The organism is Azospirillum sp. RU38E, from assembly GCF_900188385.1.
Taxonomy (GTDB): Bacteria; Pseudomonadota; Alphaproteobacteria; order Azospirillales; family Azospirillaceae; genus Niveispirillum.
The window spans coordinates 631675-688592 of sequence record NZ_FZOI01000001.1 but is presented as its reverse complement, the minus strand read 5'-3'; the positions used below and the strand labels follow the sequence as shown (position 1 = coordinate 688592).

Here is a 56918-nt window from a genome sequence, read left to right as displayed (position 1 = left end):
GTCGCGGCAGGCGGTGCAGGAGATACAGCCGCTGCTGCTGATGGCGGTGCGCTTCTCCCTGGTGGCGCTGGTGCTGGTACCCTTTGTCAAGCCGCCGCCACGGGCGCAGATGCGGGCATTGCTGTTCTATTCGATCAGCCTGGGGGGCGTGCATTTTCCCTTGATGCTGAGCGGGCTGACTGGCGTTACCGCCTCCATCGCCAGCCTGATCATTCAGTTGCAGGTGCCGTTCGCCAGCCTGCTGGCGGCGATTTTCTTCAAGGACAAGCTGGGCTGGCGCCGGGCGCTGGGCATGGCGACCTCCTTCGGCGGGGTGGCGGTGATCGCCGGGCAGAGCCAGGGCCAGGGCGACCTGCTGCATATGCTGCTGATCGCCGGGGCGGCCCTGGCCTTCGCCTTCTCCTCCATCCAGCTGAAATGGATGGGGGCGATCGAGCCCTTGCAGCTCAATGCCTATATGGCCCTGTTCGCCGCCCCGCAGCTGGCCTTGCTCAGCCTGATCGCCGAACGGGACCAGCTGGAGCAGATCATGCAGGCCAGCGGGCAGACCTGGGCCTGCCTTGCCTATATGGCGCTGATGTCCACCATCGTCGCCTATATGTTCTGGCAGCCGCTGGTGAAACAATATGAGGTCAACCAGACCATGCCGTTCCTGATGCTGGTGCCGGTCTTCGGCGTCGGGTCGGGCGTGATCTGGCTGGGCGAGCCGCTGCATTGGAGCCTGATCGCCGGCGGGCTGCTGGTGGTGGCCGGCATCGGCATCATCATCATCCGCCGGCCACGCTTCATGTTTGGTCGAACCACGGTTTGACGCCGCTTACGATTCCGGGCGATGACACACCGCTTCGATATTATGGCCGTCCGGATCCAACACAAAGGCCCCATAATAATGGGGATGGTAATGCGCACGAATGCGCGGCGGGCCATTGTCACGCCCGCCCGCCGCCAGCGCCACACGGTAGAATTCGTCCACCTGCGCCCTGTTGGCCGCGCTGAAGGCAACATGCAGGCAGCCCCGCATCGGCTGGCCGCTGCTGATCCAAAAGGACGGATGGTCGGTGCCATAGCCGGCATGGGCGTCGGCCCCCGTCATTTCCGCCGTGACCAGGGCCAGCCGGCTGGCCCCGACGCTGGGCAACACCTGATCATAAAAGGCCATGGATTTTTCGAAATCAGCCACCGGAAAGCCAATATGGTCGAGCATGTTTCTTTCTCCCTGGTTTCAATGAGATAGTGTCACCGTCCTTCTTCCGGGAAAAGACCGCACAGCCCCATGTCCCTGCCCCTGATCGATCATCCCAGCCCCAACCATGGCCCGCGCGTCGGCGGGCCGCCGGATATGCTGGTGCTGCATTATACCGGGATGCCGGATGGGCAGTCGGCCCTGGCGCGGCTCTGCGATCCCGCCTCCCAGGTCAGCGCGCATTATCTGGTGGGAGAGGATGGGACGATCTGGAAGCTGGTGGATGAGGAACGCCGGGCCTGGCACGCCGGCAAATCATTCTGGCGCGGGGAGCGCGACATCAACAGCCGCTCCATCGGGATTGAGCTGGTCAATCCCGGCCATGAATGGGGCTATCGCCCCTTTCCGCGCGCCCAGATGGAAGCGCTGATCGCGCTCTGCCGGGATATCATGGGACGGCACCCCATTTCGCCGCTGCGCGTGCTGGGCCATTCTGACGTCGCCCCCGACCGTAAGCAGGATCCGGGGGAGAAGTTCGGCTGGCTGGCCCTGGCCATGGCTGGCATCGGCGCCTGGCCGGACCCGCTGCCGGCCGATCAGCGCCCGGCAGAACCGGGGGAGGTGGCGCGGCTTTTGACCCATCTGGGCTATGAAACCCCATTCAGCCGGTCCGCAGATGGGATTTCATGGGAAAAAGCCCCACCATCGGAGTCTGGTGGGATTTCATGGGAAATGACGGGCGAAAATGGCCTTGAAAGCGTGCTGACCGCCTTTCAGCGCCATTGGGCGCCGGAAAGCCTGGGCCGGGGCGCGGATCGGCAAAGCGTGGCTGCCTTGCGCGCCCTGGCGCGGCTTTCCGCCGAAGCCGATCTTGCATTCCCCGGCCCGGACGCCTAAAAGCCCCAGGCCAGACGGCTGGATGGTCGCTCCCGTGCAATGGGGAAACCCGCACGGGGGAGGAAAGTCCGGGCTCCACGGAAGTACGGTGCCGGATAACGTCCGGCGGGGGTGACCCCAGGGAAAGTGCCACAGAGAGCAGACCGCCGGCGCGTTGGAATCCTTGTGATTCCAAGGTTCCGGTAAGGGTGAAAGGGTGCGGTAAGAGCGCACCGCGCCCCTGGCGACAGGGGCGGCATGGTAAACCCCACCGGGAGCAAAACCGAATAGGGACGGCAGGGGCGGGCAACCGCCCAGGCGCACTTCCGCGTCGCTGTCCGGGTGGGTTGCGCGAGGCGTCCGGCAACGGGCGTCCCAGAGGAATGACCATCCCCCGAATACCATCCACAGGTGGGATATGGTTCGGTGGACAGAACCCGGCTTACAGGCCGTCTGGCACTTTAATTATGTTAACGGGACGTGAATATTGCGCAGGCAGAGCACCTGCTGCACATGCTCGATTCCGACCGAAATGCACAACTTTTGTTCGGCACTGCAGCATGATTCGTTCGGACACCAAAAACCACCACATCTATTGGTTCGTCGCCTATATGGGCACCATATGTAGTAGAACTCACCTCAACGCGCAGGTTAAATTTCGAATTTAAATCTATTTTTTCTGCAACACACCGACGAACCATGCCTGGAGCATCGTCCACTTGCTGGAAAAACAAAGTGTTCTTATGAAAAAGTGAAATAAAAACACCCTAAACTTTCGGGGTAAGAGTCAGTATGTTCAGGTAAAAAATAGAATATAAACTAAATAATGAGAGGCCATAACATTCAAAATTAATTGGACGCACAAAGAATGCATAAAATTATCCACAACTAGCCCTATCCATAAGGATAATTCTTCTAAAAATGCGGATTCTATTGGGCAGCCATTGACCGCCCAATTCCTCCCATGCTATCCCAAGAAAACCCAAACAAAGGGATCACTGGTCCATTCCCGCCCAACCCGACCCGCATCAGCGGCACCCGGCACAGGCGGCAAGAAGCCCGTGGTGGAGTGCGGATGATGGGACCGGCGCCGACGGCGCCATAAGTGGGGCGTGATAGGAATGTTCCTGTCAACACATACCAACAAGGTCGACAAGAAAGGGCGGGTTTCGATCCCCGCTTCCTTTCGCACGACCCTGTATGGTGGCCCGCTTCCGCCGGCAACCAGCGTCGATATGGTGATTTTCCCCTCCCTGAAGGCGCCGGCCCTGGATGTGGCCCCGCGTTCCTATCTGACAACCCTCTCTGAAGCGCTGGATGATCCGAACATGCCGGAAGAACAGCGCGAACTGATCGAAACCACCGTGTTCGGCCGCATCGTCGAAATCAGCACCGATACCGAGGGGCGCATCATTCTGCCCGCCAAATTGCTGGATTATGCCGGCATCACCGAAAACATCGTCTTTGTCGGCCGCCGCAAGACCTTCCAGATCTGGGATCCGGTCCGGCACGAGGATCACGAGCGGGAGATGGCGGAACTGGCCCGCGCCCATTCCATCTCGCTCTCCACCATCGTGGCCAAGGCGACCGCCCTGGCGAAGGGGGCATGATGACGGCAAGCCCGGTCCATATCCCCGTTCTGCTGGCCGAAGTGCTGCATGAAATGGCCCCGCGCGATGGCGAGGTGCTGGTGGATGGCACGTTCGGGGCGGGCGGGTACAGCCGCGCCCTGCTGGACAGTGCTGCCTGCACCGTCTGGGGCATCGACCGCGACCCCGCAGCATTGGAACGCGCCCGCCCGCTGGAGGCGGCCTATGCCGGCCGTCTGCGGGTGCTGGAAGGCCGGTTCGGCGATATGGCCGATCTGCTGGCCGCCCAGGGCGTGGCGCAGGTGGATGCCATTGTGCTGGATATCGGCGTCTCCTCCCCCCAAATCGACACGCCGGAGCGGGGCTTCAGCTTCCGCTTCGACGGCCCGCTGGACATGCGCATGGGGGCCGATGGCCCCACTGCCGCCGATGTGGTGAACAGCACCGAAGAAGATGATCTGGCCAATATCCTCTATCATTATGGGGAAGAACGGCTGTCCCGCCGCGTGGCCCGCGCCATCGTGGCCCGCCGGGCCATCGAGCCGTTCACCCGCACGGCCGATCTGGCCGATGTAATCCGTTCCTGCGTGCCGAAATCCAAGGACGGGATCGACCCGGCCACCCGCAGCTTCCAGGGCCTGCGCATCCACGTGAATGATGAGCTGGGGGAGCTGGAGCGCGCCCTGGCCGCCGCCGAGCGGCTGCTGGCCCCCGGCGGGCGGCTCTGCGTCGTCACCTTCCATTCGCTGGAAGACCGGGTGGTGAAGGAATTCATGCGCCAGCGCTCGGGCAATCTGCCCGGCCCGTCGCGCCATGTACCGGGACCGGTGGCCACCCCGCCGGCCCCCACATTCCGCCTGCTGTCCAAATCGGGGACCGCCCCCGGCGCGGCAGAGCAGGCCGCCAATCCGCGCGCCCGGTCCGCCCGGTTGCGCACTGCTATCCGCACCCAGGCCCCCGCCTGGTCGACGGGAGAACCCGTATGATCGGCAAGTCCACCATCATCTGGATCGGCACCATCTGTGCTGCCTCCGGCATCCTGTACCAAACCAGCTACAAGGCCCAGGAACAGGAGCGGGAGCTGGCGCGCATCAACCGCACCATCCAGCAAGAACGCGAGTCCATTCAGGTGCTGAAGGCCGAATGGGCTTCCCTGAACGATCCAGCCACGCTGGAACGCATGGCGCGCGAACATCTGGTACTGGCCCCCACCAGCGCCCAGCAGATCGCCGTGCTGACCGACATTCCCGACCGCCAGCCGGACGCTGCACCGCTGCGCCTGACCCCCATTCCCGGCCGCAAGCCGGGGGCGCCCAGGCCGGCGCCCAGCCCCGCCCCGTCCCATGAACCCGCCATCGCCGCCCGGCAGGACACCCCGGTGATGATGGTGAATTATGGAGTCGCCCGATGACCGATGCGCCCTTCAGCCTCACCGGTTTCGACCTGGCCGGCACCGACCGTGCCGGCAATGGCCGGGCGGAGCCGCGCGTGCGGCTGCACAGCCCAGCGCAGGGCGCGCTGGAGCAGGGGCGCGCCCGTCTGATGGTGCTGATGGCCGTGTTCAGCCTGGGCTTCGGCGCCGTGGGTGCCAAGCTGGTGGGCGCCACGGTGGATTTCGGCCGGGGTGAGGGCAAGGGCGCGGTGGCCAAGACCGCCGCGCGCCACGGCACCGGCACGCGGGCCGACATTGTGGACCGTAACGGGGTGCTGCTGGCCACCTCCCTGCACACGGCGTCGCTGTTCGCCGACCCCAAGCTGATCCTGGATGCGCAAGAGGCGGCCGAACAGATCGCCAGCGTGCTGCCGGACATCAATGTCGCGCAGTTGACGCAGGAGCTGAAGTCCGACAAGCGCTTCATCTGGGTGAAGCGCAATCTGACCCCGCGCCAGCAGCAGGATATTTTCCGCCTGGGCATCCCCGGCATTGATTTCCAGCGGGAAGAACGGCGCGTCTATCCGCAAGGCCCCCTGGCCGCCCATGTGGTGGGGTTCAGCGGCATCGACAATAACGGCCTGATGGGGATCGAACAGTCCTTCGATACCCGCCTGAAGGAAAGTGAAGAGCCGCTGCGCCTGTCCATCGATGTGCGCCTGCAGCATGTGCTGCGCCGCGAGCTGCTGAACACGATGGAAGAGTTCAGCGCCATCGGTGCCGCCGGCATGGTGATGGATATCCGCACCGGGGAGGTGCTGGGCATGGTCAGCGTGCCCGATTTCGACCCGCATTCCCCGCCCCCGCCGACGGAGGAGCAGGATACCGACCCCCGTTTCAACCGCAACACGCTGGGCGTGTATGAAATGGGCTCCACCTTCAAGATCTTCAACACAGCGATGGTTCTGGAATCGGGCCGTGTGCATATGAACGACATGTTCGATGCCACGCGGCCGATACGTATCGGCCGTTTCACCATCAGCGACTTTCATCCGGAAAATAAATGGATGGATGTGCCGGAAATTTTCAAGGTCTCCTCCAACATCGGCTCTGTGAAGATGGCGATGGAGGTGGGGCCGACGGCGCAGAAGGAATTCATGAACAAGTTGGGCTTCCTGAAGCCCGTTCACCTGGAAGTGCCGGAACGGGGTTGGCCGATGGTGCCTAACCCCTGGCGCGAGGTGAATATGATGACCATCGCCTTCGGCCATGGCATGTCGGTCAGCCCCGTGCATCTGGTGGCTGCCGTCTCCGGCGTGGTCAATGGCGGCGTCATGCATCCGGCCACCCTGCTCAAGCCGGAAAGCCCGGCTGCGGTACCCGGCACCCGCATCATCTCCGAAAAAACCTCCGATGCGATGCGCAAGCTGATGCGGCTGGTGGTAACCGAAGGCACGGCCACCAAGGCAGATACGCCGGGCTATGTCGTCGGCGGCAAGACCGGTACGGCGGATAAGGTGAAGGGCCGTGGTTATGTGCGCGGCGCCCGCGTCTCCTCCATGGTAGCGGCCTTCCCCATCAATGACCCGCGCTATGTCGTCTATGTCATGGTGGATGAGCCCAAGGGCACCAAGAAGACCTATGGTTACGCCACCGCCGGCTGGGTGGCGGCACCGGCCATCGGTTCCATCGTGGCCCAGATCGGCCCGCTGCTGGGGGTGAAGCCGCAGGACAATAATTCCCCGCAGATCATACAGGCGCTGGCGGTGCGGCCGGTCCGGCCGGCCGCACCGGGGGCGCAACTGGCCTCCCTACCGGTATCCAGCCCGGCGGCGGGGGATGAGGAATGACAAAGAGGCTGTCAGACATCATGGCGTCGCGCACGGAAATCGCGGTATCGGCCCTGGCGCTGGAACGCGACCCACCCATCACCGGCCTGACGGCGGATAGCCGCAAGGTGGTGCCCGGAACGCTGTTCGCCGCGTTGCCGGGCACTGTGCGTGATGGGCGGGACTTCATCCCGCAGGCCATCGCATCCGGTGCCGTCGCCATCCTGGCGCCCAAGGGCACCCGCCTGCCCGAGGGTGCGGGCGATGTGGTCCTGATTGAAGATACCAACCCGCGCCGGCGGCTGGCCCTGCTGGCCGCCGCCTTCCATGGCGAGCAGCCGACCCATATTGCCGCCGTCACCGGCACCAATGGCAAGACCAGCACGGCCCAGTTCACCCGCCAGCTCTGGCAGGCACTGGGGCACAAGGCCGGGGCCATGGGTACGCTGGGGCTGGTGGCCGATGGTTTCCCGGAAACCCCCAGCCTGACCACGCCGGACCCGGTGGCCCTGCACGCCACGCTGGCCGATGTGGCGCGTGGCGGTGTTACCCATCTGGCGATGGAGGCATCGTCGCACGGGCTGGACCAGTTCCGCCTGGATGGGGTGGTGGTGGAGGCGGCCGGCTTCACTAACCTGACCCGTGATCATCTGGATTATCACGGCACGATGGCGGCCTATCTTCAGGCCAAGCTGGCTTTGTTCGACCGGGTGATGCCCAAGGGCGCCACGGCAGTGATCAATGCCGACATCCCGGAATATGAACAGATTGCCAGCGTGGCCCATGCCCGCAAGCAGACCATCATCGGCTTCGGCACGGCGGGCAAGGAACTGCGCGTCATTGACGCCACCCCCCTGCCCCATGGCCAGCGGCTGGAACTGGACCTGTTCGGCAAGCGCCGCACGCTGGAGCTGCCGCTGGTCGGGCGCTTCCAGGTCTGGAACGCGCTCTGCGCCCTGGGGCTGGTGATCGGAACCGGTACGGATGCGGAACAGGCGGCGGATTGCCTTGTCAACCTGACGGGCGTGCGGGGCCGGCTTGAGATGGTGGCAACCCTGCCCAATGGCGCGGCGGTCTATGTGGACTATGCCCACACGCCGGATGGGCTGGAAACGGTGCTGCGCTCGGTGCGGCCGCATACGCATGGCCGGCTGTCGGTGGTGTTCGGCTGCGGTGGAGACCGCGACAAGGGCAAGCGCCCGATGATGGGCCGCATCGCCGCCGAACTGGCCGACCGGGTGATCGTTACCGACGACAACCCGCGCAGCGAGGTGCCGGCCACCATCCGGGCCGAAGTGATGGCGGGTTGCCCCGGCGCAACAGAGGTGGATGACCGCGCCAAGGCCATCGCCCTGGCGGTGGGTGAACTGGGCCCCGGTGATGTGCTGGTGCTGGCCGGCAAGGGGCATGAACAGGGACAGATCATCGGCAACGAGGTGCGTCCCTTTGATGATGCGACGGTGGCACGGGCGGCCGTCGCAGCGCTTTGATTTTGGTGTCACGGGGGGCCGGGATGGGCATCCCGGCTGGTGTTGGAAGTGGGGTGGGGAAATGGCGGAAGTCCTGTGGACGGCGGATGATGTGGCGGCGGCCTGCAATGGCCGGCGGGCCGGCACCGCTGCCTGGGCGGCCACCGGTGTTTCCATCGACAGCCGCAGCGTGGCGGTGGGTGACCTGTTCATCCCGCTGAAGGGGCCAAATTTCGACGGCCACGCCTTCGTCGCCCAATCCCTGGAGAAAGGGGCGGCCGGTGCCATCGTCGCCGATATTCCCGCCGGGCTGGAACAGGATGCCCGTCTGGTGAAGGTGGAAGACACCATGGCGGCGCTGGAGGATCTGGGCCGCATGGGCCGGCTGAACGCCAGTGGCAAGGTGATCGCCGTCACCGGCTCCGTCGGCAAGACCGGCACCAAGGAAGCGCTGAAGGTTGCCCTGGAAAGCCAGGGCAAGACCTTCGCCACCTTGGGCAGCCTGAACAACCATTGGGGCGTGCCGCTGTCGCTTTCCCGCTTCCCGGCCGACAGCCGGTTCGGCGTGTTCGAACTGGGCATGAACCATGCCGGGGAGATTGGCCCCCTGTCGCGCATGGTGCGCCCGGACGTGGCCATCATCACCACCGTGGAGGCCGTGCATATCGAATTCTTCCCCTCGGTGGAGGCGATTGCCGACGCCAAGGCGGAGATTTTTGAAGGTATGGGGCCAGGCGGCACCGCCGTGCTGCCGCGTGACAACCCGCATTATAGCCGCCTGCTGGCCGCCGCCCGTACCCAGGGCCTGCATATCCTGTCCTTCGGGGCCGATGCCGCCGCCGATGGCCGTCTGCTGGCGCTGGACCTGCTGCCCGACAGCAGCCATTTGCAGGCCCGCATCGATGGGGTGGATGTCACCTACGCCATCCCGCTGCCGGGCCGGCACCATGCCATCAACAGCCTGGCCGTACTGCTGGCCGTGAAGGCGGCGGGTGGCGACGTCGCCATCGCCGCCGCCTCACTGGCCAACCTTTCCCCCATCAAGGGGCGGGGCCAGCGCAGCACCGTCGCCCTGCCGGGCGGCACGCTGACCCTGATCGACGAAAGCTATAATGCCAGCCCGGTATCGGTGAAGGCCGCCGCCGGGGTGCTGGGGCAGGTGCCGCCGGGTGCCGGTGGCCGCCGCATCGCCGTGCTGGGCGACATGCGGGAGCTGGGCGAACAATCGCCGGAACTGCATGTCAGTGTCGCCCCCGCCCTGGTGGCCGGGCATTGCGACCTGTTGTACTGCTGCGGTCCCAACATGCGGCACCTGTTTGACGCCGTGCCGGCCGCCATGCGCGGGGCCCATGCGGCGGACAGTGCCGCCCTGGCCCCGCTGCTGGCGGCCGCATTGCGCCCCGGTGATGTGGTGATGGTGAAGGGCTCTGCCGGCAGCCGTATGGCCACCGTCGTGGACGCCGTGAAGGCCATGGCCAATAAAATTGACAAATTCGACCCGCAGGGGACAGCCGCCACGCTGAATGGCGGGGAACCGAGAGACAAGAATGCTGTATAATCTGCTTTACCCCCTGGCGGATCAGTTCCAGATTTTCAACCTGTTCCGGTATCTGACCTTCCGGACGGGCGGGGCCATCATGACCGCGCTGATCATCAGCTTCGTCATCGGTCCGCGCGTCATCCGTTGGCTGAAATCCAAGCAGGGGGAAGGCCAGCCCATCCGCACCGACGGGCCGGAAACGCATCTGAAGAAGAAGGGCACGCCCACCATGGGCGGCCTGATGATCATGATCGCCGTCATCATCTCCACCCTGCTCTGGGTGGATCTGACCAATACCTATACCTGGATCGTGCTGCTGGTGACGGTCGGGTTCGGGCTGGTCGGGTTCGGCGATGATTATCTGAAGCTGACCAAGCGCAATACCAAGGGCCTGTCCTCCAAGCTGAAACTGGTGGCCACCTTCGTCGTCGCCCTGCTGGCCACCGGCTGGTATCTCGCGGTCACCCCGTGGGAGCTGGGCAGCGGGCTGGCCCTGCCCTTCTTCAAGGATCTGCTGATCCATCTCGGCTGGTTCTATGTGCCGTTTGCCGTGGTCGTCATCATCGGTTCGTCGCACGCCGTCAATCTGACGGATGGGCTGGACGGGCTGGCCACCGTGCCGATCATGATCGCCGCCGCCTGTTTCGGGCTGATCGCCTATCTGTCGGGCAATGCCATCTTCTCCAACTATCTGGGCATCATCCATGTGCCCGGCACGGGTGAACTGGCGGTGTTCTGCGGCGCGCTGGTGGGGGCCGGATTGGGCTTTCTCTGGTTCAACGCCCCGCCGGCCATGGTGTTCATGGGCGATACCGGTTCGCTGTCGGTGGGCGGCGCACTGGGCGCCATCTCCGTCATCACCAAGCATGAACTGGTGCTGGCCATCATTGGCGGGCTGTTCGTGCTGGAGACGCTGTCGGTGATGATCCAGGTCGCCAGCTTCAAGCTGACCGGCAAGCGCGTGTTCCGCATGGCGCCGATCCATCATCATTTCGAAAAGAAGGGCTGGTCGGAGCCTACCGTCGTCATCCGGTTCTGGATCATCGCCGTCATCCTGGCGCTGATCGGCCTTTCCACCCTCAAGCTACGGTAATCCAAGGGGGCATCATGATCGATCTCGGCATCCTGAAGGGGCGCAAAATTGCGGTGATGGGTCTGGCGCGCTCGGGCCTTACCGCCGCGCGCGCCGCCCTGGATGCCGGGGCCGAGGTGCTGGCCTGGGATGATGGGGCCGGCGGGCAACAGGCGGCACTGGCCGAGGGCATTGCCCTGACCGACCTGAACAGCGCCGATCTGGCCGGGGTGGAACTGCTGGTGCTCTCCCCCGGCATCCCGCACAGCTTCCCACAGCCCAACAAGGTGGCCGCCCGCGCCAAGGCGGCGGGCATCCCGCTGGTCAGCGATATTGAACTGCTGGCCCGGGCCGTGCCGGCCCCGTTCTATGTCGGCATCACCGGCACCAATGGCAAATCCACCACCACCGCACTGACCGGCCATATCTTCGCCGGGGCCAACCGGCCCACCCTGATCGGCGGCAATTTCGGCATCCCGGCGCTCAGCATCGACCGGTTGGGTAAGAACGGTGTCTATGTGCTGGAAATGTCCAGCTATCAGCTGGAACTGACCCCCTCGCTCGGCTTTGATGCGGCCGTGCTGCTGAACATCACGCCCGACCATCTGGACCGGCATGGCGGGATGGATGGCTATATCGCCGCCAAGAAGCGCATCTTCCAGAAGGGCGATGGCAGGCCGCAGGTGGCCGTGATCGGCGTGGATGATGAGCCCTGCCGCCAGATGGCCGATGCGCTGGACGGGGAATTTGACGGGCGGGTGATCCGTATTTCTGTTCATGGTGTGCCGCTGGGCGGCATCGGGGTGGAAAATGGCGTGCTGGTCGATGCCACCGAAGGCACGCCCCATCCCTTCACCGACCTGACCAAACTGACCACCCTGCCCGGCCAGCATAATTGGCAGAATGTGCTGGCCGCCTATGCCCTGGCACGGGCCGGCGGGCTGACCCATTCCGACATTCTGGATGGCTTGCGCACCTTCCCCGGTCTGGCCCACCGGCAGCAGCAGGTGGCGGTGATTGATGGCGTCCGCTTCATCAATGACAGCAAGGCCACCAATGCCGACGCAGCGGCCAAGGCGCTGGTCTGCTATCAGCCGATCTACTGGATTTTGGGCGGCAAGCCCAAGGATACCGGCCTTGCCGGCCTAGAAGAACTGGTCGGCCCCGTCCGCCATGCCTTCCTGATCGGCGAAGCGACGGAAGCCTTTGCCGGCTGGCTGGCCGATCATAAGGTGCCGCATACGCGCTGCGGCGTGATGGAAAAGGCGGTGGAAGCCGCCTTTGCCGCCGCCAAGGCCGATGGGGAGGCATCGCCCGTGGTGCTGCTGTCGCCGGCCTGTGCCAGTTTTGACCAATATCCGAATTTTGAGGTGCGGGGCGACGCCTTCACGGCGGCGGCAAAATCCCTGGCCACTACCCGGCAGGGGGATTGAGCCCATGCTCTCCTTCTCCCGCACCGATCATTCGGTTCTGGGCCGCTGGTGGTGGACGGTGGACCGCTGGACGCTGGCCATCATCATCGCCATTGCCGTGATCGGTGTGGTGCTGATCCAGGCGGCCAGCCCGGCGGTGGCAAACCGCATCGGGCTGACCACCTTCCACTTCATCGAACGCCACCTGATCATGCTGCTGCCCTCGCTGGCCATCATGGTCGGTGTCTCCCTGCTCACCCCGCGCGGGGTGCGACGGCTGGCCGTGGTGCTGTTCGGGGGGGCCGTTGTCGGTGTGGTGCTGACCCTGTTCATCGGGGAGGAGATCAAGGGCGCCACGCGCTGGATCCATGTGCCCGGCCTGTCGTCGGTGCAGCCGTCGGAATTCCTGAAGCCGGCCTTCGCCGTTATCTCCGCCTGGATGTTTTCGCTCCACCGCACACCGGGGCCGACGGGGGGCCATTTTCCCGGCATCCAGGTGAACTGCGCCCTCTATGCCATGATCGTGCTGCTGCTGATGAGCCAGCCTGATCTGGGGCAGACCTTCGTCATCACCTCCATTTTCTTCGGCCAGTTCTTCCTGGCCGGCCTGCCCATCGTGCTGGTGGCCAGCATGGTGGTGCTGGGCATGGGCGGTCTGGTCAGCGCCTATTTCCTGTTCCCACACGTACAAAAGCGCATCGATGGCTTCCTGAACCCGGCAACGGGTGAGAATTATCAGGTCGAAAAATCCATGGAAGCCTTTGCCAATGGCGGCATCTGGGGCACCGGCCCCGGTCAGGGCCGGGTGAAGATGGCCATCCCCGATGCCCATGCTGACTTCATCTTCTCCGTCGCCGGGGAGGAATTGGGGCTGGTGGTCTGCGCCCTGATCATCGTGCTGTTCGCCATCGTGGTGATCCGCAGCTTCAACCGCGCCGCCAATGATCAGAGCCTGTTTGTCATGCTGGCCGCCACCGGGCTGGCCATGCAGTTCGGCCTGCAGGCATTGATCAATATGGGTTCCGCCCTGCATCTGATGCCGACCAAGGGCATGACCCTGCCCTTCATCTCCTATGGCGGTTCCTCCCTGATCGCGCTGGGGATCGGCACCGGGATGCTGCTGGCCCTGACCCGCAAACGTCTGTCACCGGGAGAAGGCCTGTGAGCGCCCGCCCCATCATCCTCGCCGCCGGGGGCACCGGCGGCCATATGTTCCCGGCGGAAGCCCTGGCCCGCGCCCTGATGGCGCGCGGCCATTTGCCTGTTCTGGTGACCGATCCGCGCGGCAAGGCGTTTGGCGACAGCCTGCCCGATGTGCGGGTGGAACGTATCCGCGCGTCGAACGGGGCCGCTGGCCTGCTAGGCAAGGCCCGCATGGCCGTCGATCTGGTGCTGGGCACCGCGCAGGCGCGCAGCCTGCTGCGCCGCCTGAACCCGGCCGTCGTGGTCGGCTTCGGCGGCTATCCGTCCGTCCCCACCGTGTTTGCCGCGCAATCCACCGGCATTCCCACCCTGCTGCATGAACAGAACGCCGTGCTGGGCCGGGCTAACCGGCTGCTGATCGGCAAGGCCGCCCGCATCTGCACCAGCTTCCCCGAGGTGAAGGGGCTGGGCCCCGCCGATGGCAGGCGCATCATCCGCACCGGCAACCCGGTGCGACCCGATATCCTGGCCCTGCGCGACGCCCCCTATCCGGCCCCCGTACCGGGCGGGCCGGTCAATCTGCTGATCACCGGCGGCAGCCAGGGGGCCAGCATTTTCGGCGAAGTGGTACCCCGCGCCATCGAAATGCTGCCGGAAGATTTGCGTTATCGGCTGAAGATCGTGCAGCAGGCCCGCCCGGAAAATATCGAGGTTGCGCGCAAAGCCTATTACGAGATGGGCATTGAGTGCGAACTGGCCACCTTCTTCAAGGATATGCCGCACCGGCTGGCCGGCTGCCACCTGATGGTGGCTCGTTCCGGTGCCGGAACGGTTGCCGAACTGACGGTAGTGGGCCGCCCCTCCATCCTGGTCCCCTATCAATACGCCATGGATGATCACCAGACCGCCAACGCCAGATCGGTTGAATCGGTTGGCGGTGCCTGGGTCGTTCCGCAGACGGAATTTTCACCCGCCGTGCTGGCCGACAAGCTGATCGCCCTGCTGGCCGACCCGGCCCAACTGACGCGCGCCGCCACGGCCGCCGCTGGCTGGGCCATCCCGGAAGCGGCGGAGAAGCTGGCCGATGCGGTGCTGGGTCTGGCCAGGGAGCGCGCAGCATGAGGCAATCTGTCCCCCCGCCCAGCCTCAGCGACCTGGAAACCGCCTTCCCCCTGCTGCTGGGCAATGGGCCGACGACGCGGCCCCATCTGGCACGACAGGGCCGTGAAAAGGCCACAAGTCATCATTACGAAGCCGAAACTGCACCCACGCCGCGCCGTAAAACCGGCCTTCTTGATTTTCTGTTTGGAGTTTAAGCCATGCGGGCCCTGCCGCTGAACATCGGAACCCTGCATTTTGTCGGCATTGGCGGTATCGGCATGTCCGGCATCGCGGAGGTGCTGCACAATCTGGGCTATGCCGTCCAGGGCAGCGACATGTCCGATAATTATAATGTGCAGCGGCTGCGCAAGCTGGGCATCAAGGTGGAGATCGGCCACCGGGCGGAAAATCTGGGCACCGCAGCGGTGCTGGTCATCTCTTCCGCCGTGAAGAAGGACAATCCGGAGGTCGTGGCCGCCCGCGCCGGCATGATCCCGGTGGTGCGCCGGGCGGAAATGCTGGCGGAGCTGATGCGGCTGAAATGGTCCATCGCCGTGGCCGGCACCCATGGCAAGACCACCACCACCAGCATGGTGGCGGCCCTGCTGGAAGGCGGGGCGATGGACCCGACCATCATCAATGGCGGCATCATCAATTCGCTGGGCACCAACGCCAAGCTGGGCAGCGGTGACTGGATGGTGGTGGAAGCCGATGAGAGCGACGGCACCTTCACCAAGCTGCCCTCCACCATCGGCATCGTCACCAATATGGACCCGGAGCATCTGGACCATTACGGCACGTTCGAGGAGGAGCGGAAGGCGTTCGACCGGTTTGTGGAGAATATCCCCTTCTACGGTTTCGCGGCGCTGTGCATCGACCATCCGGAGGTCCAAGCCATGCTGGGCCGGGTGGACCGCCGCGTCGTCACCTATGGCTTCTCCCCCCAGGCCGATGTGCGCGCCATCAATGTGGTAACCGATACCAGCGGCTGCGCCTATGACGTGGCGGTCAGCGACCGCGCGCGCGGGGAATCACGGGGGGAGGCACGCACCATCACCGGCATCCACCTGCCGATGTATGGCCTGCATAATGTGCAGAATTCCCTGGCCGCCATCGCCGTGGCCATCAATCTGGGCATCAGCGACGAGGCGATCCGCCAGTCCTTCGCCAAGTTCAGCGGCGTGAAGCGCCGCTTCACCAAGACCGGTGAAAGCAATGGCATCGCCGTGATCGATGATTACGGCCATCACCCGGTGGAAATCTCCGCCGTGCTGAAGGCCGCCCGCATGGCCGGCACCGGCCGCACCATCGCCGTGGTGCAGCCGCACCGCTATACCCGCCTGCAAAGCCTGTTCGGCGAGTTCTGCACCTGCTTCAACGATGCCGACACCGTGCTGGTGGCGGATGTCTATGCCGCCGGTGAACAGCCGATTGCCGGCGCGTCCCGCGATGATCTGGTCGATGGCCTGCGCGTGCGCGGCCACCGCGATGTGCGGGCCCTCTCCGGCCCCGACGCCCTGCCCGCCCTGGTAAAGGACATCGCCAAGCCCGGTGACATGGTGGTGTGCTTAGGCGCAGGCACCATCACCCAATGGGCCACCGCCCTGCCGGCTGAGCTGGACAAGCTGTTTGCCATTGGGGGTGCCGACTGATGGTTTCCTCCCCGCTGATCGACCGGATCAAGGAACAGGCACCCAACCTGCGCGGGCGGCTGGTGGCCGATGCGCCGCTGGGGCCGACCACCTGGTTCCGCGTCGGCGGCAATGCCGAGCTGCTGTTCCGTCCGGCCGACCGGGATGATCTGGCCTATTTCCGGGCCCGCTGCCCGGCCGATGTGCCGGTGACGGTGATCGGTGTGGCGTCGAACCTGCTGGTCCGCGATGGCGGGGTGCCGGGTGTGGTGATCCGCCTGGGCGGCGCCTTTGCCGAGATTCATGTCGAAGGCGAAATGATCATTGCCGGCGCTGGCGCGCTGGATTTGAACGTGGCGCTGACGGCCCAGCAGGCCGGGCTGACGGGGCTGGAATTCCTCTCCGGCATTCCCGGCACCATCGGCGGGGCCATCCGCATGAATGGCGGCGCCTATGGCGGGGAACTGGTGGATGTCATCGACTGGGCCGAAGGGGTTGACGGCCAGGGCCATATCCGGCGCTGGACTCGCGATGAACTGCACCTGACCTACCGCCATTGCGGCCTGCCCGAGGATGTGATCTTCACCGCCGCCGCCCTGCGTGGTCGACCTGACGACAGGGACGCTATCCAGGCGCGGATCGAGGCGATCCAGCAGACCCGCGCCGACAGCCAGCCGGTGCGCGCCCGCACCGGTGGTTCCACCTTCGCCAACCCGGAAGGGCATAAGGCCTGGCAGTTGATCGATGCCGCTGGTTGCCGGGGTTTGACCATCGGCGGGGCACAGATCAGCGAAAAACACTGCAATTTCCTGATCAATCTGGGCGATGCCACGGCTGAGGATATCGAGTCCTTGGGCGAGGAGGTGCGCCGCCGCGTGAAAGCGCAGAGCGGCATAGACTTGCGTTGGGAGATACGGCGGATCGGCGTACCCCGTTCGCATGGGGGGGCCGGATGAGCGCGTTCACCCACCACCTCCCCCCTGACCTTCGGGTTAGCGCCCTCGGCTTTTTTGAAAGCGGCACAGATTGCCGCTTGCGACCGTTGGGCGCCTCGCTTACACCGGATTTTGTGGGCGGATATGCTGGCCGTCACACAAAATCTTGCGTTTGTGCAAAAGTTGCCGAAATGTTCGGCCATTACGCCCGCATCCTGGTGTATGCGGGCCGTGGGGGAGTTTGGTGTGATGGGTGAGACGAACGCGAAGCATGTCGCCGTCCTGATGGGTGGCTGGTCTGCCGAGCGCGAGGTGTCGCTCGTCAGCGGAAGCAATATTGCCACGGCGCTGGAAGACAAGGGCTACCGCGTCACCCGTGTGGATGTGAAGCGCGACCTGCCGGCCCTGATCGCCGCCCTGTCCCACCCGCGCCCGGATGCGGTGTTCAACGCCCTGCACGGGCGCGGTGGGGAGGATGGGCTGATCCAGGGTGTGCTGGAATATCTGGGCCTGCCCTATACCCATTCCGGCGTCAAATCCTCCGCCATCGCCATGGACAAGGAAATGACCAAGCGCCTGCTGGCCACCGCCGGGATGCCGGTGGCCGATGGCGTGGTGGCGACCAAGGATCAGGTGCTGGCCGGCCATGTGCTGCCCCCGCCCTATGTGGTGAAGCCGGTGGATGAGGGCTCGTCCGTCGGTGTGCGCATCGTCAAGGCAGGCGACAACTTCACCGTGCTGGCGGAAGATGCCTGGGTCTATGGCGACAAGGTGCTGGTGGAACAGTTCATCCCCGGTCGGGAACTGACGGTCGGCATCATGGGGGATGAGGCGCTGGCCGTTACGGAGATCGTGCCGACGCAGAATTTCTTCGATTACACCGCCAAATATACCGATGGCGGCGCCACCCATATCTGCCCGGCGCAAATCCCGGCAGAGGTGGCGGCAGAGGCCAAGCGCCTGGCGCTGCTGGCCCATCGGGTGCTGGGCTGCGAGCCGGTATCCCGCTCCGATTTCCGCTGGGATGACAGCAAGCCCGGCGTCAGCGGCCTGTGTTTTCTGGAAACCAACACGCAGCCGGGCTTCACGCCCCTGTCGCTGTTGCCGGAACAGGCCGCCGCGCGCGGCATCGCCTATGCCGATCTGTGCGCCTGGATAGTGGAGCGAGCCCGATGCCACGTGTGACGCACCCCGACGCCATCCCGGATAATCCACGGGCCCGCTTCGCCGAAACGGCGCGGCGGGCCACATTGCGTGCAGCGCAGGAGGCCAATCGCCGCCGCGCCATGCCGCGCTGGGCCGGCCCCGCCATGCGCATCGGCCGCACGGCGGCCCCGCTGCTGCTGCTGGCGGCCGTGGGGGGCTGGGCCTGGGCCAGCGGTCAGGCCGCCATGCTGACCTCCCTGGTGACCGACAAGTTCATGCACGCATCAATGGATGCCGGCCTGTCGGTCGGGGAAGTTTTTGTGCAGGGGCGCAAACGCACGGCGAAGACCGACATGCTGGCAGCCTTGGGCGTGCAGCGTGGTAGCCCGATCCTGGCCTTTGATCCCCACACTGCCCGGCTGGCGCTGGAACAGATCCCCTGGGTGGCGGAAGCGCGGGTGGAACGCCGCCTGCCGGACACGATCTTCATCGCCATCAAGGAACGCAAGCCGATGGCGCTGTGGCAGCATGACCGGCAATTGCGGCTGGTGGATGCCGATGGCGTGGTGCTGACGGACGAAGACCTGTCGCGCTGGCCCAACCTGCCCATGCTGGTGGGGGCCGATGCGCCGGCGCGCGGGCCGGAACTGCTACGCCAACTGGCGGCGGAAAAGACCATCGCCGACCGGGTGGAGGCCGCCATCCTGGTGGCTGGCCGGCGTTGGGATCTGAAACTGAAGAATGGCATTGACGTGCGCCTGCCCGAACATGAGGTGCCGGAAGCCCTGCACCAGCTGGCGCTGATCCAGCAGACCAATCAGGTGCTGGACAAGGATGTGGTGTCGATCGACCTGCGGATGCCCGACCGGTTGGCCATCCAGACCTCGGCCATGGCGGCCGACCTGCGGCGCAAGCCGCCGGAAAAGAAGCAGAAGATCTGAGGGGCGGCGGACATGGCATTTCCCGGCGCACTGAATACCCGCAAAGGCCCGCGCAAGGTGACGCGCGGCGGCACCATCGCGGCCCTGGATGTGGGTTCGACGAAGGTGGTGTGCTTCATCGCCAAGGTGGACGATCCCGGCTCCATCCGCGTGGTCGGTATCGGCCATCAGGTCAGCCGGGGCGTACGCTCCGGCGGCATTGTCGATATGGAAGCGGCGGAGACTGCCATCGGTACCACCGTCCATGCGGCGGAGACCATGGCGGGTGAGCAGATCCGCCAGGTGCTGGTCAGCCTGTCCGGCGGCCAGCCGGAAAGCCAGACCCTGACGGTGGAAACCCCGGTGATCGGGCCGGAAATCGCCGATGCAGATGTGCGCCGGGCCCTGGCCCAGGCCCGCCGGCTGGATGTGTCGGCCGATGCCGAACTGATCCACTCCATCCCCGTCGGCTATGCCATTGACGGGTCCAAGGGCATCCGCGATCCGCGCGGCATGGTGGGCGAACGGCTGGGCGTGCGGATGAATGTCGTCACTGCGGCCGCCAGCCCGGTGCGCAACCTGACCACCTGTGTCGGGCGCTGCCATCTGGGGGTGGAGGGGTTTGTGATGAGCCCCTATGCCTCCGGCCTGTCCTGTCTGGTCGAAGATGAGATGGATCTGGGCGTCACCCTGATCGATATGGGCGGCGGCACCACCAGCATCGCCGTGTTCAATGATGGCAAAATGGTCTGGTGCGACAGCATTCCGCTGGGCGGCGTGCATGTCACCAATGATATTGCCCGCGGCCTGACCACCACGGTGGTGGATGCCGAGCGGCTGAAGACCCTGCATGGCAGTGCCGCCGCCGCCGTCTCCGACGAGCGGGAGATGATCGACGTCCCCCAGGTGGGGGAGGAAGAGCGCGGCCAGGGCAACCATGTGCCGAAATCCTATCTGGTCAGCATCATCCAGCCCCGGCTGGAGGAGATTTTCGAGCTGGTGCGTGGCCGGCTGGAAGGCTCTGGCTTTGCCAAGGCCGCCGGCCGCCGCGTGGTGCTGACCGGTGGCGGCAGCCAATTGGCCGGCGTGCGCGAACTGGCCGCCAATGTGCTGGACAAGCAGGTGCGGCTGGGCCGCCCGCTGCGTATCGGCGGGCTGGCCAGCAACCTGTCGGGCCCGGCCTTTGCCTCTGCCGCCGGCCTGCTGGCCTATGCGATGCAACAGACCCATGAGATGCCGGCCCTCAGCCCGCTGGACGAGAAACCGTCCAGCCTGTGGGGCCGGGTGAACCTCTGGCTGCGGGAGAATCTGTAGAGATGGAGCCGCCGCCATGATGGATCACCGACGAAGACCGTCACCCCAGGCCAGCGCCCGCCCACCGGCAGCCCAAGCCTGACCCCCGATTGCCCCCGATGATTGGCCCTGCCCCAGGGCCACCGCCCAAGACCCCCTCCCCCGCCAGAGGAGTTGCCCCAAATGAGCCTGAAACTCGGTATCCCCAGCGTCGAAGTACAGACCAAACCCCGCATCACCGTGTTCGGTGTCGGCGGTGCCGGCGGCAATGCCGTCAACAACATGATCCGTTCCAATCTGGAAGGGGTCGAGTTTGTGGTCGCCAATACCGACGCCCAGGCCCTGCAGGGCAATCTGGCCACCAAGCGGGTTCAGTTGGGCTCCACCATCACCCGTGGCCTGGGGGCCGGTTCGCGCCCCGATGTCGGCCGTGCGGCGGCGGAAGAGCAGCTGGAAGAGATTCTGGGCCATCTGAACGGCACCAACATGTGCTTCATCACCGCCGGCATGGGCGGTGGGACGGGCACGGGCGCTGCCCCCGTCATCGCCCGCGCGGCGCGTGAACAGGGCATTCTGACTGTGGGCGTGGTGACCAAGCCCTTCAATTTCGAAGGGGCGCACCGTATGCGCACGGCCGAATCCGGTATCACGGAACTGGCCCAGTATGTCGACACGCTGCTGATCATCCCCAACCAGAACCTGTTCCGCATCGCCACGGAGAAGACCACCTTCGCCGATGCCTTCAAGCTGGCCGATGATGTGCTGCACGCCGGCGTGCGCGGCGTCACCGATCTGATGGTGATGCCGGGCCTGATCAATCTGGACTTTGCCGATATCCGCACGGTGATGAGCGAGATGGGCAAGGCCATGATGGGCACCGGCGAGGCGGAGGGCGATAACCGCGCCATCGACGCCGCCGAAGCCGCCATCAACAACCCGCTGCTGGATGATATCAGCATGAAGGGTGCCCGTGGCGTGCTGATCAACATCACCGGCGGTCATGACATGACCCTGTTCGAGGTGGATGAGGCGGCCAACCGCATCCGCGACGAGGTGGACCCCGAAGCCAACATCATCTTCGGCTCCACCTTCGATGAACATATGTCCGGCAAGATGCGGGTGTCGGTCGTCGCCACCGGTATCGATAATGCTGGCCAGCAGGTGCGCCCGGTGGCCCAGCCGCAGCCCTTGCCGGCTGCCAATGCCGCTGCCCGGCGCCCCGGCGTGCCCTCGGTGCCGCCCGTCCCGGCCGCGGCCGCCGCAACCGCCAACGGTATTCCGGCCCGTGCGGTCATGCAGCCGGCCGGCATTCCCGGTGCCGCCGCCACGCCGCATTACCCCCATATGACCCCGGCCCCGGTGCCGGGTGCCGTGCCGATGGCGCCGGCCCCGCTGGCGACCCAGCAGACGGCCGCCATGGCAGAGGCCGCCCCCGCTGCTGAACCGGTGGCGGAAGCCGCCGCCCACCATGCCCCGGTGACCCAGGAACTGCGCCCGGTGGATATGCGCCCGCCGGCGCCGGCCCGGCGCGACGATGCCTTCATCCCGCCGCGCCCGGCCGAAGGCGCGCCGCGCAGCAACAACCAGGTGCCGGAACGCTTCACCCCGCCGCCGGTGGAAAAGAAGGCCGGCCTGTTCAGCCGCATGTTCGGTCTGGGTGGTGGCAGCCAGCCGGCCCAGCGCCCGCAGCCGGCCCCCGCGCCGCAGGCCCAGCCGGCACAACAGTTCCAGCCCCAGCAGTCCCGCGCGGCTGCCCAGCCGGCACCGGCCCCGGTGCCGCAAGCGGCCCCGCAGGCCCATCCGGCCGAGGCCGCCCCCCGCGCCAAGGCCCCGCAGAGCGAAGAGGATATGCTGGATATCCCGGCCTTCCTGCGTCGCCAGGCGAACTGAACATCGTTCGCAATCAAGGCTTTATCGCGTTGCATCATGAAGGGCCGGCCCGGCGGGGGCCGGCCCTTCTGTTTTGCCCTTAACCGATCTGGGCAAAATTGTGACGTCAGATCATACTGTTATCCGACAGGTGCGTAACAATCGGTAATAAAGAGTGATTTGTGTCTTGCCGAGACAGGCGTCATGGTGAGGTCGTGAAGGGATGCCAATGCTGCGTTGCAACGCCCTGTGGGAAGGGAACGCGACGCAAACTCCAACCAGGGAAGGGTGGGGGCAAGGCAACGGGATCGCTTCGCATGGGGGCACTGTCTAGATTGATCGGAAAAGGGGACATACCATGTCCTGGCAACAGACTCTGAATTCCACGATCGATTGCATGGGCATCGGCCTTCATTCCGGCCGTCGGGTCCATCTGACTCTGTGCCCGGCCCCGGTCGATACCGGTATCGTTTTCATCCGCACCGATCTGCCGGAAGGTCAGGGGATCATCCCCGCCCGCTGGGATCTGGTGGCGGATACCCGCCTCTGCACCCTGATGCGCAATGAACATGGCGCCACCATCGGCACGGTCGAACATCTGATGGCCGCCCTGCGTGGCTGCGGCATCGACAATGCCTATGTGGAGGTGAGCGCCGCCGAAGTGCCGATCATGGATGGCAGCTCGGCCCCCTTCATCTTCCTGATCGAGTGTGCCGGCACCCGCGTGCAGGAAAAGCCGCGCCGCGTGATCCGCGTGCTGAAGGAAGTCAGCGCCGTCGATGGCGACAAGAAGGTGACCTTGAGCCCGGCCCCGACCTCCAGCTTCCGGGCGGAGATTATCTATGACAATACCGCCCTGATCCGCCGCCAGGAAGGCAGCCTGCGGCTGACTGACCCGGCCAGCTTCAAGGTTGAAGTGTCGGCCGCCCGCACCTTCGGCTTCGCCCATGAGGTGGAACAAATGCGCAAGGCCGGTCTGGGCCTGGGCGGGTCGCTGGATAATGCAGTGGTCATTGATGGCGACCATGTGCTGAATGAAGGCGGCCTGCGCTTCCAGGACGAATTCATCCGTCACAAGATCCTGGACGCGGTGGGTGACCTCTATCTGGCCGGCGGCCAGATCCTGGGCCATTATCACGGCATCCGTGGCGGTCACGGCATGAACAACGCCGTGCTGCGCGCCCTGTTCGCCGATCCGGCCAATTACCGTATCGAAGATGCCCCGGTCTGGCAGGAAGAACTGGCCACGGTTGCCTGATCTCCCGCGCTGTTTCCGCGACACCGCTCTTTTACCTGCATTTTCTGCCCGGCCGGACATCCATGATGTCCGGCCGGTGTCATTTTGGCCGACGGCAATCCAACGGACAGTTCATAAAGTCGTCGCGGAACCCATATAGGATCGGTCACTCTGTTCCAGGCACTCACGCGCTCAGGCCATGATCCAGCATCGCGCCTTTCGTCTTGTCCTCTTGCTGATCGGCCTGGGCTGGTTTCCGGGCCCTTCCGCCATGGCGCAGGCACAGACGGGGCCTTCGGTGCGGCTGGCCAGCCTGGACTGGCCGCCCTTCACCGGCCCGAACCTGCCACATCAGGGGCGTTCCACCGCCATCGTTCAGGCCGCCCTGGCGGGGGCCGGTCTGGCGCTGCAGGTGGAGTTCCTGCCCTGGCAGCGGGCGCTGACCAGCGGCCTGCAAGACCCCGATTTTCATGGTTATTTCCCGGAATATCGCGATGCCACGATGGCACGCCACTGCCTGCTGTCTGACCCCATCGGCAACAGCCCCCTGGGCTTTGCTGAACGGGCGGACGCGCCGTTCGCCTGGACACAGCTGGCCGATCTGGCGAACCGCCGCATCGGCACGGTGCGCGGCTATGTCAATAACCCGGAATTCGATGCCCTGGCCGCTGCCGGCGGGCTGACGGTCGAACCGGCGGTCGATGACGCCACCAACCTGCGCAAGCTGGCGGCGGGCCGGCTGGATCTGGTGGTGATTGACAGCAATGTGCTGTCATATCTGCTGGCCACCGACCCGGACCTGATTCCTCACCGCGCCGCCCTGCGGCTGAATGGCCGGCTGCTGGAGGAAAAAAGCCTGCATGTCTGCTTCCGCAACGATGAAGCAGGCAGCGCCTTGCGGGCCCGCTTCGACGAATCTCTGCGTCATTTGCCGGAAATTCAGGCCGGACAGAATGCCGCGCGCCCTGATCTGCGCTGAAATGCCTTTGTTCCGCCAGGATTTGGCGGCAAAAGCGTGCATGTAATGATAGCGCGTCGTTTGCCGCTTGGCGGGTGCCGTCCCGCGCGTGCTATAAGGCTTCCCGCATTCATGCCCCAGAGCTTGGTTGTCATTGCCGATGCTTCGCACGCCCCGCACCGTCCGCCCGTCCGCCGTCGCCCGTTACCTGGTGCCGGCAGCCTTGCTGCTCCTTACCGCCTGCTCGGGCAAGAAGGAGGAGATCCCCTATGTCGAGCGGCCGGTGGAGCAGATCTACACCGAGGCGTCCAACGCCATCGACAATAAGAACTATACCAAGGCGGCCCTGCTGTTCGACGAGGTTGAGCGCCAGCACCCGTACAGCCAATGGGCGGTGCGGGCCAAGCTGATGTCTGCCTATTCGCACTATGAGGCGATGAAGTATGACGATGCCATCGCCGCCCTGGATGGCTTCATCGCCCTGCATCCGGGCAACCGCAATGCGCCCTATGCCTATTATCTGAAGGCGCTCTGCCAGTATGAGCGCATCACCGACGTGCGCCGCGACCAGAGCACGACGGAAGAGGCGCTGAAGGCCTTGAATGAGGTGGTGCGCCGCTTCCCCACCACGCCCTATGCCCGCGATGCCAAGCTGAAGATCGATCTGACGCGCGACCATCTGGCCGGCAAGGATATGGAGGTCGGGCGCTTCTATCTGAATACCGGCGAATATGTCGCCGCCATCAAGCGCTTCCGCCGGGTGATCGACGAGTATCAGACCACCAGCCATGTGCCCGAAGCCCTGCACCGCATGGTGGAGGCCTATCTGGCCCTGGGCATCCGGGAAGAGGCGCAGGCCAATGCCGCCCTGCTGGGCCATAATTACCCCGGCAGCGTCTGGTATCAGGACACCTATGCCCTGATGAACCGCGCCGCCGCGGGTGAAAAGCCCTCCTTCCTGACCCGCGCCTGGGACTGGATGTTCTGATCTGAGCCACGCCGCTTCATAAACGTCCGGGAATGATCCGATGCTGGTGACGCTCTCGATCCGCGATGTGGTGCTGATCGAACGGCTGACACTGTCGTTCCAGGCCGGTCTCTGCGTGCTGACGGGGGAGACCGGGGCCGGCAAGTCGATCCTGCTGGATTCGCTGGGGCTGGCGCTGGGTGCGCGCGGCGACAGCGGGCTGGTCCGCCATGGCAGCGAGCAGGCCAGCGTGACGGCGGAGTTCGATCTCAGCCGCACGCCGGACCATCCCGCCTTCGCCATCCTGCGCGAACAGGATCTGGAGGTGGAGGATACGCTGGTGATCCGCCGCACCCTGACCGCCGATGGGCGTTCCCGCTGTTTCGTCAATGATCAGCCGGTGGGCGTCACCCTGCTGCGCCGGCTGGGCGAAACACTGGTGGAGGTGCATGGCCAGTTCGATACACATGGCCTGCTGGACCCGCGCACCCACCGCGACCTGCTGGATGATTATGTGCAGCTGGCCGATCGACAGCAGAAGGTGTCGGCCTCCTGGCGGGCCTGGCGGCAGGTGGAACAGGCGCGGTTGACCGCTGCCGACGATGCCGCCCGCGCCCGTGCGGAGGAAGATTACCTGCGCCACGCGGTGGAGGAGCTGGACCAGCTTGACCCGCAGGAGGGGGAAGAGACGGGGCTGGCCGAACAGCGCGTGGTGCTGCAGCACCGGGAAAAGCTGATCGAGGGCATCAATCAGGCTTACGGGGAACTGTCCGGCGAACGCGGGGCCGAACGCGCGCTGGCCAGCGCCCTGCGCACCCTGTCCCGGCTGGCGGAAAAGGCCGGTGGCCGACTGGACCCGGTGATCAGCGCCCTGGATGAGGCCGCCAATGATGTGGGTGAGGCCGCCCGCTCGCTTCAGGCCCTGTCGGCCGACATGGATACCGATGGCGGCAATCTGGACAAGATCGAGGAGCGGCTGTTTGCCTTGCGCGCCGCCGCCCGCAAGCATGGCACCGACGTCGACGGGCTGGTGACCCTGCGGGCGGAAATGGCGCGCAAGCTGTCACTGATTGAGGATCAGGGCGACCTGTTGCAGAAGCTGGCAGCCCAGGCAGAGACCGCCAAGGTCGCCTATCTGGAGGCCGCCAAGGCCCTGTCCGCCGCCCGCACCAAGGCGGCATCCAAGCTGGATCAGGCCGTCGCCGCCGAGCTGAAGCCGCTGAAGCTGGAAAAAGCCCGATTCGTCACCAAGGTGGAACCGCAGGGGGAAGAAGGCTGGGGCCCGCACGGCATCGATGATATCGCCTTCCAGGTCGCCACCAATATGGGCAGCCCGCCGGGGCCGCTGGCCAAGATCGCCTCCGGCGGTGAACTGGCCCGCTTCATGCTGGCGCTGAAGGTGGTGCTGGCCCAGGTGGGCACGGTGCCGACCCTGGTGTTTGACGAGGTGGATACCGGCGTGGGCGGGGCCGTGGCCGATGCCATCGGCGAACGGCTGGCCCGGCTGGGCGACCAGAACCTGCAGGTGCTGGTGGTCACGCACAGCCCGCAGGTGGCCGCCCGTGGCGCCCATCATTGGAATGTGCGCAAGAAGGCCGCCGCCGGTCGCACGGTGACAGAGGTGGTGCCGCTGTCCACGGCGGAGCGGTTGGAAGAACTGGCCCGCATGTTGTCGGGTGCGGAAATCACCGAGGCCGCCCGCGCGGCGGCGAAAAGCCTGCTGGCCGGACGCAACGCCTCCCCTACCCTGCTGTGAACCCGGCGATCCGCGCTGCGGAACCTGCAGCGGGGATGGGAAAGCTGCCCTTGCTGATCGCAATGCGATGCTTGATGCTGACTGAATGGTGGGCCATCCCAGCGGTTCGCACCAAGCAGCAGAGGTTTTCCGTGTGACAAGAAGCAAGTCAAAATCACCGGTCTTCAGGGCACCCTTCCTGAAATCAATCTGGCTGGATGACAGAAAATTTATCGACCGCACGCAGTATCCATTCTCCATTCCGGCCCTTGGCTCCGATAAGTTCCAGATAGAATTCAGCCGGCCTGTCACGATCTTCGCCGGACAAAACGGAACCGGCAAATCCACCATTCTGGAAGCGATTGCCGGCCTGTGCGGCTTTGGCAAATTTGGCGGAAACAAGAACTATAATCTCAGCAAAGAAGAGCAGAATCCCCTTGATGGATACATGCGCGCCTCCTGGTTCCCGAAGGTGACAAAGGGATTCTATGTCCGGGCAGAAGCCTTCTTTGCCTTTATAAATCAAGTTGATCGCTTGGCGCAGGAGGGGGGCGCTGCGATCTATCAATCTTACGGTGGCCGATCGCTTGCGGAGCGGTCGCACGGGGAAGCCTATATCGACGTCTTTCGACATAAAATGAACGGCGGGGGGATATTCATCTTCGACGAACCCGAATCCGCCCTCTCCCCCCTGCGGCAGATGGAGTTTTTGCGCCTAATCAAGGCGAGTGAAACGGTGGGAGACTGCCAATTCATCATGGCCACCCACTCGCCCCTGATCATGGCCTATCCCGGTGCCGCCCTGTTCCATGTCACAGACCAGGGAATCTTGGAGAAACCCTACACCGCCACAGACCATTTCAGAATTCTGCGCGAATTTTACCTGGACCCTGACAGCTTCATGGACGACCTCTTCTCGGAATGACCATGACGCTGTCAGGGTAAGGTTCAGCCAGCCCCCACCTCGGCTCCCACAATTGCCGCAAAATCGGCCAGCACCTGCGCCGCCATGGCACGGAGCTGGCTTTCCACCTGATCGAAGGACAGGCTGGCGGCGGCGTCCGGCAGGGCCACCTTCGCCAGTTGCTGTTTCAACCCGGCCGGGGCCTTGGCCGCATCGAAGGCACCATCGGTGGTCAGGCGCAGGAAGCCCTGCACCCGCCGCCAGGTCTTGTGTGCCTCGATCAGCCGGTTGGCGGTGTCCACCGGCAGGAAGCCGCTGTCCCCCAGCCAGGCCAGCGCCCCGGTGGTGTTGGTATCCAGGATTTCCGGCTTTTCCGGGCCATGCAGCAGCAGCAGATATTGGGCGATGAACTGGATGTCGGTCATGCCGCCACGCACATGCTTCACCGACCAGATATCATCCGTATGATGCTGCTGGTCGATGCGGGCACGCATGGAGACAACGTCCTGGCGCAGCTTTTCCGCATCGCGCCTGCTGGTCAGCACGGCCTTGATTTCCGCCGCCAGCCGCGCCCGCAACGGGGCCGGGCCGGTCACCGGGCGGGCACGGGTCAGCGCCATATGTTCCCAGGTCCAGGCACTTTCCCGCTGATATTTGGCGAACCCGTCGAAGCTGACGGCCAGCGGCCCGGCATTGCCGCTGGGCCGCAGGCGCATATCCACCTCGTAAAGCTGCCCCTCGGCCGTCTGGGCGGTGATGGCATTGACCAGCCGCTGGGTCAGCTTGATAAAATAATCATTGGTTGACAACGGCTTGTCACCATCCGACTGGCTCACCCCGTCCGGCACCTCATAAACCGTGATCAGGTCCAGGTCAGAGCGCAGGGAGAGCGAGCGGGCGCCCAGCCGACCGAGTGCGATGACAGCGAAGCCCGCCCCCGGCACCCGGCCATGGCGGCGGGCGAATTCATCCTCCACGACCTTTTGCAGGCCGACCAGCGCCACCTCCGCCACATCGGTCAGGAAGGCGCCCAGCCGGTCAGCGTCGGAGATATGGCGCAGGATATGCACCCCGGCGCGGAAGCGATGCTCGCTGGTCCAGCGCCGGGCCAGATCCAGATATTCCTCGAAATAGCCGGCCCCGCCCAACAGAGCCTCAAACCCGGCTTCCAGCTCCTCCCGCCCCGGTAGCGGATCGAAGAAGCCGGGCAGCAGCACGGCATCCAGCGCCGCCGGGCGGCGGGCCAGCTGTTCGGCCAACCGGGGGGCGGTGCCCATCACCTCTGCCAGCAAATCCAACAGGTTGGGATTGGCATAGAACAGGCTGAAAAGCTGCACGCCCGCCGGTAGCCGCTCCAGAAATTCGTCGAATTTCAGGAAGGCCTGATCGGGATGGGCGGTGCGGCCGAAGGCGGCCAGCAGGGTCGGCACCAACTCGGTCAACAGTTCGCGCGCCCGCTGGCTGCGGGTGGCGCGGTAGCGGCCGTGATGCCAAGCCCGGATCTGACCGGCAATGGCGGACGGGTTGGCATAGCCCATGGAGCGCAGCGTCTCCATGGTTTCCGGGTCATCCTCCGTTCCGGTGAAGACCAGATTGCCGGGACCGGACAGGGTCGGGCTGTCGGCGAACAAGCCATCATAATGGTCCCCCACCACGCCCAGCGTCTCCAGCAGGGCCTGCCGGAAGGATTGATCATCGGCATAGCCCAGGAAGGCGGCAATGCGGGCCACCCCTTCGTCTGATTTCGGCAGTTCGTGGGTCTGCTGGTCATCCACCATCTGCACCCGGTGTTCCACCGTGCGCAGAAAGCGATAAGCGCGGGACAGGTCGTCGGCGACGGATTGTTCCACCCGCCCCGCCTCCACCAGCGCATAGAGCGCCTGCACCGTGGCGGGCACGCGCAAGGAGCGGTCGCGCCCGCCATAGATCAGTTGCTGGGTCTGGGCGAAGAACTCAATCTCCCGGATGCCGCCGCGTCCGATCTTGATATTATGGCCGTTGACGGTCTTTTCCCGGTGGCCCTTATGGGCACCGATCTGGCGCTTGATGGAATGGATGTCCTGGATGGCGGCGAAATCCAGATTCCGGCGCCAGATGAAATGGCGCAGGATATCCATGAAACCCTCACCCGCCGCCAGATCGCCGGCCACGGGGCGGGCCTTGATCATGGCCGCACGTTCCCAGTTCTGGCCCAGGCTGCTGTAATAGGCCTCTGCCGCGGAGACGCTGACCGCCACCGGCGTGGCGCCGGGATCGGGGCGCAGGCGCAGATCGGTGCGGAAGACATAGCCATCCGCCGTGCGCTCATCCATCAGCCGCACCAGTTCGCGGGTGATGCGCACAAAGGTGCGGGTCATCTCCCCATCCGGCACCTGCACGATGCCATCATCATAAAGCACGATCAGGTCGATATCGGAGCTGTAATTCAGCTCCCGCGCGCCAAACTTGCCCATGGCCAGCACGATGAAGCCGCTGCCCCGTTCCGGCTCCTCCGGGAATGGCAGCACCAGCTTGCCCGAGGCGGCCGCCTGCCGCAGGGCCAGCCGGGTGGCCAGTTGCAACGACGCCTGGGCGAAATCGGACAGGGCGCCGGTGACCTGTTCCAGCGCCCAGGCGCCGGCCATGTCGGCCAGACCGATCAGCAGGGCGGCGCGGCGTTTGGCCACGCGCAGGCCCTTCATCACCCGATCGGTATTATTGTCGGCCCCATACTGGGCCCCCATATCGGTCAGCAGGTCAGCAAAGGCGGTATCGAAGCCTTTTTCCACAATGGCGCGGAAAAAGCCGATCTCTCTTAAAAGGGCGGTGCCAAGGAACGGACTATGTCCGAAAATTGTTTCAAGCACCGTCCGCCCTTCGGGTTGATCCATGAAGGTGCGGGCAAATTCGGCAAGCGCCGTATCAGCGGTGGAGCGGATGGCATCAAGCCAATGTTCCAGGCCAACGGCGGCACGTTGCACATCACCGGGAAGCGGGAGGCTTTCTTGATTGAATATAAGGCGCATACCGGGCTATCCCAGAGGTGGGTCGGGCGCGGGCCACAGTGCGCCGCCTGCCCGACCCAGGTCAAGCCCAGCCGGATAGCGCCCGAGATCCTTCATTGATGTTCCGCCGAAGCGCCCTTATCCTGTTGGAATTACTGGCTGGCCTGTTGGCGGTCGTGGTGCTGGGTGGCGGGTTCCTCGCCTGGCAGCTGACCAAGGGGCCGATCCCCATTGATTTTGCCACCCGCTATCTGGAACAGGCGCTGAATGCGCAGTCGCCCACACGGCTGGATCTGGGGGAAACCATCCTGGCCTGGAACGGGTTCGGCAGCCGGGTCGATCTGCGCCTGCGCGGTGTCACCGCCTATGGCAGCAGCGGGGCCGTCATCGCCGCTGTGCCCGAGGTGCGGCTGGGCCTGTCGGTGCCGGCATTGCTGCGCGGCACCGTCGCCCCCACCCGGATCGAACTGGTGGAGCCACGGCTCTATGCCGAGCGGACGGCGGACGGCGAGTTCCGCCTGGATATCCGCAGCAGTGATGAGGAACTGGACCCCGATGCCGGTGCGCGCATCGCGCGCGAATTGCTGGCGGCCCTGCGGGAACCGCCCGACCCGCTGAAACAGACCGGCGCCCTGCGCGACCTGCGGGTGACGCGGGCCCGGCTGGTGGTCAACAATCTGGCGACCGGCACGGTCTGGCAGGTGCCCCGGCTGGACCTGCGCCTGCGCCGCGGCAACAGCGGTGTCTTCGGTACAGCCGCCGCCGATATCGATATGGGCGGCAAGATCAACCAGATCGCCGCTGAAATCGATTATCGCCTGTCCGATGGCGGCATGAATGTGCGCACCGCCCTGGCCGATCTGCGCCCCGCCGATTTTGCCCAGCTGGCCCCGGTGCTGGAACCGCTGCGCGCGCTGGAGGTGACGCTGGACGGTTCCATCACCATGGAGGTGGATGAGAACCTGAACCCCAAAGCCATGGTGATGGGCCTGACCGGCAAACAGGGAAGGCTGGTGCTGCCCGATCAGCTGCCGGAGCCGCTCTCCTTTGACAGCGTCTCCCTGCATGGCCGGCTGGAAGATGCCGGCCGCCGCCTGATCCTGGATCGGTTCAACCTGGACCTGACCGGCCCGGCAGAGCTGACCGTCACCGGCACGGCGCATCAAAAGGGGGACCAGATTCATCTGGCGCTGAAGGAGGAGTTGACGGGCCTGCCCATGGCCGACCTGAAGCGTTACTGGCCCCTGGGCGTGCAGGAAAGCACGCGCGACTGGATGGTCGGCAATCTGGCCGATGGCACCTTCAACAGCACCATTTTCACCCTGGAAGGCACGTCACCAGCCAAGAAACCGCTGGATATCAAACCGACCAAGCTGGAAGGGCGTATCGCCATGTCCGGCTTCACCGTGCATTACCGCCGCCCCCTGCCGCCGGTGAAAGAGTTGGCGGCGGAGGCGACGTTTGACGGTGCCACCTTCGCCATCGATATCAAGTCTGGCAAGCTGCTGGACATGCAGGCCGGTCCCGGCCTGGTGCGGATTACCGATCTGGATAAGGAAACCATTCAGAAGATTGATATCAAAGTGGCGCTGGCCGGTCCGGTCTCCTCCGCCCTGACGGTGCTGGATGCCGAACCGCTGCATTATGCCGGCAAGGTGGGGCTGGTGCCGGGCAGCGTTAGCGGGCAGGCCAAGGTGGACATGCATTTCGCCTTCCCGCTGATCGCCAAGCTGACCATGGACAAGGTGGAACTGGATGGCACCGCGAAGCTGGCCGATGTCGCCGTGCCCAACATTGTCGCCAATATCAGCGCCAGCCAGGGCCAGCTTGATCTGACCGTCGATTCCCACAAGCTGGATGTCACCGGCAAGACGCTGCTGAACGGCGTGCCGGCCGATATCGCCTGGACGGAGAATTTCGACGATACCGCCCCGTTCGGCACCCGGGTTCAGGTGCTGGCCCGCCCGGATGATGCCCAGCGCGCCGCCTTCAAGTTGGATTTCCCCGATTGGCTGAATGGCCCCGCCGGGGTGGACATGACCTATACCCGCCGGGGCAGCGGGCCGGCGCGGGTGGAAACCATCGATACGGCCCTGGACCTGACCCCCAGCATCTTCCGCATCGATGTGCTGGGCTGGCGGAAGGAGGCTGGCAAGCCCGGCCGGGGCACGGCCAATATCCGCTTCATCGATGGCAAGCCGCTGGTGATCAGCGGCTTCACGGTGGAGACGGAGGAATTGCACGCCAGCGGCAGCGCCCGGCTGCGGGATGATGATTTCGGCATGGATCATCTGCTGCTGGAAAGCTTCAAGTTGGGCGAAAGTGATGCCCGCATCGATCTGCGCAGCACCGACCGGCAGGGCGGCATGGCCATTGATGTGCGCGGCCCTGCCTTTGATGTCCGCCCCTTCCGGGGCAAGAAGAAAACGGGGGAGGCCGACGCCCATCCGGCGGAACCGACAGAGCCAGCCGAGCCGGCCAAGCCACCCGCCATGGCCATCAGCTTTGACCTGGGCCGCGCCATCATGGGCGATGAAGGCCGGGTGATCCGCAATGCGCGCGGCCGCATGGAACGCGACACCGACATCTGGTTCCGCACCGATCTGGATGCGGAAGTGGGGGAAAAGGGCAGGCTTTCCGTGCGTTATGGCCCGGATGCGGCCGATCCGCGTATCCTGACCCTGGAAATGGCCACCGATGATGCCGGGGCCACCCTGCGCAATCTGGATGTGATCAGCCAGTTGAAGGGTGGCAGCCTGACCATCAATGGCCGCAGCGCTGCCGACGATCCGGCCAAGGCGGTGAATGGGGAAGCCGACCTGCGCGACTATCAGGTGCAGGATGCGCCGGTGCTTGCGCGGCTGCTCTCCGCCGCGTCCCCGCGCGGCTTCGCCAATTTCATGTCCGGCCAGCCCATCGCCTTTTCCCGGCTGCATGGTCAGTATCAATGGAATAGCAGCGGCATTTCCCTGCGCGAGATGCGTACCTCGGGTTCGCAGGTTGGGCTGACGCTGGAAGGCAATATCGACCTGAAAAAGGGCCACGCCCAGCTGCAGGGCACGATCGTGCCCTTCTCCACCGTCAACAAGCTGCTGGGGGCGATCCCGCTGCTGGGCGATCTGCTGGTGGGTGGCGAAGGCCAGGGCCTGTTTGCTGCCACCTATACGGTGAAGGGGCCGCTGGATAATCTGCAGACGGGCGTAAACCCGCTGGCCGTGCTGGCGCCCGGCTTCCTGCGCAACCTGTTCTTCCTGCCGCCGCCTGCCGGTGAGGCACCGCCGAAGGAGGAAAAGGCGCCAAAGGTGTCGAAGCCGGTCAAAGAGAAGAAAGGGGAGATTACCCCAGCACCAATCCCGGCCGCGACAGAAGCGGCGGCAGGCGAAGCCGCCCCACCGCCGCCAGCATCACCGCCGGGGCCGTAGGCTCAACCGATCAGTTGACCACGCTGACCGCGCGGCGGTTCTGGTCCCACACGGCTTGGCCGCTGCCAGCCACGGCCGGGCGTTCCTTGCCGAAGCTGACCGTCTGCAGGCGGTTGGCATCGATGCCGCTGGCGATCAGGTAACGGCGCACCGAATCGGCGCGGCGCTGGCCCAGCGCCAGATTATATTCGCGCGTGCCGCGCTCGTCAGCATGGCCTTCAATGGTCAGGCTGATATTGGGGTTGCTGCGCAGAAAGGCGGCCTGCTTGTCCAGCGTGGCCGTGGCCTCCGCCGATACTTCATACTGGTCCACCGTGAAGAAGACCCGGTCGCCGATGCTGGCCAGCTGCTGCTGCGGGGAAAGGTTGCTGTTCAGCGTGCTGCTGTCCACCGGGGTGGCGCCATAGCCCTGCCCCTGTCCGGCGGTTCCGGCGGCGGCTGCATCATAGGCGCCGCTGCCATTGCGCGTGGCACCGGCCTTGTCATCCCGCACGCCGGCACAGGCGGCCAGCAGCATCATCGGGGCCAGCAACAGAAGGTGGGAAGGCTTCATGGTGGTCTCTCGCATCCTTATTGGCTTTCGCGGGCGGGCGGCCCGGCACCCATCCAGGCACACCCAGCGCCCAGAACAGCCCATGATTGCGTCTGGAGTAAGACGAAAGACGGGCAAGGAAGGGGCCGACCGCAGCCGCGCGGGTCCGCGCGGCCGGATCGTTAACACAACAGCCGTGCCGCCGGACCAAATGTTCAGGCGTGGCCGATATCGGTGGAGAGCATGGACAGGTCGATGCCCAGCCGGGCCAGCGTGCGCTCCCATTTATGATCCAGGTCGGGATCAAACAGCAGGGCGGCATCGGCCGGCACGTTCAGCCAGCCATTGGCCTGCATCTCCTGATCCAGCTGGCCCGGCCCCCAGCCGGCATAGCCCAGGGCCAGGAAACCTTTCTTCGGCCCCGCCCCTTCCGCCACGGCGCGCAAAATATCCACCGTGGCGGTCAGCACCACCTCTTCCGTCACGGCCATGCTGCCTTCGCGCAGGTAATCGGCGCTGTGCAGAACAAAGCCGCGGCCGGTTTCCACCGGGCCGCCATAATGGACGCGCAGGCTGCCGCGGGGCTTCTCCACCTCCACATGCAGCTGTTCCAGCAGGTCGGGGAAGGCCACGCCCTGGAACAGGCGGTTGACCACCAGCCCCATGGCCCCTTCCCCGCTATGGGCGCAGATATAGATGACGGTGCGGGCGAATCGCTCGTCCGGCATCTGGGGCATGGCAACCAGGAACTGCCCGGCCAACGTGTCACCAGACGGGTTAACCGGCTTGTCCGGCCGGTCAGCGGCTTGTTTGATGGGCTGCTTCATGGGCATCGGCTCAACAGGATAATGGGGGAATGATATCAGTCTCCATGCAAAGAATGTGGGTTAATTTCCCGGCTGATCCATCCCCACCTTGCCGTCGGGCGGTCCACAGCCTAGAACCTATGCATCATCCACCCACACGCACCCCATGGGGAGAACCAAGCGATGACCCTTAAGGTTGGCGACCGCGTTCCGTCGGTCACCCTGAAGCATCTGACTGAATCGGGTATGCAGGAGATCAGCACGGACGATCTGTTCAAGGGCAAGAAGGTGGTGCTGTTCTCGGTGCCGGGTGCCTTCACCCCCACCTGCTCCGCCAAGCATCTGCCCGGCTTTGTCGACAATGCCGAGGCGCTGAAGGCCAAGGGCGTTGAAGAAATCGTCTGCCTGGCCGTGAACGACCCGTTCGTCATGCAGGCCTGGGGCAAGGCCAACAACACCGCCGGCAAGGTCACCATGCTGCCCGACGGCAATGGCACCCTGACCAAGGCCCTGGGCCTGGAAATGGATGGCACCGCTTATAATCTGGGCCATCGCGGCCAGCGCTTCGCCCTGGTGGCCGACGATGGCGTGGTGACCCGCCTGGAAGTGGAAAAGCCGGGCGCGTTCGAAGTGTCCAGCGCTGACTACATCCTGAAGCAGCTGTAATCAGCAGCAGGACAGGCGCCGGCTGCGGCCGGCGCCTGTTTGCTTCATTCCCCGTCCCAGGGTTCATCCTGCGCCACAATCCCCAGCGAACCGTCGAACAGGGCCGGCATGGCCACCAGATCGGTGACGCCGGGATCGACGCCCAATTGCTTCATCAGCGTGGTCGCCTGACCGCGATGGTGGGTGCCATGGTTCAGCATATGGGTGACCAGCACCCAGGCCGGCATGATCCGCTGACGACGCGCCAGCGTGCTGCCATAACGCAGCGGTGCTGCCAGCCATTCCACCGTCAGCTGATTTTCCGCCCAGTGCAGCATATGTGCATCGGCCGCGGCACGCTGTGCCGCCAGATCATCCCAGGCCGGGCAGATCAGCCCGTCGGGGCTGGGCTGCAGCACAGGGCTGCCGATGAAACGCTGCATCCAGATCAGATCGCCCCATAGCAGGTGATCCAGCGTGCCATGCAGCGATTTGAAAAAAGCCCCCATGTCGCGGCGGCGATCGCTGTCGGGGACGGCGGCACTGGCCTCCAGCAGGCGGCGGTTCATCCAGCTTCCATAAACCACCATGGTCCGCACATAATCGATATCGATCATTTCCCTGCCCTTTTTTGACGCTGCTGGTGGGCTAGTTGATAGCCGTCCCACCGTCAACCCATCGGAGAAAACTGATATGACCCTTTCCATCGGTGCAACGGCGCCGGATTTCACCCTGCCGACGGATGGCAATGGCAGCGTCACCCTGTCGGCGCTGCGCGGCCGCAATGTGGTGATCTATTTCTATCCCAAGGATGATACGTCCGGCTGCACGGCGGAAGCCTGCGGCTTCGGGGAGAGTCTGCCGCATTTCGAAACGGTGGATGCCACCATCATCGGCATTTCCAAGGACAGCGTGGCCAGCCATGACAAGTTCAAGGCCAAGTACAAGCTGCCCTTCATCCTGGCATCCGATGCCGAGAGCGACGTGACGGAGCAGTTCGGCGCCTGGGTGGAAAAGAACATGTATGGCAAGAAATATATGGGCATCGAACGCTGCACCTTCCTGATCGACAAGGAAGGCGTGGTCCGGCAAATCTGGCGCAAGGTGAAAGTGCCCGGCCATGTGGAGGCTGTATTGAAGGCCGTCCAGGCCCTGTGAGGCGGGGCCGGGGCATCCCGTCGGGGTGCCACCGGCTTTTGCCCTCAGCCGCCGAAGCCCCAGATTTCGGCGGCCAGCGCCTCCACCTCCTCCCGCCCGCGCGAACGCGGTTCGGTTTCCGACAGGGTCAACCCTTCCATCAGGGCGGCGGCGAAACCGATGCGATTGCCCAGATGCGATGCCGCCAGGGGCACGCCCAGTTCCGCCGCCTTTTCCGCCACCGCATCCACCAGCCGGCCACGCGCCGGCACCCGGTTCAGCACGATCAACGCCGGGCGTTTTTCCGCCTTGGCCAATTCAAGGGTCGGGCGGGTGGCCCACAAATCCATCGGGCTGGGCTGCACCGGCACCACCACCAGATCGGCGGCGCGCACGGCGATTCGCGCTTCGGTTTCCGCGTGCGGTGGGCTGTCAATCACCACCACCTCATGCGCCTGCACCAGCTTTTCCACCTCCCGCTGGGTACGCCAGCCGGAAAGCTGGGCATGGGTCAGGCCGGTGCGCCCCTCGCCTAAGGCCGCCACGCGCTGCTGATACCAGGCGGAAAGGCTGCCCTGCGGGTCAATATCCACCAGGGCGACGCTGCGCCCGGCCAGCACCCAGGCATGGGCCAGATGGATGGCCAGCGTCGTCTTGCCCGCCCCGCCCTTCTGCTGTGCGATTGTAAAGACGCGGCCCGCCATGGCAGGTTTCCCCCTGGTTTGTGTTTTGCCTTATCTGGCCTTTGAGTGTGCCGGGAAGGCGGTAGTGCTTCAAGTGTTGCGCCGCACAAAAGGAGAGAGCGCCATGAGCCATTGGCCCGACCATCTGCCCATCACCCGCCTGCGCGTCGCCCGGCCGACGGACCAGATTGAGACCGTCACCCATTGGTACCGCGATGTCATCGGCCTGCCGGTGATCGGTGGCTGGCGCGATGAAGGCGGCAATCATGGCGGCTATGACGGGGTGCTGTTCGGCCTGCCCGATGCCGACATGCAGCTGGAATTCACCCAACACCGTGATGGCAGCCCCTGCCCCGCCCCCAGCCGGGATAATCTGCTGGTGCTGTATGTGGATGACCGGGCGGCGCTGAACGCTGTCAGCGCCGCCATCCAGGCGCGGGGCGGGGTGCCGGTGGCACCGGAAAATGCCTATTGGCTGGATCGGGCCGTCTGTTTCGAAGACCCGGACGGTTGGGGTGTTGTCTTCTCCCTGAAGCCTGGCGCCAGCTAGAGCGGATCGCGGAAAAGCGGAATCGCTTTGGAGCGTGAATCCGCTCGCTGAACAAGGACTTAGAGCCGGGTGCGTTTCCGTTTAAACGCACCCGGCTCTAACCCTCACTCCGCCGACAGACCCGCCAGCCGGGCGCGGGTCAGTTCCGGGCTGACCCGTTCGGACGCCATCAACCAGCGGATCAGCGGGGTGGCCATGAAGGTGCTGACAATGGCCATCACCACCAACATGCTGAACATCGGCTTGGGCAGCACGCCCATATCATAACCAATATTCAGCACGATCAGTTCCATCAGGGCGCGGGTATTCATGGCCACCCCAACGGTGGCCGCCTGCCGGTGCCCTTCGCCAAGCGCCCGGCAGGCCAGATAGGCACCGCCGAACTTGCCAGCAAAGGCCACCAGACAGACCAGCGCGCACAGGCCCCAGCCAGACGCGGACAGCGACCCGACATCGGTGCGCAGCCCCGTATAGGCAAAGAACAGCGGAAGCAGCAGCACCTGCACCAACCCACCGACGCGCATTTTCCATTGCGCGACAAAGGCCCGGTCATTCTGCAAGCAATGGCCGACAATGAAACCGCCGATGATGGCGAAGATGCCCAGATTGCTGGTGATGATGGCGGCACCCAGCAGCACCAGCAGCAAGCCGGCGATGGTGGTTGTGTCCAGCGTGCCCCCCTCCTTCGCCATCCTTCCGGCCACCCAGCGGGACAGGAAGGGGCGCACCAGGGCCAGCATCACCGCCACGAACAGGGCCACCCCGGCAATACGGGCCAGGAACATCACCATATCGAAATTGGCGGCGACGATGGCGGCCACCAGCCCGAGCAGCATCCAGCCGCAAATATCATCGATCGCCGCCGAGCCGATGACCAGCGACGCCGTGCGCGTATGCGACAGGCCCAGTTCCATGAAAATCCGGCCCAGAATGGGGATGGCCGTGATTGACATGGCGATGGCGAAGAACAGGCGGAAGGCCAGCAGCCCCTGATCCGGGTCCATGCCCAGTTCGCGCCAGAAGAAGGGGGCGGTGGCATAGCCCAGGGCAAAGGGGATGATGATCCCGGTCAGGCTGATCAGCGCCACGGCCCGCCCGTCACGCCCCCGCCCTGGTGTCACCTGGAATTCCATGCCGATCTGGAACATCAGCAGGATCAGCCCCAATTGCGCCAGCCCAACGAAGATGGGCCGGGTTTCCGGCACGAACAGCGCGTGGGAGAGATCGGGGAACAAGGCCCCGATCAGCGATGGCCCCAGCAACAGCCCGGCGAGGATTTCGCCCGCCACCGCCGTCTGCCCCAGGAACCGCGTGCTGATCCAGGAGACGATGCGGCTGAAGGCCAGGATCACCACCAGCTGGTAAAGCAGCATCAGCGTCAGATGTTCTGCCGATGAACCCACGGCGGAACCGGCCATGGCAGCCGTATTGCTCATGCGTTTTCTCCCCCCACGGAAGTATGTTTTGTCATGCTATAGCGGATCGCGGAACGCCCCGCCAGTGCTGCCCCCGGCTGGGGCGGGGTTTGCAGGGAAAGCCGGTGTCGTCGCACCCGCCGGGGGCTATGCTGGGGGCCATTCTGTTCCCGCCACGCCCGGTAGCTTCGCCTGTGCCCCACGATCATTGCTGCGACGATCCCAGCCATCACCACAAGTCACCCGCCCCCCCGCCGCACCCTGACCGGCCGGCGGTGATGACGCCGGGTACGCCGGCCTATGCCAGGGGTGCGGCGATTCTGGCGGCGGGCGGGCTGGTGGCCTTCCCCACCGAAACCGTCTATGGGCTGGGCGGCAATGCCGGTGATGATGCGGCCGTGGCCGCCATCTTCGCCGCCAAGGGCCGCCCCAGCTTCAACCCGCTGATCGTGCATGTGCTGGATGAGGCGGCGGCCGAACCGCTGGTGCATCTGGATGATCGCGCCCGCCAGTTGATCGAGCTTTACTGGCCCGGCCCCCTGACCCTGGTGCTGCCGCGCCGGGCCGATGCGCCGCTGTCGCTGCTGGTCAGTGCCGGGATGGACAGTGTGGCCGTGCGCAGCCCCGCCCATCCCGTGGCCCGCGCCCTGCTGGCGGCATCCGGCTTACCGGTGGCGGCCCCGTCCGCCAACCGGTCCGGCCATGTCTCCCCCACCACGCCGCTGCATGTGGCCGAAGAATTTCCCGATGGCGGTGGCGCCCGGCTGCAACTGATTCTGGCCGGCGGCAAGGCGGAAATCGGCCTGGAATCCACGGTGCTGGACCTGACCGGCCCCACCGCCCGCCTGCTGCGCCCCGGTTCGGTGACGCGGGAGGAGTTGGAGGCCGTACTGGGCCGGGTGGAACTGGCGGGTGAAGCGGACGGCATCAAGGCCCCCGGCATGATGACCAGCCATTACGCCCCCGGCCTGCCGGTGCGGCTGGATGTCGACAGCGTGGGCGAGACGGAGGCGCTGCTGGCCTTTGGGCCGGATCAGTTCCTGCGCGGCGGGGCCACACGGCTGAACCTGTCTCAGCGTGGCGACATGGCGGAGGCGGCGGCCAACCTGTTCGCCATGCTGCGCGCGTTGGACCGGCCCGGCCTGTCCGGCATCGCCGTGATGCCGGTGCCGGAAAAAGGGTTGGGCGTGGCCATCAATGACCGGCTGCGCCGGGCCGCCGCCCCGCGTGGCTGATCAGGCCAGGATGTCGGCGCTGGGGCGCACCCGCGCCATGTTCGGGCCGACATCGAACCAGTCCAGAATCCGGTTATGGTGGTCGATGATCTGTTCGAAACGCAGTGCGCCGATATCGCAGGTCATGTGTCCATCTTCCAGCAGCGTGACGTCAAAGCCATGCGCCACGGCACTGCGCACGCTGGTATCGATGCAATAGGGCGTCATACAGCCACCAATGATCAGGTGGCCGATGCCACGCTCCCGCAGCGACGCCGCCAGCCCGGTGCCGAGAAAGGCATCGCAGGCGGATTTATTGAAAACGGGCTCCCCCGCCGCCGGCCCCAGTTCCGCCCTTATCCGCCAGCCCTCGCTGCCCTTTTCCAGCCGGTGCCCCGGCTCCCCATCATGCTGCACATGGATCACCGGCACGCCCTGGGCGCGGGCGCGGTCGGCCAGGGTGGCCAGCCGCTGCACCATGGCGTCCAGGGCCACCAGTGTCTCCACCCCGCGCGGGTCGCTGCCCAGCAGGATATTATTCTGCACATCAATGATAATCAGGGCTGTCGCATTGCTGGACATGGCGTTTCCTTATGTGCTGCCGGCCCGCATCATGGCCCGGATTGCCCCGGTGAGGGCGGGACTTTCGGCGGCAGCACCCATGCCCAGGCGGGTATTTACCCCCCGTCCCCCCTCCATTAGCCTGCGTCGGTTGAACCGATGAACCGGGAAACTGCCCCCATGTCCCCTGCCGACCTGCTTGCCCGCATCGCGGACCTGATCGGTCCTTCGCATGTGTTGACGGAGGCGGCGGATATGGCCCCCTTTGCCGTTGAGCAGCGACGTCGGCAAGCCTCCCACCCCGCCGCCGTGCTGCGCCCCGCAGATACGGCCCAGGTGGCCGCCATCGCCGCCCTGGCATCGGCTGCGGGCGTGCCGCTGATCCCCCAGGGCGGCAATACCGGCGTGGTCGGCGGCACCGTGGCGGCGGCGGACAGGGGGGCCTTTCTGCTCAATCTCGGCCGGTTGAACCGCATCCGTGACCTGGACGCGGCGGATTATACGGTGACGGCAGAAGCCGGCTGTATCCTGGCCGATCTCCAGCAGGCAGCCCAGGCGGCAGACCGTTATTTCCCGCTTTCCCTGGGCTCTGAAGGCACCTGCCAACTGGGTGGCAATCTTTCCAGCAATGCCGGCGGCATCCTTACCCTGCGCTATGGCAATGCCCGCGATCTGGTTTTGGGGCTGGAGGTGGTGTTGCCTGACGGGCAGGTCTGGAACGGGCTGCGGCGTCTGCGCAAAGACAATACCGGCTATGACCTGAAACACCTGTTTTTAGGGGCAGAGGGCACGCTGGGCATCATCACCGCCGCGACGCTGAAACTGTTCCCCCGGCCCCGGCAGGTGGAAACCGCCTTGATTGGCGTGGCTTCCCCCGCCGCTGCCGTCGCCTTGCTGGCGCAGGCGCGGGCCGGCACGGGCGATCTGTTATCAGCGTTCGAACTGATGCCGCGTTTCGCGATAGATGGTGCCCGTGACCTGCTGGGCCGCGACCATGACCCGCTGGCCAGCCCCCACCCCTGGTATGTGCTGCTGGAAGTCGCCAGCGGCATTGCAGGGCCGCTGGTGCGGCAGATGGTGGAAAGCACACTCAGCGATGCGGTGGAAAGCGGGCTGGCCCAGAATGCCGTGCTGGCCGAAAGCGGGGAACAACGCCGCCGGCTCTGGCAAATCCGCGAAGGCTTGCCGGAGATCGGTCGGGCCATTGACGGCACCGTGCATACTGATGTTTCCGTGCCGATCAGCCGCATCCCGGATTTCCTGGACCGGGTGATTCTGGCGCTGGCGGATTTCATGCCGGGCCTGCGCCCCTACCCGTTCGGCCATGTCGGCGATGGCAATATCCATTGCAACGTCGCAAGGCCGGAGGCGATGGACAAAGCCAGTTTCCTGGCCCATGCCCCCGCCATCACCGCCATCATCCATGCCGAGGTGACGCGCCAGGGCGGCAGCATCAGCGCTGAACATGGCATCGGCAATCTGAAGGTGGCGGAAATGGCCCGGCTGAAAGACCCGGTGGAGCTGGCCCTGATGCAGCAGATGAAGGCTCTGCTGGACCCAGCCGGGATCATGAATCCGGGGAAGCTTCTATCCCTGTAACCAGATGGTCGCCTGCTTGCGCCCCTGCGCTTTCAGGGCCGCCAGATATTCCTGATCCACCCGTAGACCATCCAACTCCTCCACCGCCTCTGAATCGGGATCGATGGCCAGCAGGTGCAGGCTCTCCGGCCGGTCGCGATGGGCCAGCTTTTCCCGCACCAGGGCGATTTCCGCCTCCAGCGGGCGGGAGAAGGTGATCTCGTTCAGCCGCTCGCGGATGGCATCGGCCGTCTTCGGCGTTTGAGAAGCGCGGTTGGGCATGGCCTGCACCACCAGGATTCGCCCCACGGCCGGCCCTTCCAGCAAGGCCGCCACCGGTGGGTTCAGCGTATAGCCACCATCCCAATAGGCCTCGCCCTCAATCTCCACCGCCTGGTGAATGGCCGGCAGGGTGGTGGAGGCCAGCAGAGCCTCCAGGCTGATATCGCCATTGGTGAAGACGCGCGGGCTGCCATCCCGCACGCGGGTGGCGGAAATATAGAGACGCGGTGCGGTTTTCTGCTTCAGCGCCTGGAAATCCAGCACCTCGGCCAGAATGTCGCGCAACGGATTGATGCCCAACGGATTCAACGCATAGGGGGAGAAAAAGCGCGTGGCCATCTGCAACGCCGCCGCATTGACCGCCCGCACCACGCCGCTGGCCGGCCAACTGGGGCAGAAGCCCAGGGAGCCGGCCCCGCATTCCCCCACCTTCTGCCACACCAGATCCAATGTGGCCCGCGCCCCGGCCGGCCCATCGGCAGCCCAGCCACAGGCGAAGGCCGCCGCATTTACCGCCCCGGCACTGGCACCGGACAGGCGCACCGGGCTGAAACCCGGCTCTTCCAGCAGCCGATCCAGCACGCCCCAGGTAAAAGCCCCCAGGGAGCCGCCGCCTTGCAGCGCCAACGCCATCCCGTCGGGGCGATTCGGGCGCACGGGAGCGGGTGGTGGTGGCGGGGGCGCCACCGGCGATGCCGGGGGCGCCTTGCGGCGGAACCCGCCGATCAGCTTTTTCAACACCATGATGCTCGCCCGATTGCTGCGCTGCACAATAACTTGGGCAGTCAACGGGCGTTACGCAAGCGTCAAGGGGCGGGGCAGCCATGCCCCACCCAAACACCGATGATCAGGCCGCCAGCTTGGCGCCACCTTCGGCCTTCTTGCGCATCCGGCTATAGGCGAATTTTGACGCGATGCTGTGCAGCCAGCCCTGCGGCTTCAGGCCCGATGCCTTGAACACCATGGCCACCATACGGTCCAGATGCTGTGGCTTGTAATAGGAGTAAGCCAGCTTGGTATATTCGCTGTAATTCTCGCTGCGCTGGTAAGGCCGCGTCCAATAGTTGGCCGCATAATAGGCATAGGCCAGCTCGTCATCCTCTGTCTCGTTGATGCGGGACAGGCTGACCATCAGCCGCTGAAACCGGTTCAGCTTCTCGCTTTCCAGATAGCGTTTCAGGTGATCATAGAACAGCTTGTAATGGCGCAGTTCATCGGCCGCGATATGGCGGCAAATCTGCTTGAACACCGGCTCTTCGGTATCGTCACCCAGGGCCGTGTAATAGCTGGAGGTGCCAGTCTCCACGATGCAGCGGCTGACCAGCTCGCCCGCCCGGCTGCCCCTACGGGAGGCATCAACCGAGGTCTCCACCTGATAGCCTTCGCGGAAGCGCGTCACCGCCGCCTGGAAATCCCAGCTGGGATCGACGCGCTGCGCCCAGGCACCCAGTGCCTCTCCATGCTGAACCTCTTCCACCGCCCAATCACGGGCGACCTGGCAAAATTCCGGGTCGTCGCGGAAGACATTGCACAGATAGTCGGCATAGATATGGCCGTTATATTCGACCAGCGCTGCGGCCTTCGCCAGCTTCACCTTGTCAGGGTCGACCTTCGACGGGTCGAACTTGTCCCAGGGGAGACCCTCGATGGTCCAGTGCGTATAAGCCATGGTAACGGCCAGCTTTCCTGATGCGAAACGAATCCAGGCCAACAGATTGGCAAGAGATCGACAAAAAGCAACGGGGGCGCCAAGCGCCCCCGTGATAATCAATCGCAAAAACCCGTGGCGTGACAGATTTGTTACGCCTGTCGGCCGAAGCCGACATTGATCGGGATCAATGCACGCTCTGACCGAAGAGTTCCAGCTTGGCCTGGGCGATCGCCAGTTTGGCTTCCACCGCATGGCGTTCGCCGTCGCTCTTGGCGTCTTCCAGATCTTCAGACAGATCAGCGATCTGCTTTTCCAGCCCACCCTTGTCCTGGCGGCGCAGAGCCTCCAGATCGGTGGCTTCCTCGGCCAGCACGGTCACGCGATCTGCGGTGATTTCACAGAAGCCACCGGCCACGAAGATACGCTGGGTAACGGTCACCATGTCGTTACCATAGATGTCGATGACACCCGGCTTGACGGTGACGATCATCGGCGCATGGCCCGGCAGCACGCCCAGGGCGCCTTCGGCACCCGGCACCACCACCATGGTCACCGGCTGCGACACCAGCAGCTTTTCCGGCGACACCAGCTCGAATTCAACCTTGTCGGCCATGGCTCACACCTTGGGTAAAACCGTAAGAAGGGGCGAGCCCCTCCCTAGATGGTCGCCTTCCCCACCCGATGGGCGGAGAAGGCTTCCTTATAATGATGACGAGGCTCAGGCGGCCTCGGCAGCCATCTTGCGGGCCTTCTCGACGGCACCTTCGATGGTGCCGACCATGTAGAAGGCCGCTTCCGGCAGGTGGTCATAGTCGCCGTTGACGATGCCCTTGAAGCCCTTAACCGTGTCTTCGATGGACACCAGCACGCCGGGCGTACCGGTGAACACTTCGGCCACGTGGAACGGCTGGGAGAGGAAGCGCTGGATCTTGCGGGCGCGGGCCACGACCAGCTTATCTTCTTCCGACAGTTCATCCATGCCCAGAATGGCGATGATGTCCTGCAGGGCCTTGTACTGCTGCAACACCTGCTGGACCTTACGGGCCACGCTGTAATGCTCTTCACCGACAATGCGCGGGTCCAGCGCACGCGACGTGCTGTCCAGCGGGTCCACGGCCGGGAAGATCGCCATTTCGGCGATCGAACGGCTCAGCACCGTGGTGGCGTCCAGGTGGGCGAAGGAGGTGGCGGGCGCCGGGTCGGTCAAGTCGTCGGCGGGCACGTACACGGCCTGCACAGAGGTGATCGACCCCTTCTTGGTGGAGGTGATACGCTCCTGCAGGGCGCCCATGTCGGTGGCCAGCGTCGGCTGGTAACCCACGGCGGACGGGATACGGCCCAGAAGTGCGGACACTTCGGCGCCGGCCTGGGTGAAGCGGAAAATGTTGTCCACGAAGAACAGCACGTCCTGGCCTTCCTGATCGCGGAAATATTCCGCGACGGACAGACCGGTCAGCGCCACGCGGGCACGGGCACCGGGCGGCTCGTTCATCTGGCCATAGACCAGCGCCACCTTGGAGCCGAGCGTGTCGTTCTCGTTCAGCTTGATAACGCCCGAGTCCACCATTTCGTGGTACAGGTCGTTACCCTCACGGGTACGCTCACCCACGCCGGCGAACACGGAAACACCACCGTGTGCCTTGGCGATGTTGTTGATCAGTTCCTGAATGGTCACGGTCTTGCCCACGCCGGCGCCGCCGAACAGGCCAATCTTACCGCCCTTCAGGTACGGGGCCAGCAGGTCGATGACCTTGATGCCCGTGACCAGGATTTCCGCCTCAGTCGCCTGTTCAGCGAAGCTCGGCGCATCGCGGTGAATGGAAGCGACGTTGGTCAGGTCAACCGGACCACGCTCGTCAATCGGCTCACCGATGACGTTCAGGATGCGGCCCAGCGTGGCGGGACCGACCGGCACGGTAATGGGGGCGCCGGTATCCGTCACCTTCTGACCGCGGACAACACCATCGGTGGTGTCCATGGCGATGGCGCGGACGGTGTTTTCGCCCAGGTGCTGCGCCACTTCGAGCACCAGGGTCTTGCCCTCGTTCACCGTGTGCAGGGCGTTCAGGATGGGCGGCAGTTCTGCGTCGAACTGAACGTCCACGACGGCGCCCAGCACCTGGGTGATGCGGCCGACCGCGTTGCTCGTATTAGCCATGGGGCAAGCTCCCTCGGAACCCAATATCTGACAGTCGTCTTGGAACTAATACCACGGTCAGGAAATCCTGACCGTGGTATCCGCGCCGACTGGCGCGGCGACGGCACATGCCGCCGAAGTCAGTAAATTCTGACACCTCAGAATTTACTGACACTGGTATAGGACTTAAACCGCTTCCGCACCGGAGATGATTTCAATCAGCTCCTTGGTGATGGTCGCCTGGCGGGTGCGGTTATAGATCAGCGTGTACTTCTTGATCATTTCGCCGGCATTGCGCGTCGCATTGTCCATCGCCGTCATCTGCGCGCCGAAGAAGGAGGCTGCGCTCTCCAACAGGGCGGAGTAGATCTGGATGGCGACATTGCGCGGCAACAGATCAGCCAGGATGCTCTCCTCGTTCGGTTCAAATTCATAAACCGGACGGACGGAGGCATCAGCCACCTCGGCCGCAGCCTGGGGGGCTGCGAACGGGATGATCTGCTGGAGGGTGACCTCCTGCGTGATGGCCGACTTGAACTTGTTGTAGATGATGGTGGCGATGTCGAATTCACCGGCCTCAAACATCTCCAGCAGCTTGGCGGTGATCATGTCCGCGTCAGCATAGGAGAGGCGCTTCTTACCCACTTCCTCAAAGGAAGCGGTAATCAGCGAGGGGAATTCACGACGCAGCAGGTCGCGGCCCTTGCGGCCCACGCACAGCAGCTTCACCACCTTGCCCTGAGCCTGAAGCGACAGGATCTGCCGCTTGGTGGCCCGGACGATGGAGCTGTTGAAACCGCCGGCCAGACCACGGTCGGCCGTCATCACCACCAGCAGATGCACCTGGTCATTGCCCGTGCCCGTCATCAGACGGGGGCCGCCCGGACCGCCCGCCACATTCGCGGCGAGCGATGCCAACATGCGGCCCATGCGCACCGCATAGGGCCGACCAGCCTCTGCCTGTTCCTGGGCGCGGCGCAGCTTGCTGGCCGCAACCATCTTCAGGGCAGAGGTGATCTTCTGCGTCGACTTGACGCTGGTGATCCGGTTTCGGATGTCCTTCAAGCTCGGCATAACGGCCCTACGCTTTCAAAGACCCGTTCAATCGGGACTGTTGGATCAGGCAAAAACCTTGGAGAAGTTCTCGAGGAAAGCCTTCAGCTTTTCCTCAGTCCCCTTGGAGATCGCCTTCTCGGTGCGGATCGCGTCCAGGATGTCGGCACCCTTGGCGCGGACCTCGTCCAGGAAGCGGGCCTCGAAGCGGTTCACATCCTCGGTCTTCACCTTGTCCAGGTAGCCCTTCACGCCGGCGAAGATCGACACCACCTGCTCTTCCACCGGCAGCGGGCTGAACTGCGGCTGCTTCAGCAGCTCCGTCAGGCGCGCACCGCGGTTGAGCAGACGCTGGGTGGAGGCGTCCAGATCGGAAGCGAACTGCGCGAAGGCAGCCATTTCACGATACTGGGCCAGTTCCAGCTTGATGGTGCCGGCAACCTGCTTCATCGCCTTGATCTGCGCGGCGGAACCGACGCGGGACACAGACAGACCCACGTTGATGGCCGGGCGGATACCGCGATAGAACAGACCGGTTTCCAGGAAGATCTGACCGTCGGTGATGGAAATCACGTTGGTCGGGATGTAGGCCGACACGTCACCGGCCTGGGTTTCGATGACCGGCAGAGCGGTCAAGGAGCCGCCGCCATTCTCATCGTTCAGCTTGGCCGCACGTTCCAGCAGACGGGAGTGCAGATAGAACACGTCGCCGGGATAAGCTTCGCGGCCCGGCGGACGGCGCAGCAGCAGCGACATCTGACGGTAAGCAACGGCCTGCTTGGACAGATCGTCATAAACGATCAGCGCGTGCATCCCGTTGTCGCGGAAGAATTCGCCCATGGCTGCACCCGTATAGGGGGCCAGGAACTGCAGCGGCGCCGGCTCGGAAGCGGTGGCGGCGACGACGATGGAATATTCCAGCGCGCCGTTTTCTTCCAGGGTCTTGACGATCTGCGCGACGGTGGAGCGCTTCTGGCCGACCGCAACATAGATGCAGTACAGCTTCTTGCTCTCGTCGTCGCCCTTGTTGATCGCCTTCTGATTGATGAAGGTATCCAGCGCAATGGCGGTCTTGCCGGTCTGGCGGTCACCGATGATCAGCTCACGCTGGCCACGGCCAACCGGCACCAGGGCGTCAATGGCCTTCAGGCCGGTCTGCATCGGCTCATGCACGGACTTACGCGGAATGATGCCCGGGGCCTTCACTTCCACGCGGGTGCGCACCACGTCGGTCAGCGGACCCTTGCCATCGATCGGGTTGCCCAGACCGTCAACCACGCGGCCCAGCAGGCCACGGCCGACGGGGACTTCCACGATGGCGCCGGTGCGCTTGACGATGTCGCCTTCCTTGATCTGACGGTCGGAACCGAAAATCACGACGCCGACATTGTCAGCCTCAAGGTTCAGGGCCATGCCCTTCACCCCGCCCGGGAATTCGACCATCTCGCCGGCCTGCACATTGTCCAGACCATGGACACGCGCGACGCCGTCGCCAATGGACAGCACCTGGCCAACTTCGGCGACATCGGCCTCGTTGCCGAAGTTCGCGATCTGCTGCTTCAGGATCGCGGAAATCTCAGCGGCGCGGATTTCCATTATCCAACCCCTTTCATGGCGAGTTTCAGCTTGTTCAGCTTGGTGCGCACGGAACTGTCAACCATGCGGGAACCGATTTTGACGACCATCCCGCCAATCAGCGACGGATCGATCCAGACGTCGAGCTTGATCTTGCCACTGGCGCTCGGATCGATCGCCGCAGCCAGAGCCGCCCATTGTTCGTCGCTCAGCGGACGGGCAACCGTCACGCGTGCCGTGGATTCACCGCGACGACGGGCAAGTTCGGCCAGAAAACCGTCCATCATGCCCGGCAACGCCGCCAGCCGGCGGCTGCGCGCCACCAAGCCAATGAATTTGCGCACAAGCTCACCCACGCCAGCGGCGGCCAGAACCGCCTCCATGGCGCGTTCCTGATCGCCACGGGCGAGCAGCGGGCTGCCGATCAAGCGGCGGAGATCCGCGCTTTCAGCGAGCAGAGCCTTGACGAGCGAGAGATCCTGGGCCGTTTGGTCCAGAGCCTGCTGCTCGTCCGCGAGATCGAACAAGGCGCTCGCATAGCGAGAGGCGAGTTCGGATACGCCAGTCCCTTCGGTTGCCACCTGGTAACCCCGGTTGTGTCCGTGGACCCTGAATAATTTCAGGATGTTAGCAATAAGCCACCTTGCCGGAAGAGGACCTTCCGACGTTGAGCGAGCGTGCATGTAACACAGCCCCAGCCCCTACGCAACTGGTCCGGCTGGATTTGGGCTATGCGGTTTTGCGCCGCGAACCGCCAAAAAACGCCGATCTGCGGCGTTTGGGGCGGGCGATCCGACGAAGGTGCAAGGGCGCCTTGCGCAGGTGCGAGATGATAATGCCATTGGTATAGGGTGGGCCCATCCGGGGCCAACCTATACGAAGGCGTTGATCTTGCGGGCTTCTCCGTAAAGTTCCCGTTAACCGGTTGCGCGCCAGTTTGGACAGAACAAAGGCCAGATTATGGCCGCCCTCATTCCGTCGTCCAAGGTGCCCGGCCATGTGTCTCGTCATCCCCTTCCCGGTTACCCGTTTCACCCCCGACGATGTTGCCTGCTGGTCCCGGTTGGCCGAGGACAAGGTGCGCCGGGGATTGTGGCAGCCGCACCGCCGGGTCAGCAGTCGCGACAATGACAGTTTCCTTGTCAGCTTTCCCGATGCCGAACGGCCGGTCTTTAAGTTTGAACGGGATCGCAGCGGTACCTATCGCCTGAGCTTCAATGACCGTCGCGGTTGGCACCCGATCGGGGTTGGGGCAACGGCCGAGGAATGTCTGGCCGTCTGGGACCAGCCGCGACGCCGCGACGCCGCCGCCAGTTAACTGTCTTGCCCCACTTTATACTGTGTCCGGCGACAGCACGTTCAAGGGAATCGGCAAGCGTTCAATCCGCAGGGGCAGCCGGGCGATGACATCGCCATCACCCTGCACCGGCTCCCCCGCCGGCCCGTCGATCTCCACGGCGGTAACAGGCAGGATGCTGACATCCCGACGCTTCGGGATCAGCCCCAGTACCATGGCAGACGCATAGGACAAAGCCGCCAGCCGCCCCGGCCGCTGGAACAGCACCAGTTGAAAACTGTTGGCATCCAGCCGTGCGTCTGGGGCCAGCACGAAGGTGCCGCCATAATAATGCCCGTTGCAGATGATGGCGCTGGCCCCTTCCAGGGCCGCCACCGCCCCATCCGGGCCGGTGGCCCGCACCCGATAATCGCAGCGGGGGCCGGCCATGATCTCCCGCAGGGAGCCCAGCGCATAGGCGCCCTTGCCCAGCCGGCGCTTCACCACCGGATCAATACCGGCCACCACACGCGCATCCATGCCCACCCCCGCCATCTGCACGAACAACCGGCCATTGGCCCGGCCCAGCCGGATGGGCCGGGCCGACGCGGTGGCCAGCCAGCGCCCCACCATCCCCGCCTCGGCCGCCATGCCCAGTTCATGCGCCAGCACATTGGCCGTGCCCAGCGGCACAATCCCCAGGGCCGGTAAGGACAGGCCGGCCACGAGCGCCGCCCCAACCATACCGTTGATCACCTCGTTGATGGTGCCATCACCACCCGCCGCCACAATGACGTCAAAGCCACCGGAGCGCACGGCCGCCGCCGCCATGCGCTCCGCATCGCCGGCGGCCGTCGTCGCCGACAGCTCGATTCCCGCCCCCGCCCCCCGCGCAGCGGCCAGGGCACGGTCCAGATAGCCCGGCCGCCGTCGCCCCGCCGTGGGATTGAAGATGACCAACAATCGACGCCCTGGCGCAGAAACAGGCAAAGCCGCCCCATTATGACGATCGGATGAATGGATCATGTATTCATCATGACTGTCCGAAGAAGATTTGAATAACATGAGGTTCTTCACCGCTCATATGGTGGTCAATCGCCCGGAGTGCCGATATAGAACCAGCAAGCTGTCGATAGATAGTCTTAAGCCATGACAATAACAATATGTGGATGAGACGGTTTATCGGGGTGGGGGATTGGGGTTGACCGGCCATGGGGGCAGTCATGCTGGGCGACGAAGACGTCAAGCGTTACCGGACGATCTGGCTTTCCGACATTCACCTGGGCACCCGCGGGTGCCAGGCGGAAATGCTGCTGGATTTCCTGAAACATACCGAGTCGGATCGTCTCTATCTGGTCGGCGATATCGTCGATGGCTGGCGGCTGAAGAAAAGCTGGTACTGGCCACAGGCGCATAATGACGTGGTGCAGAAGGTGCTGCGCCGCGCCCGCAAGGGCACCCAGGTGATCCTGGTGCCCGGCAACCATGATGAGGCTTTCCGGGAATTTGTCGGGCTGCAGTTCGGCGGCGTCACCATCCTGGAAGACACCATCCACGAGGCCGCCGACGGCAAGCGCTATCTGGTGATCCATGGCGACCAGTTCGACGCCGTGGTGCGCTATGCCAAGTGGTTGGCCTTTGTCGGCGACAGTGCCTACACCTTCCTGCTGTGGCTGAACACGGCGGTGAACAAGGTTCGCCGCAAGCTGGGTTTCCCCTACTGGTCGCTGTCAGCCTATCTGAAGCACAAGACCAAAAAGGCTGTCGAATTTATTGGCGATTACGAAACCGCGCTGACCGACGAAGCGCGGCGGCGGCAGGTGGATGGCGTCATCTGCGGCCATATCCACCATGCCGAAATGCGCGACATGGACGGTGTTCTCTATGTGAATGATGGGGACTGGGTCGAATCATGTACCGCACTGGTGGAACACATGGACGGGCGGTTGGAAATCCTGCGCTGGGCGGATATTGTCGCCTCCCGCACGGCGATGAAGGCGGCAGCGTGAAGCTGTTGATCGTCACGGATGCCTGGCATCCGCAGGTCAACGGCGTCGTGCGCACCCTGACGACGACGCGGGCCGAACTGGAACGGCTGGGCCATCGGGTGGAGGTGATCTCGCCCGACCGGTTCCGCACCATCCCCATGCCGACATATCCGGAAATCCGCCTCGCCCTGGCCCCCGGCCGGCGGGTGCGGCAGATGATTGAGGCGGCCCAGCCCGACGCCATCCATATCGCCACCGAAGGCCCGCTGGGCTTCGCCGCCCGGCGTTACTGCCTGAAACGCGGCCTGCCCTTTACCACCGCCTATCACACCCGTTTCCCGGAATATGTGCGGGATCGCGCACCGGTGCCGCTGCGCCTTTCCTATGCCTTTGTGCGCCGGTTCCATTCGCCGGCCCATTCGGTGATGGTGGCCACCGCCAGCATTGAGGCTGATCTGGTGCAGCGCGGCTTCACCAATATCCGCCGCTGGTCGCGCGGGGTGGATACCGAGCTGTTCCGCCCGCGCGACAAGAGCCTGTTCGATCACCTGCCCCGGCCGGTCTTCATCTCTGTCGGCCGGGTGGCGGTGGAAAAAAATATCGAAGCGTTCCTGTCGCTGGACCTGCCCGGTTCCAAGGTGGTGGTGGGCGACGGGCCGCAGCGGGCGGAGCTGCAGGCCAAATATCCCGGCGTCATCTTTGTCGGTGCCAAGCATGGTGAGGAGCTGGCCCGGCATTATGCCGCCGCCGATGCCTTCGTCTTCCCCTCGCGGACCGACACGTTCGGGCTGGTGCTGCTGGAGGCGCTGGCCAGCGGCCTGCCGGTGGCGGCCTTCCCCGTGCCCGGCCCGCTGGATGTGATCGGCAGCCATCCGGCCGGCGTGCTGGATACGGATTTGCGCCGCGCCTGCCTGAAGGCGCTGGAAATTAATCCCGCGCTGTGTCGCGACCATGCGCTGACCTTCTCCTGGCAGGCCTGTGCCCGCCAGTTCCTGGCCAACCTGCGCCCCTTCACGCCGGAAGGCTTGGCCGATCAGGCGGCTTGACAGCAATCCGCCTTGGCGCACGCCATCACGGGCCGGCGCGGCATAATCTGCCGTTGCCGGCCCGTTTTGATTCGGTTATGCCTGAAGCCGGTGGCGCTTAACCTTTCATGCCACCAACCATCAACACGCCGGTACCGGGAACACAGTGCGGATCACCTGATCCAAATCTGCGGCTATCCCTGTAACTGTAAGCGGCGAGCGTGACAGACGGGCGGGGCCGCAACCCCGCAGCCACTGGGCACCCCCTGAAAGGGGCCATGCCTGGGAAGGTGTCTGTCAGGCGATGACCCGCGAGCCAGGAGACCGACCGGCGCTGTGTCGCTCTCTGCTTTGGCTCAGGGGTTGGCCGGGGCACGGGTTCACTCTCGTCTTGAGCGACGACCGAGCGGCGGGGGCCGCATCGGAACGTGCCGACGGGCGCCTGGCAACAGGCGCGTCCGACCGCTGGCGCGCGCCTGTTCGCCTGCCGGCGAGATGCCCCCTGCCCTGTTGCAGTGTCGCCAGACGGGGCTGTCGTCGGGGCTTGGACCCGCGCGGCGAAACAGTGCCGGGAACGCGATCTGTAACAGTTTCGGAACAGTAATTAACTCCCGCGGACGGGAGGGAATGTTACGGCAACTGAATGATCGCGCTCATGCATTGTGGGGAACCAATGACAAATAACCAGGTATCCCGGCTGGCCCTGATGGCCCTGGCCGGTCTCACCACCCTGCCCGCCGCCGCCGATGTGCAGGTGGCACAGACCGAGGAAATCATCGTCACCGGCCGTTCGCTGGAGGAAACGCTGCCCCAGGAACTGGCCGCCTATGGCAGCGATCTTGAAATCATCGGCGAACGGCAGATCAAGGAGGGGGGCTTCCGCGATGTTTCCCAGGCCCTGCAAATGCTGACCCCCGGCCTTTACCTGATGCCGAATTCCGGCCCCTTCTCCTACGTCGATATCTCGTTGCAGGGGTCGCGCACCCAGGATGTGCTGTGGCTGGTGGATGGGGTGCGCATCAATAACCGGCTTTACGGCACCACCACGCCGGCCGACACGCTGCCGGCCAGCATGGTGGAACGGATCGAGGTGCTGAAAGGCGGGCAGAGCCTGTTCTTCGGCACCCAGGCCGCCGCCGGCGCCATCAATGTGGTGACGCGCGGCTTCAGCGACACGCCAGACGGGCAGGCCAATATCGGCTTTGACACGCGCGGCACCTATCACCTGGATGGCTATGTCCGCGGCCGCATTGATGCGCATAAGCTGGTACTCTACGCCACCAAGGAAAAGGCGGAAGGCTATCGCCCCTATACGGTGATGCAGCCCAGTGCAACCCAGCGCGACCGCGGCTTTGACGTCCGCTCCGCCGGGCTGAAATATGGTACGGAACTGGCCGAAGACCTGTCGCTGGAACTGTCCTATCAGCATACCGACGCCAAGGTGGATTTCGCCACCCCGGCCCGCACCTTGCTGAATTACAATGACCGGGACGAGGAGATTGCCAGCCTGCGGCTGGATTACACGCCCACCGGCATCGCCCAGTTCTTCCTGAAAGGCTATTTCCATGATTGGGATACGAAATACGCCAATATCCAGAACAGCCTGACCGGCGGCCCACCGGTGGTGATCAACCCGCCCGGCACCTATTGGGGCTATCGGGATTACGGGGTGAACGGGGTGCTGAAACTGGCCCTGCATCGCGGGGTGGATTATCTGCTGGGCTATGATTTCCAGAATTTCCATGGCCGGGATGATGTGCTGCTGATCGCCGGCAAGACCGAACAGGTTCATGCCGGCATCCTGCAAATCCGCAGCAATGATGATCTTTCCAGCGATCTGAAGCTGGCGGCCGGTGTGCGCTATAACCACACCGATGCCGCCGACAGCACGGTGTGGAATGTCAGCGGCCGCTATGATTTCAGCGAGGCGCTTTATCTGGAGGGGGTGGGCGGCACCTCCTTCCTGTTACCCAGTGCCGAACAATTATTCGCGGTTGATCCCTGCTGCGCACGCGGTAACCCGAAGCTGGCCCCCGAGCGCAGCCTGTCCGCCAACCTGTCGCTGGGCGGTGCGCTGGAAACGGCGGGCCGGATCACCTGGCAGGTGACCGGCTTTGCCCGCCGCATCAACAACCTGATCACCGATACCTACAGCAACCCGGCCTTCCCGGACGGAATTTACATCAATGAAGACCGCAAGGTGCAGGTGCGCGGCGGGGAGTT

At 64.6% G+C, this 56918-nt stretch carries 50 protein-coding genes, 1 other RNA gene and 1 riboswitch (2 of these 52 only partly in view); of the genes, 35 read left to right on the top strand and 16 right to left on the bottom strand.

All coding sequences use genetic code 11. The features are described from left to right. A protein-coding gene (locus tag CHB97_RS02895; RefSeq protein ID WP_089286411.1) for a DMT family transporter crosses the window boundary here: on the top strand, window positions 1-811 show its 3' portion. It extends 65 nt beyond the left edge of the window; 811 of the gene's 876 nt are visible here — the last part of the coding sequence; the start codon falls outside the window, past its left edge; the stop codon is at window positions 809-811. Between the two features lie 6 nt (window positions 812-817). Here the strand turns inward: CHB97_RS02895 and CHB97_RS02890 are convergent, their stop codons facing one another. After that, a complete protein-coding gene (locus CHB97_RS02890; RefSeq protein ID WP_089286410.1) occupies window positions 818-1204 on the bottom strand; it encodes a VOC family protein in 387 nt (128 codons plus the stop codon). A gap of 69 nt (window positions 1205-1273) precedes the next feature. On the opposite strand from CHB97_RS02890, the gene CHB97_RS02885 reads away from it, so the two are divergent. The 24 genes from CHB97_RS02885 to CHB97_RS02770 all read left to right on the top strand — a co-directional run bounded on the left by CHB97_RS02885 (window position 1274) and on the right by CHB97_RS02770 (window position 28202). Continuing rightward, window positions 1274-2080, top strand: a complete 807-nt coding sequence (locus CHB97_RS02885) for an N-acetylmuramoyl-L-alanine amidase (RefSeq protein WP_089286409.1) — start codon at window positions 1274-1276, stop codon at window positions 2078-2080. A gap of 10 nt (window positions 2081-2090) precedes the next feature. Then, window positions 2091-2520, top strand: an RNA gene (gene rnpB, locus CHB97_RS02880) — RNase P RNA component class A. Between the two features lie 660 nt (window positions 2521-3180). Next, window positions 3181-3669, top strand: a complete 489-nt coding sequence (locus CHB97_RS02875) for a division/cell wall cluster transcriptional repressor MraZ (RefSeq protein ID WP_244559355.1) — start codon at window positions 3181-3183, stop codon at window positions 3667-3669. Then, window positions 3669-4634 carry a 16S rRNA (cytosine(1402)-N(4))-methyltransferase RsmH gene (gene rsmH, locus CHB97_RS02870; protein ID WP_089286408.1) on the top strand — a complete coding sequence of 322 codons (966 nt, stop codon included), beginning with the start codon at window positions 3669-3671 and terminating at the stop codon, window positions 4632-4634. The genes CHB97_RS02875 and rsmH overlap by 1 nt, the downstream gene beginning before the upstream one ends. Continuing rightward, window positions 4631-5059 carry a septum formation initiator family protein gene (locus CHB97_RS02865; RefSeq protein WP_089286407.1) on the top strand — a complete coding sequence of 143 codons (429 nt, stop codon included), beginning with the start codon at window positions 4631-4633 and terminating at the stop codon, window positions 5057-5059. Before rsmH ends, CHB97_RS02865 begins: the two co-directional genes overlap by 4 nt. Then, window positions 5056-6870 (top strand): penicillin-binding protein 2, encoded by a 1815-nt coding sequence (locus CHB97_RS02860; RefSeq protein WP_089286406.1) that lies wholly within the window; start codon window positions 5056-5058, stop codon window positions 6868-6870. The genes CHB97_RS02865 and CHB97_RS02860 overlap by 4 nt, the downstream gene beginning before the upstream one ends. Next, window positions 6867-8339 carry a UDP-N-acetylmuramoyl-L-alanyl-D-glutamate--2,6-diaminopimelate ligase gene (locus CHB97_RS02855; RefSeq protein ID WP_089286405.1) on the top strand — a complete coding sequence of 491 codons (1473 nt, stop codon included), beginning with the start codon at window positions 6867-6869 and terminating at the stop codon, window positions 8337-8339. The genes CHB97_RS02860 and CHB97_RS02855 overlap by 4 nt, the downstream gene beginning before the upstream one ends. Window positions 8340-8400: 61 nt before the next feature. Further along, the gene (locus CHB97_RS02850; RefSeq protein WP_089286404.1) at window positions 8401-9876 is read left to right on the top strand and encodes a UDP-N-acetylmuramoylalanyl-D-glutamyl-2,6-diaminopimelate--D-alanyl-D-alanine ligase; all 1476 of its coding nucleotides are present in this window, start codon (window positions 8401-8403) and stop codon (window positions 9874-9876) included. Continuing rightward, complete coding sequence (mraY, locus tag CHB97_RS02845; protein WP_089286403.1) at window positions 9866-10951, top strand: phospho-N-acetylmuramoyl-pentapeptide-transferase; 1086 nt, start codon at window positions 9866-9868, stop codon at window positions 10949-10951. The genes CHB97_RS02850 and mraY overlap by 11 nt, the downstream gene beginning before the upstream one ends. A gap of 14 nt (window positions 10952-10965) precedes the next feature. Further along, window positions 10966-12363, top strand: a complete 1398-nt coding sequence (gene murD / locus CHB97_RS02840; protein WP_089286402.1) for a UDP-N-acetylmuramoyl-L-alanine--D-glutamate ligase — start codon at window positions 10966-10968, stop codon at window positions 12361-12363. A gap of 4 nt (window positions 12364-12367) precedes the next feature. Further along, window positions 12368-13507: an FtsW/RodA/SpoVE family cell cycle protein gene (locus CHB97_RS02835; RefSeq protein ID WP_089286401.1), complete on the top strand. Its 1140-nt coding sequence runs from the start codon at window positions 12368-12370 to the stop codon at window positions 13505-13507. After that, window positions 13504-14607, top strand: coding sequence for an undecaprenyldiphospho-muramoylpentapeptide beta-N-acetylglucosaminyltransferase (gene murG, locus CHB97_RS02830; RefSeq protein ID WP_089286400.1), 1104 nt, complete (start codon window positions 13504-13506; stop codon window positions 14605-14607). The genes CHB97_RS02835 and murG overlap by 4 nt, the downstream gene beginning before the upstream one ends. Then, window positions 14604-14801, top strand: a complete 198-nt coding sequence (locus CHB97_RS02825; RefSeq protein ID WP_089286399.1) for a hypothetical protein — start codon at window positions 14604-14606, stop codon at window positions 14799-14801. Before murG ends, CHB97_RS02825 begins: the two co-directional genes overlap by 4 nt. A 3-nt stretch (window positions 14802-14804) precedes the next feature. Beyond that, complete coding sequence (gene murC / locus CHB97_RS02820) at window positions 14805-16238, top strand: UDP-N-acetylmuramate--L-alanine ligase (RefSeq protein ID WP_089286398.1); 1434 nt, start codon at window positions 14805-14807, stop codon at window positions 16236-16238. Continuing rightward, window positions 16238-17173 carry a UDP-N-acetylmuramate dehydrogenase gene (gene murB, locus CHB97_RS02815; protein WP_089286397.1) on the top strand — a complete coding sequence of 312 codons (936 nt, stop codon included), beginning with the start codon at window positions 16238-16240 and terminating at the stop codon, window positions 17171-17173. Before murC ends, murB begins: the two co-directional genes overlap by 1 nt. A gap of 228 nt (window positions 17174-17401) precedes the next feature. Continuing rightward, on the top strand, window positions 17402-18337 hold the full coding sequence (locus CHB97_RS02810) for a D-alanine--D-alanine ligase (RefSeq protein ID WP_089286868.1): 936 nt from the start codon (window positions 17402-17404) through the stop codon (window positions 18335-18337). Next, window positions 18325-19239: a cell division protein FtsQ/DivIB gene (locus CHB97_RS02805; RefSeq protein ID WP_089286396.1), complete on the top strand. Its 915-nt coding sequence runs from the start codon at window positions 18325-18327 to the stop codon at window positions 19237-19239. Before CHB97_RS02810 ends, CHB97_RS02805 begins: the two co-directional genes overlap by 13 nt. A gap of 12 nt (window positions 19240-19251) precedes the next feature. Beyond that, window positions 19252-20532: a cell division protein FtsA gene (gene ftsA / locus CHB97_RS02800; protein WP_089286395.1), complete on the top strand. Its 1281-nt coding sequence runs from the start codon at window positions 19252-19254 to the stop codon at window positions 20530-20532. A 162-nt stretch (window positions 20533-20694) separates the two neighbouring features. Beyond that, on the top strand, window positions 20695-22401 hold the full coding sequence (gene ftsZ / locus CHB97_RS02795; RefSeq protein WP_089286394.1) for a cell division protein FtsZ: 1707 nt from the start codon (window positions 20695-20697) through the stop codon (window positions 22399-22401). Between the two features lie 337 nt (window positions 22402-22738). Next, the gene (lpxC, locus tag CHB97_RS02790; RefSeq protein WP_089286393.1) at window positions 22739-23638 is read left to right on the top strand and encodes a UDP-3-O-acyl-N-acetylglucosamine deacetylase; all 900 of its coding nucleotides are present in this window, start codon (window positions 22739-22741) and stop codon (window positions 23636-23638) included. Between the two features lie 250 nt (window positions 23639-23888). Then, window positions 23889-24596, top strand: coding sequence for an ABC transporter substrate-binding protein (locus CHB97_RS02785; protein WP_160105503.1), 708 nt, complete (start codon window positions 23889-23891; stop codon window positions 24594-24596). Window positions 24597-24735: 139 nt separating this feature from the next. Beyond that, window positions 24736-25563, top strand: coding sequence for an outer membrane protein assembly factor BamD (locus CHB97_RS02780; RefSeq protein WP_089286391.1), 828 nt, complete (start codon window positions 24736-24738; stop codon window positions 25561-25563). A 40-nt stretch (window positions 25564-25603) separates the two neighbouring features. Next, complete coding sequence (gene recN / locus CHB97_RS02775) at window positions 25604-27298, top strand: DNA repair protein RecN (RefSeq protein WP_089286390.1); 1695 nt, start codon at window positions 25604-25606, stop codon at window positions 27296-27298. Window positions 27299-27383: 85 nt separating this feature from the next. After that, on the top strand, window positions 27384-28202 hold the full coding sequence (locus tag CHB97_RS02770) for an AAA family ATPase (protein ID WP_089286389.1): 819 nt from the start codon (window positions 27384-27386) through the stop codon (window positions 28200-28202). A 23-nt stretch (window positions 28203-28225) separates the two neighbouring features. Here the strand turns inward: CHB97_RS02770 and CHB97_RS02765 are convergent, their stop codons facing one another. After that, window positions 28226-31186, bottom strand: coding sequence for a bifunctional [glutamine synthetase] adenylyltransferase/[glutamine synthetase]-adenylyl-L-tyrosine phosphorylase (locus tag CHB97_RS02765; RefSeq protein ID WP_244559354.1), 2961 nt, complete (start codon window positions 31184-31186; stop codon window positions 28226-28228). Window positions 31187-31284: 98 nt separating this feature from the next. Here CHB97_RS02765 and CHB97_RS02760 point away from each other — a divergent pair, with 98 nt between their 5' ends. After that, window positions 31285-34587, top strand: coding sequence for a DUF3971 domain-containing protein (locus CHB97_RS02760; protein ID WP_089286388.1), 3303 nt, complete (start codon window positions 31285-31287; stop codon window positions 34585-34587). A gap of 10 nt (window positions 34588-34597) precedes the next feature. Here CHB97_RS02760 and pal read toward each other — a convergent pair whose 3' ends face one another. Continuing rightward, window positions 34598-35140, bottom strand: a complete 543-nt coding sequence (pal, locus tag CHB97_RS02755) for a peptidoglycan-associated lipoprotein Pal (protein ID WP_089286387.1) — start codon at window positions 35138-35140, stop codon at window positions 34598-34600. Between the two features lie 194 nt (window positions 35141-35334). Next, window positions 35335-35946: a YqgE/AlgH family protein gene (locus tag CHB97_RS02750; protein ID WP_200819778.1), complete on the bottom strand. Its 612-nt coding sequence runs from the start codon at window positions 35944-35946 to the stop codon at window positions 35335-35337. Window positions 35947-36108: 162 nt separating this feature from the next. Between CHB97_RS02750 and CHB97_RS02745 the strand changes: the two genes are divergently transcribed. Then, window positions 36109-36591 carry a peroxiredoxin gene (locus CHB97_RS02745; RefSeq protein ID WP_089286385.1) on the top strand — a complete coding sequence of 161 codons (483 nt, stop codon included), beginning with the start codon at window positions 36109-36111 and terminating at the stop codon, window positions 36589-36591. Between the two features lie 44 nt (window positions 36592-36635). Here CHB97_RS02745 and CHB97_RS02740 read toward each other — a convergent pair whose 3' ends face one another. After that, window positions 36636-37187 carry a DinB family protein gene (locus CHB97_RS02740; protein ID WP_160105501.1) on the bottom strand — a complete coding sequence of 184 codons (552 nt, stop codon included), beginning with the start codon at window positions 37185-37187 and terminating at the stop codon, window positions 36636-36638. A 76-nt stretch (window positions 37188-37263) separates the two neighbouring features. Here CHB97_RS02740 and bcp point away from each other — a divergent pair, with 76 nt between their 5' ends. Beyond that, complete coding sequence (bcp, locus tag CHB97_RS02735) at window positions 37264-37728, top strand: thioredoxin-dependent thiol peroxidase (RefSeq protein WP_089286384.1); 465 nt, start codon at window positions 37264-37266, stop codon at window positions 37726-37728. A gap of 44 nt (window positions 37729-37772) precedes the next feature. Here the strand turns inward: bcp and parA are convergent, their stop codons facing one another. Then, window positions 37773-38411: a ParA family partition ATPase gene (gene parA, locus CHB97_RS02730; RefSeq protein WP_089286383.1), complete on the bottom strand. Its 639-nt coding sequence runs from the start codon at window positions 38409-38411 to the stop codon at window positions 37773-37775. A gap of 103 nt (window positions 38412-38514) precedes the next feature. On the opposite strand from parA, the gene CHB97_RS02725 reads away from it, so the two are divergent. Continuing rightward, window positions 38515-38940 carry a VOC family protein gene (locus CHB97_RS02725; RefSeq protein ID WP_089286382.1) on the top strand — a complete coding sequence of 142 codons (426 nt, stop codon included), beginning with the start codon at window positions 38515-38517 and terminating at the stop codon, window positions 38938-38940. Window positions 38941-39044: 104 nt separating this feature from the next. Here CHB97_RS02725 and CHB97_RS02720 read toward each other — a convergent pair whose 3' ends face one another. After that, window positions 39045-40376, bottom strand: a complete 1332-nt coding sequence (locus CHB97_RS02720; protein ID WP_089286381.1) for a cation:proton antiporter — start codon at window positions 40374-40376, stop codon at window positions 39045-39047. 257 nt (window positions 40377-40633) lie between these two features. Here CHB97_RS02720 and CHB97_RS02715 point away from each other — a divergent pair, with 257 nt between their 5' ends. Further along, window positions 40634-41590 carry an L-threonylcarbamoyladenylate synthase gene (locus CHB97_RS02715; protein ID WP_089286865.1) on the top strand — a complete coding sequence of 319 codons (957 nt, stop codon included), beginning with the start codon at window positions 40634-40636 and terminating at the stop codon, window positions 41588-41590. Here the strand turns inward: CHB97_RS02715 and CHB97_RS02710 are convergent, their stop codons facing one another. Beyond that, complete coding sequence (locus CHB97_RS02710; protein WP_089286380.1) at window positions 41591-42151, bottom strand: cysteine hydrolase family protein; 561 nt, start codon at window positions 42149-42151, stop codon at window positions 41591-41593. Window positions 42152-42310: 159 nt separating this feature from the next. On the opposite strand from CHB97_RS02710, the gene CHB97_RS02705 reads away from it, so the two are divergent. Beyond that, a complete protein-coding gene (locus tag CHB97_RS02705) occupies window positions 42311-43729 on the top strand; it encodes an FAD-binding oxidoreductase (protein ID WP_089286379.1) in 1419 nt (472 codons plus the stop codon). Here CHB97_RS02705 and CHB97_RS02700 read toward each other — a convergent pair. From CHB97_RS02700 to CHB97_RS02670, 7 genes are all read right to left on the bottom strand, one after another. Next, complete coding sequence (locus CHB97_RS02700) at window positions 43718-44734, bottom strand: patatin-like phospholipase family protein (RefSeq protein ID WP_089286378.1); 1017 nt, start codon at window positions 44732-44734, stop codon at window positions 43718-43720. The genes CHB97_RS02705 and CHB97_RS02700 overlap by 12 nt on opposite strands. Window positions 44735-44837: 103 nt before the next feature. Next, entirely contained in the window at window positions 44838-45659 is an 822-nt protein-coding gene (locus tag CHB97_RS02695; protein WP_089286377.1) for an acyl-ACP desaturase, read from the bottom strand. A gap of 166 nt (window positions 45660-45825) precedes the next feature. Beyond that, entirely contained in the window at window positions 45826-46254 is a 429-nt protein-coding gene (gene atpC, locus CHB97_RS02690; protein ID WP_089286376.1) for an ATP synthase F1 subunit epsilon, read from the bottom strand. A 105-nt stretch (window positions 46255-46359) separates the two neighbouring features. Beyond that, a complete protein-coding gene (gene atpD / locus CHB97_RS02685; RefSeq protein ID WP_089286375.1) occupies window positions 46360-47799 on the bottom strand; it encodes a F0F1 ATP synthase subunit beta in 1440 nt (479 codons plus the stop codon). Window positions 47800-47964: 165 nt separating this feature from the next. Then, window positions 47965-48852: a F0F1 ATP synthase subunit gamma gene (locus tag CHB97_RS02680; protein ID WP_089286374.1), complete on the bottom strand. Its 888-nt coding sequence runs from the start codon at window positions 48850-48852 to the stop codon at window positions 47965-47967. Window positions 48853-48897: 45 nt separating this feature from the next. Further along, window positions 48898-50427, bottom strand: a complete 1530-nt coding sequence (gene atpA / locus CHB97_RS02675) for a F0F1 ATP synthase subunit alpha (protein WP_089286373.1) — start codon at window positions 50425-50427, stop codon at window positions 48898-48900. Continuing rightward, a complete protein-coding gene (locus tag CHB97_RS02670) occupies window positions 50427-50987 on the bottom strand; it encodes a F0F1 ATP synthase subunit delta (RefSeq protein WP_089286372.1) in 561 nt (186 codons plus the stop codon). The genes atpA and CHB97_RS02670 overlap by 1 nt, the downstream gene beginning before the upstream one ends. A gap of 416 nt (window positions 50988-51403) precedes the next feature. Between CHB97_RS02670 and CHB97_RS02665 the strand changes: the two genes are divergently transcribed. Further along, window positions 51404-51724: a hypothetical protein gene (locus tag CHB97_RS02665; protein WP_089286371.1), complete on the top strand. Its 321-nt coding sequence runs from the start codon at window positions 51404-51406 to the stop codon at window positions 51722-51724. 15 nt (window positions 51725-51739) lie between these two features. Here CHB97_RS02665 and CHB97_RS02660 read toward each other — a convergent pair whose 3' ends face one another. Next, window positions 51740-52642, bottom strand: a complete 903-nt coding sequence (locus CHB97_RS02660) for a diacylglycerol kinase family protein (RefSeq protein ID WP_244559353.1) — start codon at window positions 52640-52642, stop codon at window positions 51740-51742. Window positions 52643-52905: 263 nt separating this feature from the next. Here CHB97_RS02660 and CHB97_RS02655 point away from each other — a divergent pair, with 263 nt between their 5' ends. The 3 genes from CHB97_RS02655 to CHB97_RS02645 form a co-directional block, all read left to right on the top strand. Further along, the gene (locus CHB97_RS02655; RefSeq protein WP_089286369.1) at window positions 52906-53691 is read left to right on the top strand and encodes a UDP-2,3-diacylglucosamine diphosphatase; all 786 of its coding nucleotides are present in this window, start codon (window positions 52906-52908) and stop codon (window positions 53689-53691) included. Next, window positions 53688-54716 carry a glycosyltransferase family 1 protein gene (locus tag CHB97_RS02650; protein ID WP_089286368.1) on the top strand — a complete coding sequence of 343 codons (1029 nt, stop codon included), beginning with the start codon at window positions 53688-53690 and terminating at the stop codon, window positions 54714-54716. The genes CHB97_RS02655 and CHB97_RS02650 overlap by 4 nt, the downstream gene beginning before the upstream one ends. 71 nt (window positions 54717-54787) lie before the next feature. Further along, a riboswitch (cobalamin riboswitch) is annotated at window positions 54788-55043 on the top strand. A gap of 325 nt (window positions 55044-55368) precedes the next feature. After that, window positions 55369-56918, top strand: partial view of a TonB-dependent siderophore receptor gene (locus CHB97_RS02645; protein WP_089286864.1) — the 5' portion only. It continues 433 nt past the right edge of the window; only the first 1550 of its 1983 coding nucleotides appear in the window; it begins with the start codon at window positions 55369-55371; its stop codon lies beyond the right edge, outside the window.

What these genes read in the sequence shown, in the direction of transcription:
- CHB97_RS02890 (WP_089286410.1), bottom strand. Translation starts at nt 1,204, where the DNA reads ATGCTCGACCATATTGGCTTTCCGGTGGCTGATTTCGAAAAATCCATG.
- CHB97_RS02885 (WP_089286409.1), top strand. Translation starts at nt 1,274, where the DNA reads ATGTCCCTGCCCCTGATCGATCATCCCAGCCCCAACCATGGCCCGCGC.
- CHB97_RS02875 (WP_244559355.1), top strand. Translation starts at nt 3,181, where the DNA reads ATGTTCCTGTCAACACATACCAACAAGGTCGACAAGAAAGGGCGGGTT.
- rsmH (WP_089286408.1), top strand. Translation starts at nt 3,669, where the DNA reads ATGACGGCAAGCCCGGTCCATATCCCCGTTCTGCTGGCCGAAGTGCTG.
- CHB97_RS02865 (WP_089286407.1), top strand. Translation starts at nt 4,631, where the DNA reads ATGATCGGCAAGTCCACCATCATCTGGATCGGCACCATCTGTGCTGCC.
- CHB97_RS02860 (WP_089286406.1), top strand. Translation starts at nt 5,056, where the DNA reads ATGACCGATGCGCCCTTCAGCCTCACCGGTTTCGACCTGGCCGGCACC.
- CHB97_RS02855 (WP_089286405.1), top strand. Translation starts at nt 6,867, where the DNA reads ATGACAAAGAGGCTGTCAGACATCATGGCGTCGCGCACGGAAATCGCG.
- CHB97_RS02850 (WP_089286404.1), top strand. Translation starts at nt 8,401, where the DNA reads ATGGCGGAAGTCCTGTGGACGGCGGATGATGTGGCGGCGGCCTGCAAT.
- mraY (WP_089286403.1), top strand. Translation starts at nt 9,866, where the DNA reads ATGCTGTATAATCTGCTTTACCCCCTGGCGGATCAGTTCCAGATTTTC.
- murD (WP_089286402.1), top strand. Translation starts at nt 10,966, where the DNA reads ATGATCGATCTCGGCATCCTGAAGGGGCGCAAAATTGCGGTGATGGGT.
- CHB97_RS02835 (WP_089286401.1), top strand. Translation starts at nt 12,368, where the DNA reads ATGCTCTCCTTCTCCCGCACCGATCATTCGGTTCTGGGCCGCTGGTGG.
- CHB97_RS02825 (WP_089286399.1), top strand. Translation starts at nt 14,604, where the DNA reads ATGAGGCAATCTGTCCCCCCGCCCAGCCTCAGCGACCTGGAAACCGCC.
- murC (WP_089286398.1), top strand. Translation starts at nt 14,805, where the DNA reads ATGCGGGCCCTGCCGCTGAACATCGGAACCCTGCATTTTGTCGGCATT.
- murB (WP_089286397.1), top strand. Translation starts at nt 16,238, where the DNA reads ATGGTTTCCTCCCCGCTGATCGACCGGATCAAGGAACAGGCACCCAAC.
- CHB97_RS02810 (WP_089286868.1), top strand. Translation starts at nt 17,402, where the DNA reads ATGGGTGAGACGAACGCGAAGCATGTCGCCGTCCTGATGGGTGGCTGG.
- CHB97_RS02805 (WP_089286396.1), top strand. Translation starts at nt 18,325, where the DNA reads ATGCCACGTGTGACGCACCCCGACGCCATCCCGGATAATCCACGGGCC.
- ftsA (WP_089286395.1), top strand. Translation starts at nt 19,252, where the DNA reads ATGGCATTTCCCGGCGCACTGAATACCCGCAAAGGCCCGCGCAAGGTG.
- ftsZ (WP_089286394.1), top strand. Translation starts at nt 20,695, where the DNA reads ATGAGCCTGAAACTCGGTATCCCCAGCGTCGAAGTACAGACCAAACCC.
- lpxC (WP_089286393.1), top strand. Translation starts at nt 22,739, where the DNA reads ATGTCCTGGCAACAGACTCTGAATTCCACGATCGATTGCATGGGCATC.
- CHB97_RS02785 (WP_160105503.1), top strand. Translation starts at nt 23,889, where the DNA reads ATGGCGCAGGCACAGACGGGGCCTTCGGTGCGGCTGGCCAGCCTGGAC.
- CHB97_RS02780 (WP_089286391.1), top strand. Translation starts at nt 24,736, where the DNA reads ATGCTTCGCACGCCCCGCACCGTCCGCCCGTCCGCCGTCGCCCGTTAC.
- recN (WP_089286390.1), top strand. Translation starts at nt 25,604, where the DNA reads ATGCTGGTGACGCTCTCGATCCGCGATGTGGTGCTGATCGAACGGCTG.
- CHB97_RS02770 (WP_089286389.1), top strand. Translation starts at nt 27,384, where the DNA reads ATGGTGGGCCATCCCAGCGGTTCGCACCAAGCAGCAGAGGTTTTCCGT.
- CHB97_RS02765 (WP_244559354.1), bottom strand. Translation starts at nt 31,186, where the DNA reads ATGCGCCTTATATTCAATCAAGAAAGCCTCCCGCTTCCCGGTGATGTG.
- CHB97_RS02760 (WP_089286388.1), top strand. Translation starts at nt 31,285, where the DNA reads ATGTTCCGCCGAAGCGCCCTTATCCTGTTGGAATTACTGGCTGGCCTG.
- pal (WP_089286387.1), bottom strand. Translation starts at nt 35,140, where the DNA reads ATGAAGCCTTCCCACCTTCTGTTGCTGGCCCCGATGATGCTGCTGGCC.
- CHB97_RS02750 (WP_200819778.1), bottom strand. Translation starts at nt 35,946, where the DNA reads ATGAAGCAGCCCATCAAACAAGCCGCTGACCGGCCGGACAAGCCGGTT.
- CHB97_RS02745 (WP_089286385.1), top strand. Translation starts at nt 36,109, where the DNA reads ATGACCCTTAAGGTTGGCGACCGCGTTCCGTCGGTCACCCTGAAGCAT.
- CHB97_RS02740 (WP_160105501.1), bottom strand. Translation starts at nt 37,187, where the DNA reads ATGATCGATATCGATTATGTGCGGACCATGGTGGTTTATGGAAGCTGG.
- bcp (WP_089286384.1), top strand. Translation starts at nt 37,264, where the DNA reads ATGACCCTTTCCATCGGTGCAACGGCGCCGGATTTCACCCTGCCGACG.
- parA (WP_089286383.1), bottom strand. Translation starts at nt 38,411, where the DNA reads ATGGCGGGCCGCGTCTTTACAATCGCACAGCAGAAGGGCGGGGCGGGC.
- CHB97_RS02725 (WP_089286382.1), top strand. Translation starts at nt 38,515, where the DNA reads ATGAGCCATTGGCCCGACCATCTGCCCATCACCCGCCTGCGCGTCGCC.
- CHB97_RS02720 (WP_089286381.1), bottom strand. Translation starts at nt 40,376, where the DNA reads ATGAGCAATACGGCTGCCATGGCCGGTTCCGCCGTGGGTTCATCGGCA.
- CHB97_RS02715 (WP_089286865.1), top strand. Translation starts at nt 40,634, where the DNA reads ATGACGCCGGGTACGCCGGCCTATGCCAGGGGTGCGGCGATTCTGGCG.
- CHB97_RS02710 (WP_089286380.1), bottom strand. Translation starts at nt 42,151, where the DNA reads ATGTCCAGCAATGCGACAGCCCTGATTATCATTGATGTGCAGAATAAT.
- CHB97_RS02705 (WP_089286379.1), top strand. Translation starts at nt 42,311, where the DNA reads ATGTCCCCTGCCGACCTGCTTGCCCGCATCGCGGACCTGATCGGTCCT.
- CHB97_RS02700 (WP_089286378.1), bottom strand. Translation starts at nt 44,734, where the DNA reads ATGGTGTTGAAAAAGCTGATCGGCGGGTTCCGCCGCAAGGCGCCCCCG.
- CHB97_RS02695 (WP_089286377.1), bottom strand. Translation starts at nt 45,659, where the DNA reads ATGGCTTATACGCACTGGACCATCGAGGGTCTCCCCTGGGACAAGTTC.
- atpC (WP_089286376.1), bottom strand. Translation starts at nt 46,254, where the DNA reads ATGGCCGACAAGGTTGAATTCGAGCTGGTGTCGCCGGAAAAGCTGCTG.
- atpD (WP_089286375.1), bottom strand. Translation starts at nt 47,799, where the DNA reads ATGGCTAATACGAGCAACGCGGTCGGCCGCATCACCCAGGTGCTGGGC.
- CHB97_RS02680 (WP_089286374.1), bottom strand. Translation starts at nt 48,852, where the DNA reads ATGCCGAGCTTGAAGGACATCCGAAACCGGATCACCAGCGTCAAGTCG.
- atpA (WP_089286373.1), bottom strand. Translation starts at nt 50,427, where the DNA reads ATGGAAATCCGCGCCGCTGAGATTTCCGCGATCCTGAAGCAGCAGATC.
- CHB97_RS02665 (WP_089286371.1), top strand. Translation starts at nt 51,404, where the DNA reads ATGTGTCTCGTCATCCCCTTCCCGGTTACCCGTTTCACCCCCGACGAT.
- CHB97_RS02655 (WP_089286369.1), top strand. Translation starts at nt 52,906, where the DNA reads ATGCTGGGCGACGAAGACGTCAAGCGTTACCGGACGATCTGGCTTTCC.